This is a genomic window from Aquamicrobium sp. YD-1-mutant5, assembly GCF_059509755.1.
Window position 1 is genome coordinate 1 of the sequence record NZ_JCAKKP010000022.1, and the last position, 49,401, is coordinate 49,401.

48 protein-coding genes and 2 tRNA genes are annotated in these 49,401 nt (G+C 61.1%); 29 read left to right on the forward strand and 21 right to left on the reverse strand.

All coding sequences use genetic code 11. The features are described 5' to 3' along the window. From AC5XE7_RS19190 to AC5XE7_RS19225, 8 genes are all read left to right on the forward strand, one after another. On the forward strand, positions 1-136 hold a 136-nt coding region (locus AC5XE7_RS19190), incomplete at its 5' end, for a formate--tetrahydrofolate ligase (protein ID WP_495367209.1). Positions 137-421: 285 nt separating this feature from the next. Next, entirely contained in the window at positions 422-2,611 is a 2,190-nt protein-coding gene (locus AC5XE7_RS19195; protein ID WP_495367262.1) for an anthranilate synthase, read from the forward strand. 20 nt (positions 2,612-2,631) lie between these two features. Then, positions 2,632-3,555: a cation diffusion facilitator family transporter gene (locus tag AC5XE7_RS19200; RefSeq protein WP_495367263.1), complete on the forward strand. Its 924-nt coding sequence runs from the start codon at positions 2,632-2,634 to the stop codon at positions 3,553-3,555. A gap of 121 nt (positions 3,556-3,676) precedes the next feature. After that, on the forward strand, positions 3,677-3,970 hold the full coding sequence (locus tag AC5XE7_RS19205) for a putative quinol monooxygenase (RefSeq protein ID WP_495367264.1): 294 nt from the start codon (positions 3,677-3,679) through the stop codon (positions 3,968-3,970). A 152-nt stretch (positions 3,971-4,122) separates the two neighbouring features. Beyond that, a complete protein-coding gene (locus tag AC5XE7_RS19210; RefSeq protein ID WP_495367265.1) occupies positions 4,123-5,220 on the forward strand; it encodes an AbrB family transcriptional regulator in 1,098 nt (365 codons plus the stop codon). Positions 5,221-5,592: 372 nt separating this feature from the next. Continuing rightward, a complete protein-coding gene (leuA, locus tag AC5XE7_RS19215; protein ID WP_495367266.1) occupies positions 5,593-7,314 on the forward strand; it encodes a 2-isopropylmalate synthase in 1,722 nt (573 codons plus the stop codon). A gap of 133 nt (positions 7,315-7,447) precedes the next feature. Further along, complete coding sequence (locus AC5XE7_RS19220; RefSeq protein ID WP_495367267.1) at positions 7,448-9,142, forward strand: tetratricopeptide repeat protein; 1,695 nt, start codon at positions 7,448-7,450, stop codon at positions 9,140-9,142. A 127-nt stretch (positions 9,143-9,269) separates the two neighbouring features. Beyond that, a complete protein-coding gene (locus AC5XE7_RS19225; RefSeq protein ID WP_495367268.1) occupies positions 9,270-9,890 on the forward strand; it encodes a hypothetical protein in 621 nt (206 codons plus the stop codon). On the opposite strand, the gene AC5XE7_RS19230 is transcribed toward AC5XE7_RS19225, so the two are convergent. Beyond that, on the reverse strand, positions 9,865-10,830 hold the full coding sequence (locus tag AC5XE7_RS19230; RefSeq protein ID WP_495367269.1) for a metallophosphoesterase family protein: 966 nt from the start codon (positions 10,828-10,830) through the stop codon (positions 9,865-9,867). The genes AC5XE7_RS19225 and AC5XE7_RS19230 overlap by 26 nt on opposite strands. 78 nt (positions 10,831-10,908) lie before the next feature. On the opposite strand from AC5XE7_RS19230, the gene AC5XE7_RS19235 reads away from it, so the two are divergent. Then, positions 10,909-11,409, forward strand: a complete 501-nt coding sequence (locus AC5XE7_RS19235; RefSeq protein ID WP_495367270.1) for an NUDIX domain-containing protein — start codon at positions 10,909-10,911, stop codon at positions 11,407-11,409. Here the strand turns inward: AC5XE7_RS19235 and AC5XE7_RS19240 are convergent. Next, complete coding sequence (locus AC5XE7_RS19240; RefSeq protein WP_495367271.1) at positions 11,400-12,395, reverse strand: glutathione S-transferase family protein; 996 nt, start codon at positions 12,393-12,395, stop codon at positions 11,400-11,402. The two genes, AC5XE7_RS19235 and AC5XE7_RS19240, sit on opposite strands and share 10 nt — an antisense overlap. Before the next feature lie 262 nt (positions 12,396-12,657). On the opposite strand from AC5XE7_RS19240, the gene AC5XE7_RS19245 reads away from it, so the two are divergent. From AC5XE7_RS19245 to AC5XE7_RS19265, 5 genes are all read left to right on the forward strand, one after another. Beyond that, complete coding sequence (locus tag AC5XE7_RS19245; RefSeq protein ID WP_495367272.1) at positions 12,658-13,170, forward strand: GNAT family N-acetyltransferase; 513 nt, start codon at positions 12,658-12,660, stop codon at positions 13,168-13,170. A gap of 78 nt (positions 13,171-13,248) precedes the next feature. After that, positions 13,249-14,010: an SDR family NAD(P)-dependent oxidoreductase gene (locus AC5XE7_RS19250; RefSeq protein WP_495367273.1), complete on the forward strand. Its 762-nt coding sequence runs from the start codon at positions 13,249-13,251 to the stop codon at positions 14,008-14,010. A gap of 136 nt (positions 14,011-14,146) precedes the next feature. Then, positions 14,147-14,908, forward strand: a complete 762-nt coding sequence (locus tag AC5XE7_RS19255) for a HugZ family pyridoxamine 5'-phosphate oxidase (RefSeq protein WP_495367274.1) — start codon at positions 14,147-14,149, stop codon at positions 14,906-14,908. A gap of 151 nt (positions 14,909-15,059) precedes the next feature. Beyond that, entirely contained in the window at positions 15,060-15,383 is a 324-nt protein-coding gene (locus AC5XE7_RS19260) for an ArsR/SmtB family transcription factor (protein ID WP_183831657.1), read from the forward strand. Positions 15,384-15,522: 139 nt separating this feature from the next. Continuing rightward, a complete protein-coding gene (locus tag AC5XE7_RS19265) occupies positions 15,523-16,326 on the forward strand; it encodes a TrmH family RNA methyltransferase (RefSeq protein WP_495367275.1) in 804 nt (267 codons plus the stop codon). A gap of 43 nt (positions 16,327-16,369) precedes the next feature. On the opposite strand, the gene AC5XE7_RS19270 is transcribed toward AC5XE7_RS19265, so the two are convergent. Continuing rightward, on the reverse strand, positions 16,370-17,473 hold the full coding sequence (locus AC5XE7_RS19270; RefSeq protein ID WP_495367276.1) for a coiled-coil domain-containing protein: 1,104 nt from the start codon (positions 17,471-17,473) through the stop codon (positions 16,370-16,372). A 207-nt stretch (positions 17,474-17,680) separates the two neighbouring features. Then, positions 17,681-18,262 carry a DUF1134 domain-containing protein gene (locus tag AC5XE7_RS19275; protein ID WP_239799338.1) on the reverse strand — a complete coding sequence of 194 codons (582 nt, stop codon included), beginning with the start codon at positions 18,260-18,262 and terminating at the stop codon, positions 17,681-17,683. 299 nt (positions 18,263-18,561) lie between these two features. On the opposite strand from AC5XE7_RS19275, the gene chpT reads away from it, so the two are divergent. After that, on the forward strand, positions 18,562-19,191 hold the full coding sequence (gene chpT, locus AC5XE7_RS19280; RefSeq protein WP_239799339.1) for a histidine phosphotransferase ChpT: 630 nt from the start codon (positions 18,562-18,564) through the stop codon (positions 19,189-19,191). Between the two features lie 182 nt (positions 19,192-19,373). Next, complete coding sequence (locus tag AC5XE7_RS19285; protein WP_183831661.1) at positions 19,374-19,745, forward strand: response regulator; 372 nt, start codon at positions 19,374-19,376, stop codon at positions 19,743-19,745. Between the two features lie 78 nt (positions 19,746-19,823). Here AC5XE7_RS19285 and ctrA read toward each other — a convergent pair whose 3' ends face one another. Further along, positions 19,824-20,519 (reverse strand): response regulator transcription factor CtrA, encoded by a 696-nt coding sequence (gene ctrA / locus AC5XE7_RS19290; protein WP_183831662.1) that lies wholly within the window; start codon positions 20,517-20,519, stop codon positions 19,824-19,826. Positions 20,520-20,961: 442 nt separating this feature from the next. On the opposite strand from ctrA, the gene AC5XE7_RS19295 reads away from it, so the two are divergent. Continuing rightward, positions 20,962-21,342 (forward strand): flagellar export protein FliJ, encoded by a 381-nt coding sequence (locus AC5XE7_RS19295; RefSeq protein WP_183831663.1) that lies wholly within the window; start codon positions 20,962-20,964, stop codon positions 21,340-21,342. Between the two features lie 359 nt (positions 21,343-21,701). On the opposite strand, the gene sciP is transcribed toward AC5XE7_RS19295, so the two are convergent. Further along, positions 21,702-21,977, reverse strand: coding sequence for a CtrA inhibitor SciP (gene sciP, locus AC5XE7_RS19300; protein WP_183831664.1), 276 nt, complete (start codon positions 21,975-21,977; stop codon positions 21,702-21,704). A gap of 290 nt (positions 21,978-22,267) precedes the next feature. Between sciP and mnmA the strand changes: the two genes are divergently transcribed. After that, positions 22,268-23,455: a tRNA 2-thiouridine(34) synthase MnmA gene (gene mnmA / locus AC5XE7_RS19305; protein WP_495367277.1), complete on the forward strand. Its 1,188-nt coding sequence runs from the start codon at positions 22,268-22,270 to the stop codon at positions 23,453-23,455. Between the two features lie 77 nt (positions 23,456-23,532). On the opposite strand, the gene AC5XE7_RS19310 is transcribed toward mnmA, so the two are convergent. Continuing rightward, positions 23,533-24,495 carry a Gfo/Idh/MocA family protein gene (locus AC5XE7_RS19310; protein ID WP_239799341.1) on the reverse strand — a complete coding sequence of 321 codons (963 nt, stop codon included), beginning with the start codon at positions 24,493-24,495 and terminating at the stop codon, positions 23,533-23,535. 226 nt (positions 24,496-24,721) lie between these two features. On the opposite strand from AC5XE7_RS19310, the gene AC5XE7_RS19315 reads away from it, so the two are divergent. Further along, positions 24,722-24,798: transfer RNA gene (locus tag AC5XE7_RS19315), tRNA-Met, on the forward strand. Positions 24,799-25,009: 211 nt separating this feature from the next. Here AC5XE7_RS19315 and AC5XE7_RS19320 read toward each other — a convergent pair. Together AC5XE7_RS19320 and AC5XE7_RS19325 are read right to left on the reverse strand one after the other, a co-directional pair. Next, a complete protein-coding gene (locus tag AC5XE7_RS19320) occupies positions 25,010-25,714 on the reverse strand; it encodes a hypothetical protein (RefSeq protein WP_287942567.1) in 705 nt (234 codons plus the stop codon). 119 nt (positions 25,715-25,833) lie between these two features. After that, positions 25,834-25,918, reverse strand: a tRNA-Leu gene (locus tag AC5XE7_RS19325). A 364-nt stretch (positions 25,919-26,282) separates the two neighbouring features. Between AC5XE7_RS19325 and tig the strand changes: the two genes are divergently transcribed. Continuing rightward, a complete protein-coding gene (tig, locus tag AC5XE7_RS19330; RefSeq protein ID WP_495367292.1) occupies positions 26,283-27,755 on the forward strand; it encodes a trigger factor in 1,473 nt (490 codons plus the stop codon). A 245-nt stretch (positions 27,756-28,000) separates the two neighbouring features. On the opposite strand, the gene AC5XE7_RS19335 is transcribed toward tig, so the two are convergent. Both AC5XE7_RS19335 and AC5XE7_RS19340 read right to left on the reverse strand, forming a co-directional pair. Next, on the reverse strand, positions 28,001-29,167 hold the full coding sequence (locus AC5XE7_RS19335; RefSeq protein ID WP_495367278.1) for an iron-containing alcohol dehydrogenase: 1,167 nt from the start codon (positions 29,165-29,167) through the stop codon (positions 28,001-28,003). A 101-nt stretch (positions 29,168-29,268) separates the two neighbouring features. Continuing rightward, a complete protein-coding gene (locus tag AC5XE7_RS19340; RefSeq protein ID WP_495367279.1) occupies positions 29,269-29,985 on the reverse strand; it encodes a TetR/AcrR family transcriptional regulator in 717 nt (238 codons plus the stop codon). A gap of 182 nt (positions 29,986-30,167) precedes the next feature. Between AC5XE7_RS19340 and AC5XE7_RS19345 the strand changes: the two genes are divergently transcribed. Genes AC5XE7_RS19345 through AC5XE7_RS19360 form a run of 4 tightly spaced genes read left to right on the forward strand, consistent with a single transcriptional unit; the run spans position 30,168 to position 33,210 of the window. After that, the gene (locus AC5XE7_RS19345) at positions 30,168-30,614 is read left to right on the forward strand and encodes a MaoC family dehydratase (RefSeq protein ID WP_495367280.1); all 447 of its coding nucleotides are present in this window, start codon (positions 30,168-30,170) and stop codon (positions 30,612-30,614) included. Beyond that, positions 30,614-31,519 carry an SDR family NAD(P)-dependent oxidoreductase gene (locus AC5XE7_RS19350; RefSeq protein WP_495367281.1) on the forward strand — a complete coding sequence of 302 codons (906 nt, stop codon included), beginning with the start codon at positions 30,614-30,616 and terminating at the stop codon, positions 31,517-31,519. Before AC5XE7_RS19345 ends, AC5XE7_RS19350 begins: the two co-directional genes overlap by 1 nt. A gap of 18 nt (positions 31,520-31,537) precedes the next feature. Further along, positions 31,538-31,993 carry an acyl-CoA thioesterase gene (locus AC5XE7_RS19355; RefSeq protein WP_183831720.1) on the forward strand — a complete coding sequence of 152 codons (456 nt, stop codon included), beginning with the start codon at positions 31,538-31,540 and terminating at the stop codon, positions 31,991-31,993. Between the two features lie 14 nt (positions 31,994-32,007). After that, positions 32,008-33,210 carry an acetyl-CoA C-acyltransferase gene (locus tag AC5XE7_RS19360; protein ID WP_495367282.1) on the forward strand — a complete coding sequence of 401 codons (1,203 nt, stop codon included), beginning with the start codon at positions 32,008-32,010 and terminating at the stop codon, positions 33,208-33,210. A 67-nt stretch (positions 33,211-33,277) separates the two neighbouring features. Here the strand turns inward: AC5XE7_RS19360 and AC5XE7_RS19365 are convergent, their stop codons facing one another. The 7 genes from AC5XE7_RS19365 to AC5XE7_RS19395 form a co-directional block, all read right to left on the reverse strand. After that, positions 33,278-33,769 (reverse strand): thioesterase family protein, encoded by a 492-nt coding sequence (locus tag AC5XE7_RS19365; RefSeq protein ID WP_495367283.1) that lies wholly within the window; start codon positions 33,767-33,769, stop codon positions 33,278-33,280. Continuing rightward, positions 33,766-34,707, reverse strand: a complete 942-nt coding sequence (locus AC5XE7_RS19370) for a branched-chain amino acid ABC transporter permease (RefSeq protein WP_495367293.1) — start codon at positions 34,705-34,707, stop codon at positions 33,766-33,768. The genes AC5XE7_RS19365 and AC5XE7_RS19370 overlap by 4 nt, the downstream gene beginning before the upstream one ends. 31 nt (positions 34,708-34,738) lie before the next feature. Continuing rightward, positions 34,739-35,626, reverse strand: a complete 888-nt coding sequence (locus AC5XE7_RS19375) for a branched-chain amino acid ABC transporter permease (RefSeq protein WP_280198052.1) — start codon at positions 35,624-35,626, stop codon at positions 34,739-34,741. A gap of 1 nt (position 35,627) precedes the next feature. Next, positions 35,628-36,317 (reverse strand): ABC transporter ATP-binding protein, encoded by a 690-nt coding sequence (locus AC5XE7_RS19380; protein ID WP_495367294.1) that lies wholly within the window; start codon positions 36,315-36,317, stop codon positions 35,628-35,630. Positions 36,318-36,369: 52 nt separating this feature from the next. Further along, positions 36,370-37,167: an ABC transporter ATP-binding protein gene (locus AC5XE7_RS19385; RefSeq protein WP_495367284.1), complete on the reverse strand. Its 798-nt coding sequence runs from the start codon at positions 37,165-37,167 to the stop codon at positions 36,370-36,372. A 10-nt stretch (positions 37,168-37,177) separates the two neighbouring features. Continuing rightward, positions 37,178-38,380 carry an ABC transporter substrate-binding protein gene (locus AC5XE7_RS19390; protein ID WP_495367285.1) on the reverse strand — a complete coding sequence of 401 codons (1,203 nt, stop codon included), beginning with the start codon at positions 38,378-38,380 and terminating at the stop codon, positions 37,178-37,180. 72 nt (positions 38,381-38,452) lie between these two features. Further along, positions 38,453-39,190: an enoyl-CoA hydratase/isomerase family protein gene (locus AC5XE7_RS19395; protein ID WP_495367286.1), complete on the reverse strand. Its 738-nt coding sequence runs from the start codon at positions 39,188-39,190 to the stop codon at positions 38,453-38,455. 161 nt (positions 39,191-39,351) lie between these two features. Between AC5XE7_RS19395 and AC5XE7_RS19400 the strand changes: the two genes are divergently transcribed. Continuing rightward, positions 39,352-40,944, forward strand: coding sequence for an AMP-binding protein (locus tag AC5XE7_RS19400; RefSeq protein WP_495367287.1), 1,593 nt, complete (start codon positions 39,352-39,354; stop codon positions 40,942-40,944). A gap of 15 nt (positions 40,945-40,959) precedes the next feature. Here the strand turns inward: AC5XE7_RS19400 and AC5XE7_RS19405 are convergent, their stop codons facing one another. Continuing rightward, positions 40,960-41,922: a LysR family transcriptional regulator gene (locus AC5XE7_RS19405; RefSeq protein WP_183831730.1), complete on the reverse strand. Its 963-nt coding sequence runs from the start codon at positions 41,920-41,922 to the stop codon at positions 40,960-40,962. 285 nt (positions 41,923-42,207) lie between these two features. Here AC5XE7_RS19405 and AC5XE7_RS19410 point away from each other — a divergent pair, with 285 nt between their 5' ends. The 4 genes from AC5XE7_RS19410 to AC5XE7_RS19425 all read left to right on the forward strand — a co-directional run bounded on the left by AC5XE7_RS19410 (position 42,208) and on the right by AC5XE7_RS19425 (position 47,499). Further along, complete coding sequence (locus AC5XE7_RS19410; RefSeq protein ID WP_495367288.1) at positions 42,208-43,587, forward strand: aspartate aminotransferase family protein; 1,380 nt, start codon at positions 42,208-42,210, stop codon at positions 43,585-43,587. A 77-nt stretch (positions 43,588-43,664) separates the two neighbouring features. Beyond that, positions 43,665-45,110, forward strand: coding sequence for an aldehyde dehydrogenase family protein (locus AC5XE7_RS19415; protein ID WP_495367289.1), 1,446 nt, complete (start codon positions 43,665-43,667; stop codon positions 45,108-45,110). A 113-nt stretch (positions 45,111-45,223) separates the two neighbouring features. Continuing rightward, complete coding sequence (locus AC5XE7_RS19420) at positions 45,224-46,675, forward strand: aldehyde dehydrogenase family protein (protein ID WP_495367290.1); 1,452 nt, start codon at positions 45,224-45,226, stop codon at positions 46,673-46,675. A 497-nt stretch (positions 46,676-47,172) separates the two neighbouring features. Continuing rightward, complete coding sequence (locus tag AC5XE7_RS19425; protein WP_495367291.1) at positions 47,173-47,499, forward strand: hypothetical protein; 327 nt, start codon at positions 47,173-47,175, stop codon at positions 47,497-47,499. A 17-nt stretch (positions 47,500-47,516) separates the two neighbouring features. Here the strand turns inward: AC5XE7_RS19425 and AC5XE7_RS19430 are convergent, their stop codons facing one another. Further along, on the reverse strand, positions 47,517-48,482 hold the full coding sequence (locus AC5XE7_RS19430) for an IS630 family transposase (protein WP_495367295.1): 966 nt from the start codon (positions 48,480-48,482) through the stop codon (positions 47,517-47,519). 84 nt (positions 48,483-48,566) lie between these two features. Beyond that, positions 48,567-49,330 (reverse strand): IS5 family transposase gene (locus AC5XE7_RS19435; RefSeq protein WP_495367296.1). Its coding sequence is split into 2 segments (ribosomal slippage): positions 48,567-48,991 and positions 48,991-49,330, totalling 765 coding nucleotides; the frame shifts between segments, so codons are not numbered across the junction. Positions 49,331-49,401 lie beyond the last annotated feature (71 nt).

A 49,401-nucleotide genomic window follows, 5' to 3' on the forward strand; every position in this document is an offset into this window, starting at 1 on the left:
AGTTCGCCTCTCGGCCGGCGCGGGCTTCGTCGTGGCCATCTGCGGCGAGATCATGACCATGCCCGGCCTCCCCTCAAAGCCATCATCCGAGAACATCTATCTCAACGACAATGGCGATATCGAAGGGCTCAGCTGAGAGCAGAGAAAGGTGCTTGCCCGACAGGGCCGCGCCTCTCCGATTCCACCCTCGCAGGTTCATGTTCCGGACAACATCAAAACAGCTTGCCGGCCTTGCCGAAGGCGGCTATTGAAGTGCCCATGAATATGCGTTCCTCGAGCTTTGCGTGGTGGTGGGCCTGCTGACAGCGGCCTTCTGAACGCGTGCGCGCGAAAATGAATGGTGGCCGCAACGGATGTCCGGGCGGCCATTTTACATTTCAGCCTCCAGGTCCGTTGCCAGAAGTCAAAAACGGAGACGGCAATGACGGTGGAAATTCTCGATAACGGAGCGGAACGCTTTATCACCTCGGGGGGGATTGAGATCACCCGCCAGCGCCATGACCGGCCCTATGCCGGGGCGATCGAAACTTACATCGACGGACTGGATTCACGTCGCGGCGCCGTCTTCTCCTCCAACTATGAATATCCCGGTCGCTACACACGCTGGGACACTGCCATCATCGATCCGCCGCTGGTCATTTCCGCCCGCGACCGCTCCATGCGCATCGAGGCGCTCAACGAACGTGGCACAGCCCTGCTGCCGACATTTCACGCCGCTCTTGCCGATCTGGCGGAAGTTCACATCACGCAAGTGACCGATGCACTCATCCTGCTTGAGGTAAACAAGCCGGACCGCATATTCACCGAGGAAGAGCGCAGCCGCGCGCCCTCGGTTTTCACCGTTCTGCGCGCCATCACCGCCCTCTTCCACACCACGGACGACAGCAATCTCGGCCTTTATGGCGCCTTCGGCTACGATCTCGCCTTCCAGTTCGATCCGGTGGACTACAAGCTGAAGCGCGCGGACAGCCAGCGCGACCTCGTGCTGTTCCTGCCCGACGAGATTCTCGTCGTCGACCACTATTCAGCGAAGGCGTGGACCGACCGCTATGACTATGCGGGCAAGGATTTTTCCACAGAGGGCATGCCGCGTGAGACTCCGGCCGCTCCCTTCACTCCGTCGGACCACACACCGCCGCGCGGCGACCATGAGCCCGGCGAATATGCGGCGCTGGTGCGCAGCGCCATGGCCAGCTTCAAGCGCGGCGACCTGTTCGAGGTGGTGCCCGGCCAGACTTTTTATGAACGCTGCCAGAGCGCGCCTTCCGATATCGCCCGCCGCCTCAAGACCACCAACCCCTCTCCCTATTCCTTCTTCATCAATCTGGGCGAAGGCGAGTATCTGGTCGGCGCCTCGCCCGAAATGTTCGTGCGGGTGAATGGCCGCCGCGTCGAGACATGCCCGATCTCCGGCACCATCAAACGTGGCGCCGACGCCATTGAGGATGCCGAGCAGATCATCCGTCTGCTCAACTCCAAGAAGGACGAGAGCGAGCTGACCATGTGCTCGGATGTCGACCGCAACGACAAGAGCCGGGTGTGCGAGCCGGGCTCGGTACGCGTGATCGGACGGCGCCAGATCGAGATGTATTCGCGCCTCATCCACACCGTCGACCATATCGAGGGCCGCCTGCGCGAGGGTATGGATGCCTTTGACGCCTTTCTCAGCCATGCCTGGGCTGTCACTGTCACCGGGGCGCCGAAATTGTGGGCTATGCGTTTCATCGAGAACAACGAGAAAAGCCCCCGCGCCTGGTATGGCGGGGCTATCGGCATGGTGCATTTCAACGGCGATCTCAATACCGGCTTGACGCTGCGCACCATCCGCATCAATGACGGCATTGCCGAAGTGCGCGCCGGCGCGACACTTCTGTTCGATTCCATCCCTGAGGACGAAGAAGCCGAAACCGAATTGAAGGCCTCCGCCATGCTTTCCGCCATCCGCGACGCCAAGGCCGGCAACAACGCCGCTGTCGAACGGGCCACCGCCCGCGTCGGTGAGGGGCTGAACATATTGCTGGTCGACCATGAAGACAGCTTCGTCCACACGCTGGCGAACTACTTCCGCCAGACCGGCGCGAACGTCTCCACCGTGCGCACGCCGGTAGCCGATTCGGTGTTCGACGAGCTGAAGCCGGATCTGGTGGTGCTGTCGCCCGGTCCGGGCACGCCTAAGGACTTCGACTGCGCAGCCACCATCGGCAAGGCGCGCCGGCGCAAGCTGCCGATCTTCGGTGTCTGCCTCGGGCTGCAGGCGCTTGCCGAAGCCTATGGCGGAGAATTGCGCCAGCTTGCCGTTCCGATGCACGGCAAACCGTCGCGCATTCGCGTGTCGAAGCAAGGCATCATCTTCTCCGGCCTGCCAAAGGAAGTCACAGTCGGCCGGTACCATTCCATCTTTGCCGATCCCGCCCGCCTTCCCCGCGAATTCGAAGTGACGGCCACCAGCGAGGACGGCACCATCATGGCTTTCGAGCATCAGAAGGAACCGGTGGCGGCCGTCCAGTTCCATCCCGAATCGATCATGACGCTGGGCGGCGACGCCGGCATGCGCATTATCGAGAACATCGTCGTTCACCTGCCTCGCAAGGCGCGGGAAAAGCTGGCCTGACTTTGATGGAAATGGACCAGGTGCATCAGGATCGGAATTCGTCGAAGCGCAGGGTGCAGATCCTTGCCGTCTGGTCGATCCTGATCGCCCTCGGTGTCATGGGGCTGAAATTCCTCGCCTGGCGCATGACCGGCTCCGTGGCGCTCTATTCTGATGCGCTGGAATCCATCGTCAATCTCATCACCGCAGGCGCGGCCCTGTGGGCCATCCGCGTCAGCCACAAGCCGGCAGACAGCGACCATCCCTTCGGGCATCACAAGGCCGAATATTTCTCGGCCGTGCTCGAAGGTGTACTGATCGTGGTGGCGGCGCTGCTGATCATGGCTCAGGTCTGGGACACGATCCAGGCTCCGCAGGCCATGGAACAGCCATGGGAAGGCATGGCCATCAATGGCTTTGCCGCTCTCATCAACTGCATATGGGCGACGGTTCTGATCCGTTCGGGCCGCCGCGCGAGATCGCCCGCTCTGGTTGCCGATGGCCAGCACATCATGACCGACGTCGTAACTTCGGCGGGCGTCATCATCGGCCTTGTCGCCGCCGTGTTTACCGGCTGGCATGTGCTGGACCCGCTGCTGGCGCTGATCGTCGCCGTGAACATCCTCTATCAGGGCTGGAAGGTGATGGGCGAATCCCTGAACGGCCTCATGGACCGCAGCGTCGACATCGAAGATCAGATGCGCATCCGGGATATCATCTCGGTCAACTCCAGGGGCGCGCTGGAAGTCCACGATCTGAAGACCCGGATTGCCGGACGCGCCACCTTCATCGAGTTTCACATGGTGGTGGACTCCGACATGCCTGTCGGCGAAGCGCATGTAATCTGCGACCGCATCGAGGACGCGCTGAAAGCTGACAATCCGTCCGTGCGCGTGACGATCCACGTCGAACCGGATGATGAAGCCAAGCTCCCGAAGGGCAGCGTGGCGGTTCCCTTCGCCTGAATCACTTCCTCAGCCGGAACCCGCAGACCCTTGTAAAGATTCATGGTTGCGCATTCGCGCGATCTGAATCACCCTGCATATGTGGCGGCGGCTTGTAAGCAGGCAGACAGGGAGGTTGCTCATGTATGGGCTGATCGGAAAATTGCGCGCAGCGCCGGGTAAGCGCGACGAGCTTCTGGAACTCATCCTGAAAGCCGCCAGCGCTCTGCCGGGCTGCCTCAGCTATGTGGTTTCCCGCGACCCGGCCGACTCTTCGGCTCTTTGGGTGACAGAGGTGTGGGCCGACGCCGAGAGCCATCAGGCTTCGCTGCAGCTTCCCCATGTTCAGGAAACCATTGCCAGGGCCCGCCCTCTGGTTTCAGGCTTTGAGTTTCAGGTCGAGACAGAACCGGCCGGAGGCATTGGCCTTCCCTGATCAGCCTTCGTGCCTTCGCGGCGTTTCGTGTTTTGCAGGTTCGCTTTCGCTGAATTTGATTCTATCAGGGATGCGCTGATCCGATCGGATCGGCGATTTGCGCAGGCACCGGCCGATGGCTGCGCCCTCAATCCTTTCTGCAAAGCCAGTCCATGGATCAGACAAGCCAAAAGCCTCAGGAGCAACAGACCGGATCGCGCCTGTCGCATGCTTCGCCGCCTCTCCAGTGGGCTCTGCTCTTCGCCCTTTCTGCCTCGGTGGTGGTGCTGCTCGAACTCGCCAGTGTTCCCGCCCCCCTGCTGATCGGACCGATGCTGGCCGGCATCGTGATCGGCGTGAGCGGCGCCACGGTGCGCGTACCAACACCTGCCTTCGGCCTCGCGCAGGGTGTGATTGGCTGTCTCATCGCCAACTCCGTGTCCGCTGACATTCTTGGCCTTTTCTACGCAAGCTGGCCTCCAATCCTCGGCGCGGTTATGGCCACGCTTGCCGCATCAGGCTTTCTCGGATGGCTGATCAGCCGCCTGCGCATACTGCCGGGAACCACGGCACTGTGGGGATCGGCCCCCGGTGCGGCAGCGGTGATGGTGCTGATGGCGGGCTCCTTCGGTGCTGATCAGCGTCTTGTCGCCGTCATGCAGTATTTGCGGGTCATCATCATTTCCATATCCGCTTCTCTGATTGCCGGGCTGTGGATCGATACGACCCGGATCGACGTGCCGGACATCATCTGGTTTCCGCCGCTGCAAACCGGCTTGCTGGTCACTCTGGCCGTGGCGATCGGTGGAGCCAGCCTTGGCAAGGTGCTGCGGCTGCCCTCGCCGTTTTTTCTTGGGGCGATGTTCATCGGCATGGCGCTGCATCTCGGCACGGGTATGGAATTCGATCTGCCGCCATGGCTGCTGGGCATGAGCTACGCGATGATCGGCTGGCACATCGGGCTTGGCTTCACCCGACCTGCCCTTCACCATGCCATGCGCGCCCTGCCCCAGATCCTCGGCTCGATCGCTGCCTTGCTGATATTCTGCGCCGGGCTTGGCTGGCTCATGAGCCGGATGCTGGGCATCGACCCGATGACGGCCTATCTCGCAACCAGCCCCGGCGCCATGGAAACGATTGCCATCATCGCAGCTGCCACCGACAAGGTTGATCTGTCATTCGTGATGGCCATGCAAACATCCCGCTTCATGATCGTGCTGCTGATCGGGCCGCCCATAGCGAGGCTGTTTGCACGCAGGATGGTCAGCTGAAGCCTCGGCTCATGTTACCCCGATCAGGCGCTCAGCCATTGCATGGCAGGCTGGAATGGACGGAAAGTTCTGCCCGTGTCTTGCCTCTGAGGGACGGCTCCTGTAAGAGAGCCTCCATGACCAAGCGCCCTGCATCCGCTTCCAACCGCTCGACCGGCTTCTCCGGCGAGACGTTGCGCGCGCTTGCCTCCACTCTCCTTCTTCTCGGCCTTATCGGCGATCGCCGGGTTCGCTGAAGGAGCGCCCGGCGGTCGATACCGCCGCCCGGCATGATGCTCCTTGGCAAACCTGTACCCTACGACCGATTTTTATTAAGGCACCGCCGATCCGATGACAGCCATTCCTGTGGCAGGTCGGTGGAAACCGGAGAAGATGACGATGAACGCAAAGCAACCCGTTGCCACCAGTTCCAGCCGCAAGGGCATGCCGGACGCGGCACAGAAGTACCATCCTTTCCCCGCACCGGACATGTCAGCCCGAACCTGGCCCTCGAAGCGCATCGAGAAGGCGCCGATCTGGTGCTCGGTGGATTTGCGCGATGGCAATCAGGCGCTGGTCGACCCGATGGGTCAGGACCGCAAGGCCCGCATGTTCCAGCTGCTGCTCGACATGGGCTTCCCGGAAATCGAGATCGGCTTCCCTTCCGCCTCGCAGACCGATTTCGACTTCTGCCGCTGGGCGATCGAAGAAGGCAATGTGCCGGATGATGTCGATCTGCAGGTGCTGGTGCAGTGCCGGCCGGAACTGATCACCCGCACGTTCGAGGCATTGGAAGGCGCCAATACGCCGATCATCCATTTTTACAATTCAACCAGCGAATTGCAGCGCCGGGTCGTCTTCGCGAAGGATGTCGGCGGCATCAAGCAGATCGCCACCGATGCCGCGAAGATGATCATGGACATGGCCACGAAGGCCGGTGGCGGCTATCGTTTCCAGTATTCGCCGGAGAGCTTCACCGGCACCGAGCTCGAAGTGGCGCTGGAGATCTGCAATGCGGTCACGGAAATCGTCAACCCGACCCCGGACAACAGGCTGATCCTCAACCTGCCTTCAACCGTTGAGATGAACACGCCCAATGTCTACGCGGACCAGATCGAATGGATGTGCCGCAACCTCGACCGGCGCGACAGCCTGATCATATCGCTGCATCCGCACAATGACCGTGGCACCGGTATCGCCGCCACCGAGCTCGGCCTGATGGCAGGCGCGGACCGCGTGGAAGGCACCTTGTTCGGCAATGGCGAGCGCACCGGCAATGTCGATGTGGTGACGCTGGCGCTCAATATGTACACGCAGGGCGTGGACCCGCAGCTCGACTGCACCGACATCAACCGCATGAAGGACGTCTACGAATACTCCAACCAGCTCAGGATCGCCGAGCGCCACCCCTATGTTGGCGAGCTGGTTTACACGGCCTTCTCCGGCTCGCATCAGGACGCCATCAACAAGGGCATGATTGCCCTGAAGAAGGCGAATTCGCCTGTGTGGGAAGTGCCCTATCTGCCGATCGACCCGCAGGATGTCGGCCGCTCCTACGAGGCGATCATCCGCATCAACTCGCAGTCGGGCAAGGGCGGCATCGCCTACATCATGCAGACCGACTACGGCATCAATCTGCCGCGCAACCTGCAGGTGGAATTCCGCGAGGTCATTCAGGAAATCACCGACGAGGAAGGCAAGGAGCTGCCCTCACGCCGCATCCACGATGAATTCCAGCGCATCTATGTCGAGCAGCCGGCAGGTCGGATGAAGTTTGTCGACCATCACACGTTCCCCGACAGCACCGTGAAGGGCCGCCGTATTCTCGAAGCCACGATCATCGATAACGGCAGGGAGATGAAGATCGAAGGCGTCGGCACCGGTCCGATCGACGGCTTTGTCGATGCCCTCTCGCGCCATATCGGCGTGCCGATGTCGGTGCTCGACTATTCAGAGCACTCGCTCCAGAGTGGTTCCAATGCTTCCGCCATCTCCTATGTAGAGATCGAGCATCCGGGCGGACGGCTGTTCGGCGTCGGCATCAACACCAATATCGTTGCCGCGTCACTCGAAGCGATCGTATCGGCAGCAAATCGAATCGTAGCCGGTAAGTAATTGTTAACCACCGGGCCGGTTGCCTCACGCAACCGGCCCTTCAGCCTGTTGGCTTTCCGCGCCGGCGCTTGTCCCCCGGGAGCGGAACTCTATATGATCGACCTTCCTGCCGATCCGAGGAGAGGTTCGACATTTGCAGCCCATCACGCCTGCTGCCCCCGCAGTGCGCACGACACTGGAACGCGTTCTCGCCAGCAACACGTTCAGCCGGTCGGAGCGCGCCCGCGACCTCCTCAGATATCTTGTTGAACGCGAACAGGCGGGTCAGGCCGACCGCCTGAAGGGCTACGCGATTGCCGTTGATGTCTTCGGCAAGGATACGGAATTCGACCCTTCCACCGATGCGGTGGTGCGTGTGCAGGCCGGACGGCTTCGCGATCTTCTCCAGCAATACTTCGCCACCGAAGGAGCATCCGATCCGCTTCAGATAGTTATTCCGCGCGGAAGCTACATTCCCAGCTACGTCGAAAATCAATCGGGGGAAGGCTCCGGAGACGCGCCCAGTGTATCGGAACCATCACATGAGGTGAAATCTCCAGCGGTTGCTGCAACCCGTTCCTTCTCCCTGCATATCGCATTGATGTGGGCCGCCATCGGCGTCGTGACGCTCATGATGGCAATGCTGTTTCTGCGCCAGACCGATCTGTCGGGCTTTATCGAAAACTCCCGCACGGGCAGCATCGCGGGACAGGGCCCGGACGCTCTGCCCGTGATTTACATTGAAGCCAGCGCGGACACTCCCGAGCAGGTTTCCATGTTGGCGACACTTCGCAGCGGTCTTTCAGGTTTCGATACGCTCGATTTCATCGGCCGCGACTTTCAGGGGACGCCGGACCCCGTCGCCAATGCTACGAGTTTTGCTTTCAAGATAACCTCGGGGCACCAGCAGGGCAGCGTGACGGTTGAGCTGCAGAACATCGGCAACGGCCGCGTGCTTCACTCGCGCACTTTCTCTCCGCAGGAACTGTCGCCCGAACGCATCGAAGACAGCGTTGCCGCGTTGCTCAGCACCACCAACACCGCCTCAGGAATCATATACGCCTATATCGAACAGGCCGGCGTTCAGGCAGGCCTCACCAAATGCCTGCTTCTCAATGACGACTATTACCAGGATCCGAGAGAGCAGACGCACAGGGCCGCCTACAGCTGCTTTGAGAAACTCCTCGAGCAGGGAGGCAAGTCGCCGCTGATCTATTCGGAAATGGCGGTTCTTGATCTCCAGACAGTTACGAGCGGATACAGCTACCCCGCAGATGCATCGCGGGAACGGGCTTTGTCCATGGGTCGAAAAGCGGTGCAGATGGGCGCCACCAGCTCCTATGCACACCGCGCCTATGGCTATCTCAACTCGCGCCTCGGAAACACCGAGGAATCCATACACTGGATGCGGAAAGCCTATGAGCTGAACACCTATGATCTGTCGATGGCGGCTGCCTATGCCTACGTCCTGATCTTCGCAGGCGAATATGCGGCCGCGACCCCGATCATGGCGCGCGCCGTCGACGGGTCGAGCGCCCGGCCGGCCTGGTGGGACTTTGGACTGTTCCTCTCCTATTTCATGCAGGGCGACATGGATAAGGCGGCCAATGCCGCCGCGGGGCTGAACCCGGCGTCCGAACGTTCGCATTATCTCGTGGCACGACTGATCGCCGCCGATCACACAGGAGATGTGAGGACACGCGATCAGTTGCTGACCACACTGAAGGACAGATTCCCCTACTTCTCCGCCAAACCGAGGCGGGTTCTGGAAGAGAGGAAATATCCGCCGGATATGGTGGACAAGCTGCTTGGCGCGCTGCAGGCAGCCGGTTTCGGCGACGCCCACTGATGCTCATCTGAAAAGACGCATTCCGCTCTTTCGCCACAATTGATATTGCTGATACGCTGATCGGGTACTGGATGTCCGGAAACAGCTTCGGTTTCCAGTGCTGCAACCGGATGCGGGCGGGCAGACGATGGCGGGCAACAGCGAAGAAATCGCGTCATCACGGGATGGCGCCCCCTCGGCGCTGGCATCTGCCATCCGCGAGGTGAAGAACAATCTTGCCGACCGCGATGACGTGGTGATCGACATGCGCGATGCACAGCATGCGCGCCTCGAACTCCTCGCCACCGAACTGGCTCCAATATTCGCTGAAGTTCCGAACGACATCGAAATTTTCGATTTCGCCCTTTCGTCCGGCTTGCAGCCCCGGCTGTGGATCGACGCCGTGGCCCACATCGCCATGGGTCGCGACCGGCGCACCTATCGTTTCCTGCGCGACACCCGCCTCGGACGGGTCGTTCTGGCTGAATCCACCGAGATAAAACCGGTCGCCGATCAGGTGACGCGCTATATCGCCGAACGCATCGTCGAGCGGCAGCGCATGCTGGACGCTGGCGGTCAGCTGTACGCCACCCCTTCCCAGCCCGAAACCCCGGCAGATGAACCGCAGGCAAAGGCCGGACACCGAAGCCAGCGCCGGGAAGCCTTCCGTTCCGCCCTCGCCTTCATTGCCGCCGGCGCGCTCACCGGTGTGCTTTTATCGCTGGTGCTGTTCTGGGATCACCTCAGGCAGATCGCTCTGCGCTTTTAACCGAGATAACCTTTTCACCCGGCCTGGCCACAAGATCACGAACTTCGAGATCGGCAGGAGGCAAAGTCGCCCCTTCCAGACCGCGTCGCGTCAGCTTCAGGTTCCATCCGGTTCCATCAGCGGCGATGTCGATCAGATTATACTGCGCGGGCGCATGCTTGCCGCCGGGCGCCTGTCCCGCCGCTGCCACGCCCACAACGGGAACCGGACCATTGGCGCCATCGAGGAAGTTCAGCGACGGGTCGTGGGAGTGACCGTGCAGGACGAGTTCTGCCCCATGACGCTTCATGATCCTGCCAAATCGCCTGATGCCGAACAGCCGTTTATGCTGAGGCACGGCGTTGCGCACTGGCGGATGGTGGATCATCACCACCCGGCACAGACCTCTGGCCGCCGTTTCGTCCAGAAGAGCGGCCAGACGCCGCCCCTGCCCTTCCCGCAGATAGCCGTTGGCCATGAAGGGCGCTGTGGCACGGGCAGAAGACACACCGATCAGCGCGATATCTCCACGTATCCGCAAATAGGGAAAGTCGCGGTGATCTCGCGGCCCGGCATGATGATCCCCGCTGATCTCATCCCCGCTCATCCATGGCGCCCATTCGCGGCAGACCTTGGCGAAGGCTCCCGGCACATAGGCGTCATGGTTGCCGGGCACCACCGAGACGTCGCGGGGTTCGCCCAGCGTTTCAAGCCATTGACGGGCCATCCTGATTTCGCCGTCCAGCGCCAGATTGACCAGATCACCGGTGACTGCGATGTGATCGGCTCCGCTCGCCCTGACATCTGCGACAATCGTGTCGATAACCGAGTCATGCATGTGACGCCGGCGATTTCTCTGCCAGTTGATGTAGCCGACCGCCCGCTTGGAGGCGAGTTCGCGATAGGTTACATCGGGGAGCGGACCGAGATGAGCGTCGGACAGATGCGCAAGCCTGAACATGGCCGTCTTCATAAGCGAGGCGAGCGGCTCTTTCCACTCGCCACCCGTCAAAAAAACTCACAGGAAACGGAAAGTGAAATGAACAGTTCCGATCCGCCCGCCGTTTCGCATGAAAACAAACGTCCCGGCCTGACGACGCGGCTGTTTCATTTCTATTTCCTGCTGCGGCGTCCGATGACGCTGGGTGTGCGCGGTCTCGTCCATGACCCTCAGGCGCGCACCGTCCTGCTGGTGCGCCACACCTATGTTCCCGGCTGGCAGCTGCCCGGCGGCGGCGTGGAAGTGGGCGAGACGATGCTGGAAGCGCTGGAGCGTGAACTTTCCGAAGAAGCCAACATCGTCATGTCGGGCCCGCCGGCCCTGATCTCGATGCACTTCAACCGCCGGTCCAGCCGGCGTGACCACGTCGGCCTCTATTTTATCGAGCACTTCAGCCAGCCGTCGCCAAAACTGCCCGACCGGGAAATAGCCGACGCTGGCTTCTTCGCGCTCGACGCCCTGCCGGAAGAAACGACACCGGCCACCCGCAAGCGGCTTTCCGAAGTGTTCGCTGGCGAGACAGCTTCACCCTATTGGTGAGCTTGTGTCTCAAAGCGGTCCCGATCATGCGGGGCCGCAAAATCCACGTCCGGCCCCAGCGGCACGATGCCAGTGGGATTTATCGTCTTGTGGCTTCCGTAATAGTGCCACTTGATGTGGTGCAGATCGACGGTGCCTGCCACACCCGGAACCTGAAACAGGTCACGCACATAATTTGACAGGTTGGGATAATCGGCGATGCGCTGCCGGTTGCATTTGAAATGGCCGATATAGACCGGATCGAAGCGCACCAGCGTGGTGAAAAGTCGCCAGTCGGCTTCGGTAATGCCCGCCCCTGTCAGGTAACGCTGTCGCGACAGCCTGTCGTCCAGGGTGTCCAGCATGGCGAACAATTCGCCATAAGCTTCCTCATACGCCTCCTGCGTGGTGGCGAAACCTGCACGATAAACGCCGTTGTTTACTGCCGGGTAGATGGCATCGTTGAGAGCGTCGATCTCTTTCCGCAAAGCCTTGGGATAAAAATCCACGCCCGCATCGCCCCATTCGTCAAAAGCGGAATTGAGCATGCGAATGATTTCCGCAGATTCATTGCTGACAATGGTCTGCTCCTGCTTGTCCCACAGAACTGGCACCGTTACCCGGCCGGAGTAAGCAGGATCGGCGCGGGTGTAGATCTGGTGGAGAAATTCCAGCCCGTAAAGCGTGTCGCCGGTCGCCCCATCACGCTTTCGGAAGGTCCAGCCATCCTCGCCCATGAAATGATCGACCACGGAAACCGAGATCACCTTCTCAAGCTTCTTCAGCGCCCGGAAGATCAGTGTGCGGTGCGCCCACGGGCAGGCCAGCGAAACATAGAGATGATAGCGGCCGGGTTCGGCCCTGAAGCCGCGCTCCCTTCCCGGAGCGGGCAGCCCATCGGCTGTGATCCAGTCGCGCCATTGCGACTGCGAGCGCACGAACCGGCCGCCGCTCGCGCTGGTATCGTACCAGTTGTCTTCCCATTTTCCGTCGACAAGCAAACCCATCACAATTCCTTTCCGGTCAGGTTCGCATATAGGGCGGCCATCGGTTGAAGGCACCATTGTGAACGGGAAACACAGCGTCAACCGATGCACACCGGCACAAGGCCGATTGCAGCCGCCCGCGTTTGATGCTAGCGGGACTTTCATGTTGGATTTCTTTGCAGCCATCCGGTTCGACCGACGACGAAAGGACGCCCGCGCCTGAGCGCATTGGCGAACGCTGCCTGTGGCGGCACCCTTTTCTCGCATACCGGACTGCAAAGACATGAGCCTTGCCGACGTCACATACATGCCGGAAACCCCGGCGCATGACCCTGAAATCGATACCCTGAACGAAGAGGCTTTCGGGCCCGGCCGTTTCGCGCGTGCCGCTTACAAGATCCGCGAGGGCGGACCGCATGAGCGTGATCTGTCCTTTGTCGGCATCAGGAATGGCATGGTCATCGCGTCTGTCCGCATGACACCGATCGCCGCGGGAAAGGGCCGCTCGCTCATGCTCGGGCCGCTGGCGGTTCGCCCGGCCCACAAGAATCTGGGGATCGGCAGGCATCTTGTCGCCATGGCGCTGGAAGCAGCAGGAAACGCTGGCTGGCAATCGGTTCTTCTTGTCGGCGACGAGCCCTATTACGGCCCGCTGGGTTTCACCCGCATTCCTTATGGTCAGATCTCCATGCCCCGCCCTGTCGACCGCAACCGGCTGCTGATCCACGAGATCGTCCCCGGGGCGGTGACAAGCCTTACGGGAGAGGTAACGCACGCCGCTCTTGCCCGACCTTAGTAGCATAATGCTCGATATGGTTGCAGGCATGCGGAGGACCTCGTAAAGCAAGCTCAGTTTTCACGGAGAGCCCCGCCCATGAACGCCGAAGGACAAATTGCGATCGTTACCGGTGCAGGTTCCGGCCTTGGCGAGGCAACCGCCCGCGCGCTGGCTGCCAGAGGCGCCCGGGTCGCCATATTCGATGTCGGCATCGAGCGCGCTCAGGCTGTGGCTGCCGACATTGGCGGCATTGCCGTCAAATGCGATGTCAGCGATGCCGCAAGCGGCGTGGCAGCCATGGCCGAGGTCACCGGGAAGCTGGGCACCGCCCGCATACTGGTCAATTGCGCCGGCATCGCCATCGGAGTGAAGACCATCGGCAAGGACGGGCCGCATCCGCTCGACCAGTACCGCCGGGTCATCGAGATCAATCTCATCGGCTCGTTCAACATGATCCGCCTGTTTGCCGATGCAGCCGCAAAACTGGAACCGCTGGCGGGCGGCGAGCGTGGCGTCATGGTCAACACCGCATCCGTCGCTGCTTATGACGGACAGGTCGGACAGGCTGCCTACTCGGCCTCCAAGGGCGGCGTGGTGGGTATGACGCTGCCCATTGCCCGCGATCTCGCCCGCTCCGGCATCCGCGTCTGCACCATCGCTCCCGGCATCTTCAAGACGCCGATGATGGCGGCCATGCCACAGGAAGTGCAGGATTCGCTCGGCGCTGCTGTGCCGTTCCCCTCGCGTCTGGGCGAGCCTGCCGAATATGCGGCCCTCGCGCTCCACATCATCGACAACCAGATGCTGAATGGCGAAACAATCCGTCTTGACGGCGCCATCCGCATGGCGCCGAAATAAGACCGCCGGGAACATCCGTATCCTGTGATGCGGTGTTCCGAAGCACCGGACCAAAAACACCCGGACGTTTTCAGAATGTCGCGGTTTCCGGTCAAAATGTCGGAGCGCGCTTTGTGCGCGCAACAGGAGACTTGTTTTGAACGAGATCAAAAAAGACGTTATTCGCGAAACGGATGCAGAGGCGATCCGGCTTGCCAAAACCCTGTTGCGGAGCGCCCGCTTCGGTGCGCTTGCCTTCAACGAAAAGGCTACGGGTGTGCCGATGATCAGCCGCATCGGCATAGCCACCGACATCGATGGAACGCCGATCACCCTGATTTCCGGCCTGTCCGGCCACACGCAGGGCCTTGGCGCCGATCCGCGCTGCGCTCTGCTCGTGGGCGAACCCGGCAAGGGGGATGCCATGGCGCACCCGCGCATCAGCATTGTCTGCCACGCCCGGCGCATCGAGCGGGAATCCGCTGAGAATGAGCGAATCTCGCGCCGTTATCTCAACCGCAATCCCAAGGCGAAGCTCTATGTGGGGCTGGGCGATTTCGCGTTCTTCCGGCTGGAAGTCGAGCGGGCCAGCATGAATGGAGGCTTCGGCAAGGCTTATCTGCTGGAACGATCCGACATCGTCACTGACAACGCGGCGAACGAAGAATTCGGGGCACGCGAGCAATCCGCCATCGAGCATATGAACGAAGATCACCGCGACGCCATTGCAGTTTATGCGCAGCATTTTGCGAAGGCGAAGGGCGACGGCTGGGTGGTGACCGGTTTCGATTCCGAGGGGATGGATCTGGCCGCGGGCGATCAGTGCCTGCGCATATTCTTCCCCGAACCGCTTTCATCCGCGCATGATTTGCGCCGGGTACTGGCTGAAATGGCGAAAACCGGCCGTGCTGCCGGGTAGCGGGCCGTTCGCCGAACCAGTCTCTTGATCTGGTGCGCATAGCTTAGGCTTTGTATCGGTTGAGACATTTGATGCCTGATAACGGAAAAGTTGCAGGCTATACCTTTGCTCCACCGCACCCATAGTGCAGGATCGGCGTGAAGGAGGGTGCATGCGGGCGATGAAAAATATCCTCACTGAACAGGCCGCTGCTTTTCTGGCGTTGACGGCAAACAGCAAGCGCCTTGAGATCCTCTCGCTTCTGATGCGCGAGGAACTCTCCGTGAATACCCTCGCTTCACTGGTGGGACTGAGCCAGTCGGCGCTTTCCCAGCATCTGGCAAAGTTGCGCTGTGGCGGGCTGGTCGAAACGCGGCGCGAGCGCCAGACAATCTATTATTCCTGCAATTGCCGTTCGGTGGAACGTCTGCTGTGCCTGATGGAAGATCTGTTCGCAGACCGGAAAGCCGTTCGCAGCCTTGATACCGGGACCTGACAGGTCAGCAGCCGGAAGCACACTTTTCCGAAGCCACGCCTCCCGCTGGACCGCCTGAAGCCAACGGTGTCGCTTCAGGCGGTTTTTATTTTGGTGCTGAATGCTTTATCTCGCACCATCGAAACAGAACGGTGGTGGCATGGAACCTGTCCGCATCGACGACCCGCTGGACGAGCGGGTAGCAGCCTATGTTGACATCCGCGAGCGCGATCTCGTCGGCAGGCAAGGACGCTTCGTAGCCGAAGGCAAAGTGGTTCTGGACGTTCTGACCACATCGCGGCGTTTCGGGGTCGAATCCGTGCTGATACTGGAAAACCGTCTGGCAGGCATGCAACATGTGCTGGCGCGCCTGCCTGCCGACGTTCCGGTCTATGTGGTCGGCGCGGCGGTGATGGATCGCATTGCGGGCTTTCACATGCACAGGGGCATTCTGGCCATCGGCCTTCGCGGCGAACTGGCGTCTCCCGACCAGCTTCTTGGCGCTGTCGGGCGAAATGCGCTTGTTGCCGTCCTTGTCGGCATCTCGAACCATGACAATGTGGGTTCGATCTTCCGCAATGCCGCCGCCTTCGGCGCCGATGCGGTCCTGCTCGACAAGGCCAGCTGCGATCCGCTCTATCGCAAGGCAATCCGCGTTTCAGTCGGAGCAGCCCTGAAAGTGCCGTTCGCCGTGGCTGACGATGCAACCATCATCGCAGATTTGCTTGAGAAAAAGGGGGTTACGCAGTTTGCCCTGTCTCCGCGCGGTGAGACGGATATACGCAACGTCGAGCCTCGCGGACCTGTTGCCCTCTACCTCGGCACCGAAGGTGAGGGATTGCCCGAACACCTCATGTCCCGCCTTCACACAGCGCGCATCACCATGGCGCCGGGCTTCGACAGCCTGAACGTCGCCGCAGCCTCGGCGATTGCGCTGCACGCCTTCACCAGAAATGCGGGATAAGCGACACCGTCACAGCCTTCCCTTCTCCTTTCGGAGTTGGCGCTCAGCTTTCGGCATCCGCCTTTTGCAGTGACGTAATCCGTGCTGCGAGGCTTGTCTGGTCAGAGCTTTCGCTTCCCTTTTCTGCCAGCAGCCGGGTGATGGGAGAATCCAATCCCTCTCTCTGTGCGGTCATCTGAACAACCTCGGCAGCCAGCGCCGCCATCTGGTCCCGCAGTTCCGCACCGCTCTCGGCTTCCTTGCCCTTGGCTTGCGCCAATCGCCGCTCGAGCCTGTCCCGGTCGGCTTTGATCCGCGCAAGTGTCACATCAGCCCCCGAGATCGCCTTGGCAGAACCGCGTTTACCTGAACCTGCTTTCTTCGAAGCCCGTTCCGGTGTGGAGGGTTTGGATGTCTCACGCAGACGCGCCAGTTCACGCTCGCGCCGTTCCAGCGTTTCGTCACGGTCGGCGACCGTTGCCAGCAGACGCTCGATCCGGACACCGAGATCGCCTGCCCGCTGCTGTTCTACCCTGAGCGCCTCCCGTGCCACGTTGGCCTGTGCCAGAAGCTCCTTGTCCTTCTGCTCGGCTTGTCTGATCTCGACACGCAGACGCGAAATTTCCGCCGCCAGCTTGTCCACCTCGGATTCGCGGCCGACGAGCTCTATCTGCCGGCTGCTGGCCAGATAGGAGGCTTCCTCATATTGATGCGAAAGTTGCCGGATTTCTTCATCCCGCTCCTTAAGCGTCTTGCCGCCTTCGTCCAGCGCCGCCTGCAATCTGGTCGCATTCTGCTCAGCTTCTTCGAGTTGCGCCGCAAGCGAACCGTTACGCTCCTCCAGTACGGAAATGGTGTGCAACAGTTGTGTCTTGTCCACGTCCAGCGCGGAGGCTTTCTGTTCAAGCCGCGCGATTTCGACTTTCTGCTCGGCCTGTCTGTCCTCAAGAGAAGCGATCGTCATCTCCAGTCGCCGCGCCTGCAAGGCAAATTCGGCACGCACCCTGTCCTTTTCGGCCTGCAGTTCGGTGCGGCTCAACGGCAGCGCCGCCTCCAGACGCCTGCGCGTGAGCGTGACCGCGCGCCGCCAGATCGGAGGCCCCAGCAAAAGCGCGATAAAGCCTGCGCACAGGAAGCCAAGCAGGAAGAAAAGGATCGACTGGACCAAGATACGCTATCCGTTCCAAATGTCGCAGAGCCGAACCTTATCTTAAAGTCCTGCCCGGCGCTTCTCAAGAATGCCTGCGAAAGGTCCGCTCCGCAAACGCGTCCGGCCCCGGAGAGATATATTTCAGATCAGGGCCCTGCGCCATGAGCTGAACCGATCGCGCAACAACCGGCAAGAGCGTTCAGGCCTTGCCGGACGCAGAAAGCATCAGAATGGATTCCAGGTCGGGGACTGGGTCAGCTTCAGATAGCCCATATTGATACCCAGTCTGGCGCCCACGCCGGTGCGGATCGGGACCAGCAGCATCTGGTTGTTCTTGAGCACGTTGAAGCCGACGCCTGCGATCACATAGGCAGAGCCCGCAACACCGCCGTAACGCGTATAAAGATTGCTGATATCGTCCAGATTGTAGACCAGAACCATGACGCGGGAGCCCTGTCCGCCAAAATCCCAGCCCAGCGAAGGACCCTGCCAGAACACCCGGTGGTCTCCGGCGTTCTTGGTATAGAGCGTGCCTTCGCCATAGGTGAGACCGCCAATCAGCGCGCCCGACCCCTCTTCTCCCAGAATGTAGCCGTTAGGCAGGCCGTAGGAGGAAAAAACCTTTTCGACGACGCTTGCCAGCCCACCCGAGGTGGAGCCGAAAAAGCGATGGCCGGAATCGACAATCTCCTGAGCCGTGTATTCCTGGGCCCGCGAGGCCGACACCGAAAAGGCGAGCGCGCTCGCGAGAATGATGGTCGTAGCCACAGCGCGGACGAAATCCGGCCTGAGATATCGGGAAATCATGCAGTACATCTCCGTAACGGAGCACTCCGTCTGCGCCTCGGGCATCCGCGATTCTGAATCGATCGCTTATCATACCAGTCACGGCAACCTATGCCGTAATTCTTTTTCAACCATTAAGCTTTCACATGAAGATGGCAGTTCGAAGGCCGAAACTGCCGTTGGGACGTTCGCCTGCGCAACACTCCATACCCTGCATTTCTGCCGGCGCCTTCGCCGGATTCGACATCGCAGACTATAGGGTGGCGGCGCAAGCTGGCGTATTCACGTCGACAGATCGATTCTTGCAGGGACCGCCGCTCATGACAGACCTTTTCACGCTTTCCGCGCCTGATCTCGCAGCCCTTCTGTGCAGCCGGGTCTGTCACGACATCATTTCTCCGGTTGGAGCCATCAACAACGGCCTCGAACTGCTCGATGAAGGCGGCGCCGACGAAGACGCCATGAACCTCATCCGCCAGAGCGCGCGCAACGCCTCGGCCCGCCTGCAATTCGCCCGCATTGCCTTTGGTGCAGCCGGTTCGGCCGGAATGCAGATCGACACCGGAGATGCGCAGGCTGTCGCCATCGCATTTCTCAAGAATGAAAAGCCGGAACTGGTCTGGGAAGGCGGTCGTGCGCTGCTGCCCAAGAACAAGGTCAAGCTGCTGCTCAACCTCATCCTGATCGCCAATGCCGCGATCCCCCGCGGCGGCAAGATCTCGGTCAAACTGGAAGACCTCGAGACCGCGCCACGCTTCGTCATTTCCTCCAGCGGTCCCATGCTGCGGGTACCGCCGAAATTCCTCGAACTGCATTCGGGCGGCAAGCCGGAAGAGCCGATCGATGCCCATGCCGTGCAGCCTTACTATACGCTTCTTCTGGCGCGCGAAGCCGGCATGACGATCTCCATTCACGCCACAGCCGAAGAGATCACCCTGACCGCCGCATAAGGGTTGCGCCGATGAGGCAAAGGCGCAATCAGCACCATTTGCCGATCATATCGGCAACCACCCAAATTGCATTTGACATAATTTTTATCCGGCAAATTTCCCGGTTCTTTACCCGTTGGCGCTACCATGGCTGAAGCTTCGCGGCACTTCTGCACCCGCGGAGCAAGCCGGGGGAAAAACAGATGAAACAACTGTGCATCTTTGCTGACGGGTCGAATGTGATCTGCAGAGTTGCAAAGCGAATTCTCGCCACCCCTGAGATGACTGTTTTTGAAAGCAGCACTGCTGCCCAGACACTGGAAATGTGCCGCCGGTCGATGCCGCATATCATTGTTGTTTCCAACAACCTGCCGGACATGAGTACCCCGGATCTCATTCGCGCGATAAGGTCCATCCAGGGGGCAGTCACGCCCCGGATTCTGCTTTCACTTGTTGAAATGGACGTGGCGGCAATCATGCGCGCCAGACGTGCGGGGGCCGACAGCTATCTGCTGAAGCCCTTCGTTCGCGAGCAGCTTCTCGGCAGCTTTCGCACCATAGAGATCGCAGCCTGATTCGCCGCTGCAACATCACCTGAAAACAAAAAACCCGGCAAAGCCGGGTCTTTTCTTGTCTCGTCGCAAATGCAGAGATCAGGCGCTTTCGCGGATTTCTTCCGGCTCGCGCAGCACATAACCGCGTCCCCAGACCGTTTCGATGTAATTCTGACCACCGGAACAGGCATCGAGCTTCTTGCGCAGCTTGCAGATGAAGACGTCGATGATCTTCAGCTCCGGCTCGTCCATGCCGCCATAAAGGTGGTTGAGGAACATTTCCTTGGTGAGCGTGGTGCCCTTGCGCAGCGAGAGCAGCTCCAGCATCTGGTATTCCTTGCCGGTCAGATGCACCCGCTGGCCACCCACTTCGACGGTCTTGGCATCGAGATTGACCACGAGATCGCCGGTGGTGATGACCGACTGCGCATGGCCCTTGGAGCGGCGCACAATGGCATGAATACGGGCGACAAGCTCATCCTTGTGGAAGGGCTTGGTCATGTAATCGTCGGCGCCGAAGCCGAGGCCGCGCACCTTGTCCTCGATGCCGGCCATGCCGGACAGGATCAGGATGGGTGTCTTGACCTTGGAAAGGCGCAGTGTCCTCAGAACCTCATAGCCCGACATGTCGGGCAGATTCAGGTCGAGGAGAATAATATCGTAGTCATAGAGCTTGCCCAGATCGACACCTTCCTCACCGAGGTCGGTGGTGTAGACATTGAAGCTCTCAGACTTCAGCATAAGCTCGATGCTCTGTGCGGTTGCACTGTCATCTTCTATCAGCAGAACGCGCATCTCATTCCCCTTTTCTGCCGCCGAACCTGTGTACGACCCGTCCTGGCCCGCGGCAGCGATTGCCTGAATCGAAACTGCCACCGAATGGTTAACAAATCCTAATTTCGTGCTTCGGACGATACCAGAACTTTTAACCTCTTTCCATACTCTGTTGAATCCAAAGATGATTCGAGGGAAGCCCCAAACCGTCGCGTACGTCAAAAAACCGACGTAAGTGATTCAGCAGGCTCATTCGCCGGTATCAATTCGCATCAGAATTTTTACCGGCTCTTAAGTCCTGCCCCTTATGATTAACAATGCCCGTAAACGAATGGTTACCGGGCGCAAAGAATCTTAGGAATTTGTTTTCCATTGGCTCTCTCAGTGGAAAATACCGGTGGGAGGCTGTTTTCGTTCCGCCGGATAAGTGTGAGCGTAAAGAGTATGTGCGGAGTTGAGGGTCATGAAGTCACGTGAGGGCCTCGTTCGTCTGAAGCAATTTCAGGTGAACGAGAAACGGCGGCAGTTGGCGCAGCTCGACGCGATGATCGCCGAATTCGACCGGATGGCGAACGAGCTGGAGATGCAGATCACCGCCGAGGAAAAGAAAGCCGGCATCACAGATATCACCCATTTCGCCTATCCCACCTTCGCGAAAGCCGCGCGCCAGCGGCGCGACAATCTCAGGGATTCCCAATCCGATCTGGCCAGACAGCGAAGCACCGCCGAAACATTGCTTCATGAAGCTGAAGCCGAGCTTGCCAAAGCTGAAATGCTGGAAATGCGCGACGGCAAGGCGCGCGAGCCGGAACCTGCCCCACCGCGCAGCGCAATGATCGGCTGATCCTTACTCAGACTGTCAGATTTCAAACGGCCTCGCCGGCTTCGCCGCGGGGCCGTTTTCATATCCGCTCGAAGAAATTCACCGACTGAAAACGCCCGGACCGCTGCAGGAAACCTGAAGTCTGCGGATGAAAATCGGGAACAGCTGCTTGCAAAAACAAGCAAAAAGGCCCCGCCCTTTGGGGCCGGGACCTTCCGCTGATGGTTCGCAAACAGCCATAAAAACATGGCGGGACGGCTTCAGATCATTGTGCGGGAGCATGTTCTGTCCCGAAACCATTATCTGGTCACGGGATTAAGATTTCTCTCAGAACAAAAGTCTGAAGCGATGGAAGCGGATCCGAAAGATCAGAAAAGGCTTCAGTGCCGATATTGCTGAATTCGCGTCGTGCGCAGGCCCGCAAGCCCGTATTCATCGATCGACGCCTGCCAGGAAAGAAATTCCTCGGTCGTCAGGGCATAGCGCTGACAGGCTTCTTCAAGGCTTAGAAGACCTCCCCTCACGGCTGCCACAACTTCAGCCTTGCGCCGGATGACCCAGCGTCTCGTATTCGTTGGCGGCAGGTCGGCAATTGTAAGCGGGCTGCCGTCCGGCCCGATTACGTATTTGACTCGCGGTCTAACAAGATCGGTCATCATACTCTCTACTAAAAAAACGCAAGAACCAATCGCTGCCACACTACCGCCACAGCTTTAAAAATTGCCTAAGCGGTTCCTAATGGATAAGTAACGAACATGAACATCACGTTAGGGAATGGCTGGGCCTTTGATTCAAATGCGATTCAAAGGCCACCGAACGCTCCTGAGGGCCTGAGTTGAAGGAAAACGGGTCTGGCAAGCGATCGAAGCCTGACCTATATTTGCCTGACTGGCCTGTTTCCGGCATACCGGACCGAAATGCGGTCGCATCCTTTTGGAACAATGACATGAACAGCCTTGACCTTCCCGCACGCCCGCAGGACACGCGTGTCGTCGTCGCCATGTCCGGCGGCGTCGATTCCTCCGTTGTGGCCGGGCTGCTCAAACGTGAAGGCTACGATGTCGTCGGCGTCACGCTCCAGCTCTACGACCACGGTGCGGCAACGCACCGGCCGGGCTCCTGCTGTGCAGGACAGGACATAGACGATGCACGCCGCGTTTCCGAAACGCTCGGCATTCCCCATTATGTGCTCGACTACGAGAGGCGTTTTCGCGAGGCGGTGATCAATCCCTTCGCCGAAAGCTATGTGCATGGCGAAACGCCGATCCCCTGTGTTTCCTGCAACCAGACGGTCAAATTCGCCGATCTTCTCGCCACGGCGAAGGAACTGGGCGCCGATGCTCTGGCCACCGGCCACTACATCCGCTCGCGCGCGAACGGTGCTCACCGCGCATTGTACCGCCCACTCGATGCCGACCGGGATCAGAGCTATTTTCTTTTCGCTACGACACAGGATCAGCTCGATTACCTGCGTTTTCCCCTGGGCGATTTGCCCAAGCCGGCTGTTCGTGCCATGGCCGAGGAGATGGGACTGTCCGTCGCCACCAAGCAGGACAGTCAGGACATCTGTTTCGTGCCGCAGGGCAAATATTCCGACATTATCGCAAAGCTGAAGCCCGGCGCCTCCACCCCCGGTGACATCGTCCATATCGACGGGCGTGTTCTCGGTCGCCATGACGGCATTCTGCGCTACACGATCGGCCAGCGCCGGGGCATCGGCGTCGCCTCCGGCGAGCCGCTTTACGTCGTGCATCTCGATTCCGAGCATGCACGTGTCATCGTCGGCCCGCGTGAGGCACTAGAAACCCACAAGGTCTATCTGCGCGACATGAACTGGCTGGGAGATAAAGCCCTCTGCGAAATTCCGCCTGCAGGCATAGAGCTTTTTGCCAAGGTTCGCTCCACACGCCCGCCCCGCCCTGCCATCCTGCGCCACGAAAATGACACTGCGGTCGTTGAACTGGTCGATGGCGAATCCGGCGTCGCGCCGGGACAGGCCTGCGTTCTCTATTCCGATGACGGCAACGAAGCCCGCGTGCTGGGCGGCGGCTTCATCGGCCGCTCCGAGCGCGGAGCAGAAGCCGAAGCCATGCTGTCGCGTCTCGGCGCGCGGCCTGCACAGGTAGCCGGCTGAGCTTTGAAACACGGAACCCAATAAAAAGGGCGGCTCGCACCGCCCTTTTTATTTGATGAACATCCCGGTTCGGAGCCTTACACAATCCGTTGGTGGCGCACGGTTCCGGCCGTCAGAACCTGCAGAACCCTTATGGCTTCCTCGCCATTGGTTCGCGGCTCTGCGCGGGTCTCGATGCACTGGATGAAGTGTTCAAGCTCCCGCGTCAGGGGCATGCCCTGCTCCACCGGAACGTAGTGTGGCTCATCTGCTGTGAAGGCCCACTGGCCGCTGTCCTGCCAGATCGAGTGGTGATAAACGGCCAGCTTGCGCTCCCACGGCTCGACATCGTCGAAAACCGCCATTCCCTTCGTGCCGACAACCGTCAGCCGCCGCTCGCGATACGGATTGAGCCGCGACGCGAACAGGTGCCCGCGCAGATTTCCGGGAAAACGCATATGCAGATGCGCGAAATCGCTGAGGTGGTCGAGGGCCGCCGCCCCTTCCCCATGGACCTCTACCGGCGCCGCGCCGGTGATGGCCAGGATCATGGAAAGATCGTGCGGGGCAAGGTCCCACAGCGCATCATTTTCGGTATGGAATTTTCCGAGGCCCAGACGATGCGAATGGATATAGCGGATTTCGCCCAGCTCGCCGGCATCCACCAGCGCCTTGAGCTTCTCGAAGGCTGGGTGAAACCGCAGCACATGACCGACCATGTAAACGCGGCCCTTGTCCCTCGCCGCCGCCACGGCCCGCTCCGCGTCCTCAACCGTGAGCGCAACCGGCTTTTCCACAAGCACATCCTTGCCCGCCCCGACAGCGCGGATAGCCGCTTCGGCGTGGAACTGCGGCGGAAGTGCCATCACGATGGCATCGACATCTTCACGTTGGAAAAGCTCGTCGGGAGTGAGCGCCAGACAATTCTGTTCGCTGGCAAAACCTTCGGCACGGTCACGATTGGCATCGGAGACCGCGTAAAGGGCACCAAGCCCCTTCAGGGTGCGGACATGGTTGCTGCCCCAATATCCGCATCCAAGGACGGCAATACGCGGTTTCATCAATCATAAACTCGAAGATTCAGGTGGCTGACACATAGCGGCGGCCCGGATCGAACTCAACCCCACCCGTTCACGCCGGCAAATTTCACTGCGGCAGAAAACAGCGTCAAATCCTCCGGCAAGTGCTTTTGCATGCTTGACACCATTGCCATGGCCACCTTATATCCGCGCGACCTTGGCAGAGGGCATCGCAGCGGCGAGTTGCGGTAACGAACCTTTGCACCGGGGCGGAGTAGCTCAGTTGGTTAGAGCAGAGGAATCATAATCCTTGTGTCGGCGGTTCAAATCCGTCCTCCGCTACCATCGACAATCCTGCCATGTTTGTCAGAATGGCTTCTCTTAAACCCCACCACCCTGAATAAAGCTCTTATTCCACGAATTTCGACATTGTGGACGATGAGTGTCTTACCTGATCAGCGGCTTCCGTTATCCTAAGGAAACGTATGGGGATGAATATAGCCCTGAGCGCCAATCGCCCCGCCCTTCTTCAGAGCAAGTGGCAAAAACTGATCGGTCACCATTTGACCGCCCCGGATGTCCACATGCCGAAAAAGGGACAGCCTATACTATCAGTTCTACTCCTGACCGGATCCAGCATTTCCGGATTAGAGAACATGGCAACCCCGCACAGCGTCCAGTTGGCAAGAACCTTAAGGTCTTTCTGATCGGCCCTCACGATAAACTGGGTTCCCCGCGGAAGAGACTCCGGCATCTTTTTTACAAGATCCGGATCGATCATCGAAAGAGCGACAAGTTTTCCTTTAGCTGGGTCAAGCGATTCGCGATTGTTCCTTTGACGCTCAACTATCGCATCGGTGATTTCACGCAGATAGGCGATCACAGTCGGCATATGCTGCAGATCGCTAGTATACTGCCGGGAAAACCTCGCACCGATCTCCTCCTCTGCCGCTGATGACGAGGGGGAGATGGTATAGACAGCCGCCAGCGCGCCTGCAGCTATCCCTGCAAGAAGCAGAAAAGCTGCGCTTGCCAGATGCCTGCGCTTCTGTGCTTTCTCGAGCTGCACACTGTTGCCTGCGAATGAGGCCTCGATTTTAGCAATCGCGCCGTCCAGCGCTGCGGCGTCTTCAGCACCTCTGGCCAGGCGCTGAAAGCTTGCCCTTGCAGCCTGATAAATCTGTTGCCTCTGCTCCGGAGCTTCAGCGCGGCGTTTTGCAATCGCGTTTCGAATGGCAGCTTCAAATCGTTCGCCGGCCATTTCGGCCCTCCCGACAGCATAAACCAAGGTACGGCAACAACTATCTGTGAAAGTCTGCGCTCTGATACCGCTTCCTGCTGAGACAACTGAAGCAGCCACATGAACACTTCATGAAATACTGGTGCGGATGAAGGGACTCGAACCCCCACGCCTTTCGGCACCGGAACCTAAATCCGGGGCGTCTACCAGTTCCGCCACATCCGCATGCAACCCGCCAATCCCACGAAGGCCAATCTCTGTCAATCCACTCACCCGAACCCGACCGGCAAGCCTGCATGCATATTTCGCAAGCGCCCCGCAGGATGCGAAGATAGTTGAAAATTGGCCTCGCCTGTGACAAAAGGCGGGTCGAATGTGACGGGATGCGACGATCCGCTTCTGCAACATGTGAAAAGAAGCTGGAACAACAAGGACTTATTCACATTGTGGAGCGTTTCGGGTGATTGGGTCAGGAGATGGCCAGCTCATCCGGCTTCGCCCCGAAGCCAACTCCGGAATTAATGTACCGGCGGGCTGTGAACGGTAGAATCCGTTTTACGGCCCTACGGGTCTAGATAAAGGTTTGATGATGCAGGTCACCGAAACGCTCAACTCCGGCCTCAAGCGCGAGATCAAGGTCGTCGTGCCGGCTACCGACATGGAAGCCAGGCTCATGACCCGGCTCACCGATGCCCGGGGGAAGGTCCGCATCAACGGTTTCCGTCCCGGCAAGGTGCCGGTGCAGCACCTGCGCAAGGTCTACGGCAAGTCCTTCATGGCCGAGGTCGTCAACGAAATCCTCAACGACGCGCGCAGCATCATCACCGAGCGCGGTGAAAAGGCTGCCATGCAGCCCGAGGTCGTGATGACTGAGGACGAGAAGGAAGCCGAAAAGATTCTCGATGGCGGCGTCGATTTCGAATTCAGCCTGAACTACGAAGTTATCCCTCCGATCGAGATCGGGGATTTCGCCGATATCAAGGTTGAGCGCCCTGTCTACGACGTGCCGGAGTCCGAGATCGACGAGCAGGTGCAGCGCGTGGCCGAATCCACCCGTAGCTACGAGCCGAAGGACGGCAAGGCCGCCGATGGTGACCGTCTGACCATTGATTATGTCGGCAAGATCGACGGCGAAGCCTTTGCGGGCGGCACCGGCTCCGACCAGCCGCTGGTGCTGGGCTCCAAGGAATTCATCCCCGGCTTCGAGGACCAGCTCATCGGCACCAAGGCCGGCGATGAGAAGCAGGTTGTCGTCACCTTCCCCGAGAACTATCAGGCCGCTCAGCTGGCCGGCAAGGAAGCGACCTTCGACGTCACCGTCAAGGAAGTGGCGAAGCCCGGCGAACTGAAGATCGACGACGAGACCGCCAAGTCTCTGGGTCTGGAGTCGCTGGAGCGCCTGCGTGAAATCGTGCGCAGCCAGATCGAAAACCAGTTCGGCTCCATCACCCGCCAGAAGGTCAAGCGCCAGCTTCTGGACCAGCTCGACTCGTCCTACAGCTTCGAAGCGCCTTCCAAGCTGGTCGAGGCCGAGTTCAACAACATCTGGAATCAGGTCAACCGCGACCTCGAAGCCGCCGGCCGCACCTTCGCGGACGAAGAGACCACCGAGGAAGACGCCCGCGCCGAGTATCTGCGTCTGGCCGAGCGCCGCGTGCGCCTTGGTCTGGTGCTTGCCGAGATCGGCGAAAAGGCAGGCGTCACCGTTTCCGACGAAGAACTGCAGCGCGGTCTGTTCGAGCAGGTTCGCCGCTTCCCCGGCAACCAGCAGCAGGAAGTGTTCGAGTTCTACCGCAGCAATCCCGAGGCGCTGAACTCGCTGCGCGCTCCGATCTTCGAAGAAAAGGTCGTCGACCATCTTCTTGGCCAGATTTCCGTGACCGACACTAAGGTCAGTAAGGAAGAATTGCTGGCCGAGGATGAAGAGGGCGAGGCCGAAGCCAAGCCGGCCAAGAAGAAGGCTGCGCCGAAGAAGGCTGCGGCCAAGGCCGAGGACGGCGAAGCCGAGGCTCCCAAGAAGAAGGCCGCTCCGAAGAAGAAGGCGGAGAAGGACGCAGAGTAAGATTTATCTGCGCCACGCATTGCATACGAAAAGAAAAGGCCGCCTCGAAAGGCGGCCTTTTCTTTTGGGGCATTCTTTCCTGCTATCGGCGGCTGCTTTCCGGCATTTCGGCCTCAATCAACCAGTCGGCCTGAAGCTCTCTCGCCTAAAACCTTTTCATGAGACCAGATTTCACCAGCCCGCTGCATGCAGGCTGGTGAAACGAGATATGCCGGACTGGCTGGGTTACTGAGTTATCGCAGTTTTCAAAAGGCGGCGCGATAGAGCGCCAGCGCATCCGCTTCCGTAACCTCGACGGGATTATTGCCGAGAAGCCTTGTTTGCAGCATGGCATCGGCAGCAAGCTGCGGAAGCATTTCTTCCGCGACACCTGCATCGCGCAGTCGGCGCGGCGCACCGGAGGCATCCATCAGCGCGATCAGCCGCTCGACAAAGGCCTTCGCCTTCTCGGCCGTGCCGGCATCGGGCGCGACATCGGCCCCAACAGGTCCTGCGAGCTCGGCATAAAGCGCCTCTGCCGCCTTCATGTTGAACTCCAGCACCGGCTGTAGCATCAGCGCATTGGAGAGCCCGTGGGGAATGTGGTAGCGGCCGCCCAGCGGATAGGCCAGCGCATGCACCGCCGCCACCGGTGCGTTGGCGAAGGCCTGCCCGGCAAGCGTAGCGCCCAGCAGCATCGCCTCGCGCGCCGCGCGATCCTTGCCATCCTTGCAGGCCGCAACGAGATTGGAGGAGAGCAGACGCAATGCATCACGCGCGGCCGCATCCGAAAGCGGATTTTTCTTGTGCCGGCTGGTGTAGGCCTCGATCGCGTGGACCATGGCGTCGATGCCGGTGGCGGCAGTGTGCAGCGCCGGCAGACCTGTGGTCAGTTCGGCATCGAGCAGCACGCGGTCGGCATAGAGCTGATCCGCCACAACGCCCATCTTGGAATCGTCCGGAGTGGTCAGGATGGTGATGTTGGTGACTTCGGAGCCGGTTCCGGCCGTGGTCGGCACCTGCACCAGCGGCACGCGCGCGCCCTGCACCTTGCCGATGCCGTAAAGCTCCTTCAGCGGCTGATCGGTCGTCAGCATCACAGCGGCCAGCTTGGCGACATCCATGGAGGAGCCGCCGCCGATCCCCAGCACGATATCCGCGCCAGCCTTGTGGCCCTCAGCCACGCAATCGAACAGCACAGCCTCGGGCGGATCAGCCACCACATCATCGAATATGGTGACGGCAAAGCCTTCGGCAGCCAGAGACGCCTTTGCCGCCTCCAGAACCCCGGCCTTGTGCAAGCCCTTGTCCGTCACCAGCAGCAGCTTGCGCGCGGGAAACCATTGGCCAAGCAGCGCACCAAGCTTCGAGGCCGCCCCCCATTCGACATGTATCTGCCCGACCGTGGTAAAGGAGAAGGGTGTAAAGCTCATGGCTGCTTTCCTTATGCGCTGTGCCGGCGCGGCGCCGGGTGAGACATGAAAGCCGGCACCAGGTGCGCCGGGTCAAAATGATTAATCAACACAAGGAGGACTCAGGCCACGCCTTCCACCTGAAGCGTGGCAAGCTCACGCGCGATCTTTTGCTTGTCGGCAAGCGTCTCGTTCGCGCGCGGGCGATACCAGACGGCGGTCCAGTTCACCGCGCCGAGCATGCCCTTGATCGCGATCGATGTATTCTCAGCGCGGATGCTGCCATCCTCCTGCCCGCGGCGAAAAACATCGGCGAACAGCTTCTCGAAATCGCGGCGAATAGCCATGATTTCATCCAGCACCTGACGCTGCGCCAGTGTGGTGGCGCCCAGTCGGTGCATATGCACACCCTGCACCACGACCGCCAGATAGGCGATGTTCTGAAGCATGGTAAGCGCGTGGGCCTCCAGCATCGCCCACAGGGTTTCACGCCCGTTGCCGTCATTGTCCATCACCGCATTGACCGCCTCGTTCAGCCGTCGCATGCCCTCACGATGGACGTCGAAGAACAGATCCGTCTTCGAGGCATAATAGTGGTAAATCCTGCCCTTGGTCGCACCAAGCCGGCGGGCCACATCGTCGATGCTGGTGCCCTGAAAGCCCATTTCCATGAAGCATTGAGCGGCACAGTCGAGAATGTCGACATTGTTGTCCGCTGCGGCAGCCTCGCCGGCCTTGCGGCGCGAGCGTGTCGGGCGGCGCGGGCGCCCGGCCTCCACCACGGCTGCATCCGCACCGAGATCGCGTTGCCCTTCGGCTTCGTGATCCGATCTGGCCATGGAATATCCTCCGAATTTCATTCGCCCCGAAATATCGCCGGCTTTGGAATGTTGCGCAATTATCTGGCGCTCATCCATCTTGCGATGGCGATATAAGCTGGACGGGCACAATTAAACATACTACTGAGTATGTTGCAATTGCCGACAGGGCGAAACACACATTAAATCAAAGGAAAGACCGGATGAATGACCGGATTCACACTCCCGGCACACCGCTGATATCCGACTGGATCGAGGTCGATCAACCTTTCATCGACCGGTTCGCGGATGCGATCCTGGACCATCAGTTCATTCATGTCGATCCCGTACGCGCTAAGGCCGAAGGCCCTTACGGCGGCACCATCGCGCACGGCTTCCTGTCGCTGTCGCTGCTCACCCACTTTACCCACACCGCCCTGCCCCGCCCGGCCGCGGGCGTCGTCGAGATCAATTACGGGTTTGAAAAAGTCCGCTTTCTGGCTCCCGTTCCGGTCGGCGCACGGGTCCGGGGCAAGTTCACCCTGCTCTCGCAGGAGCCGAAGGGCGCAGGAAAGCTCAGGCGCTTCAGCGTCGAGGTCGAAATCGAAGGCAATGAAAAGCCGGCCATGATAGCCGAATGGCTCGTGCTGGTTATGGAAGGAGAGAATTGATGTCGGTCAGCTTCAGGGATCAGGTCGCAATCGTAACCGGCGCAGGCGGGGGGCTCGGGCGCTCGCACGCGCTGATGCTGGCCGCACATGGCGCAGCCGTGGTGATCAACGATTTCGGCGGCGCGCGCGATGGGTCGGGCGGGTCGACCGAAGCCGTGGTGCGTGAGATCACCGAGGCCGGTGGCCGCGCCATCGCCGATGGCGGCAACGTCACCTCCGAGGCCGACATGGAAGGCATGGTTGCGCGGACGCTCTCGGCATTCGGGCGCGTGGACGTTCTTGTCAACAACGCCGGCATCCTGCGCGACAGGACCTTCGCCAAGATGACGATCGACGATTTCCGCGCCGTGGTCGACGTGCACCTGATGGGCACGACAATTGCCACCAAAGCGGTGTGGGCGACCATGCGCGAGCAGAACTACGGCCGCGTGCTCGTCACCTCCTCCACCTCCGGCAGCTATGGCAATTTCGGGCAGGCGAATTACGGCGCGGCCAAGATGGCGGTGCTCGGCCTCATGAACACGCTGCACCTTGAAGGCGCGAAATACGGCATTCACGTCAACGCCATCCTGCCGACCGCCGCCACGCGCATGACCGGCGACATGATGAGCGAGGAAATGCTTGAACTGCTGGCACCCGAACTTGTCTCGCCCGCCGCCGTCTGGCTGGTGAGCCGGGATGCTCCTTCGCGCACGGCGCTGCTGGCCGGTGCCGGCACCGTGGCGCGCCTTGCCCTGGTCGAGAGCGAGGGCGTGTGCTTCACCGGCAAGCCGTTTACGCCGGATGAGGTCGGCGCGAATTTCGACCGCATCGCCAGCCTCGAGAATCCGATCGAGCCGCCGGAAGGCCTGCGTCACGTCGACCGCATTCTCGCCAACGCCCGCGCCGCGCTCGGCAGGGCCTGAGGCGACAGAGGAAGAGCCATGAGCGAACGCCTCACCCCTCTCACCCGAAGCGCTTATCCCTGGCATCAGGAAACGGTGCTGCAATGGGCGGATTCAGACATTTACGGCCATCTCAACAACGTGGCCTATCTGAAATATTTCGATACGGCACTAAACATGTCGCTGATCGAACATGGCGCGCTGGACCTTTCGCACGACGCAACCGATCCCATCGGTCTCGTCGTGCAGAACGGCGCGCAGTTCTTCAGCGAAATCACCTTTCCCACCAAACTGTGGGTCGGCGTGCGGGTCGAGAAGGTTGGGCGCACCAGCATGAACTGGGGTTTTGGCCTGTTTTCCGCCGACTCCGAGCTGTGCTCGGCACGGGGCACCTATGTGCATGTCTATGTGGACCGCGCCACGCGGCGCCCAGTACCATTGACCGAACCGCTGCTGGCCTGCGCCCGCGCGCTCGCCGCACCGACCGATATCTGAATCAGGAGAAGCAGATGAAAGAAGCCGTAATCGTCTCGACCGCGCGCACCCCCATCGGCAAGGCCTATCGCGGCGCCTTCAACGCCACGACCGCGCCGCGCCTGATCGGCCACGCCATCGAACATGCCGTCGCCCGCGCCGGCATCGATCCGGCGGAGGTCGAGGATGTCGTGGTCGGAGCAGCGCTCCAGCAGGGTACCACCCACATGAACATCGCCCGCACCGGCCTTCTGCGTGCCGGCCTGCCGGTCACGGTTCCCGGCCAAAGCGTCGATCGCCAGTGTGCGTCCGGCCTGATGGCGATCGCCATCGCGGCCAAGCAGATCCTTGCCGACGGCATGAAGATCACGGTTGGTGGCGGCGTCGAGCAGATTTCACTGGTGCAGACGCCCCAGATGAACACCTCGCACTGGCACGATCCGTGGATCGACGCGCATCTGCCGCAGACCTACATGTCGATGGTGGAAACCGCCGAGATCGTGGCCGACCGCTATGGTGTGAGCCGCGAAGCGCAGGACGAATACGCACTGCAATCGCAGGCGCGCACCGCCGCCGCACAGGCCGCCGGTCGTCTCGATGCGGAAGTCGTTCCGCTCACCGCGATCATGCAGGTGACGGACAAGGCGACCGGTGCCGTTTCCGAGAAGGAAGTGACGCTGGCGAAGGACGAGGGCAACCGCCCTGAAACCACGCTCGAAGGCCTTTCCAGCCTGAAGCCGGTGTTCCGGGACGGCCAGCGCATTGCCGAAGGCCGCTTCATCACCGCCGGCAACGCCTCGCAGCTTTCCGACGGCGCTTCCGCGTCCGTTCTGATGGAGCGCAGCGAAGCCGAAAAGCGCGGCCTCGCCCCGCTCGGCCTCTATCGCGGCATTGCCGTGGCTGGCGTTGGCCCTGAGGAAATGGGCATCGGCCCGGTGCCGGCCGTGCGCAAGCTGCTGGCAATCCATGGCCTCAAGGTCGAGGACATCGGCCTGTGGGAACTGAACGAGGCTTTCGCCGCGCAGGTCATTCCTTCGCGCGACCAGCTCGGCATCCCCGATGAACTGCTCAACGTCAATGGCGGCGCCATTTCCATCGGCCATCCCTATGGCATGTCGGGTGCCCGCATGGTGGGCCATGCCCTGATCGAGGGCAAGCGACGCGGTGCGCGCTATGTGGTCGTGACCATGTGCATCGGCGGCGGCATGGGCGCTGCCGGCCTGTTCGAAGTGCTCTGAGCACCGACATCGAAAACGAAAAAGGGGCGGTGGACATTTCCACCGCCCCTTTTTCATCGTGTTTCATTCAGGTGCGGGAAAGGCTGATCTGCCGTTCAAGGTGAGGAAGCGGGAGGATTTCACCGCTGTCGGCAGCGGCCAGATCAAGCAGCGACGCCACCTCCGCCGGAAACGCCGCCGCCTTCGGCTGCCCGCCTGCCTGCGAGACATGCAGCATCATCAGCTCGCTCCAGGCAAGCAGCGTGCCGCCGGCATTGTGCATTTCCAGATAGCCATGCAGACGCTTTGAATCCGCCGCCAGCACATGCAGCGACAGCTGCAGCGCATCGCCTTCATGGCATTCGCGCAGATAGCCGATGCGCATGTCGAGCGTATAGAGAGTGGCGGATGTGGCCGCACGATAGGCAGCATCGAGACCGATCTCGTCCATATAGGCGGTCATGGTCTCGGAGAAGGCAATGGCATAGGCGAAATCGGCCATGTGGCCGTTGTAGTCCACCCATTCCCGCCCCACCCGCGTCTTGCGGGTGAAGCTCGCCGCAGCGCGCCTGTCGGTCATGCCTTGCGGTTGTCCAGCCAGTGCCGGACTTCACCCACCACGCCACGCCGGAACAGAAGCACGCAGATCATGAAGGTAGCGCCCAGAACGATGGTGACCGGGAAGCCGGAGGTGGCGAAGAAGTTCTGCAATCCGACGAGGATGCCCGCGCCGACCACCGGCCCCGCCATGGTGCCGATGCCGCCCAGCAACGCCATCAGGATCACCTCGCCCGACATGTTCCAGGCCACGTCGGTCAGCGTCGCGAACTGGAACAGCAGCGCCTTGAGACTGCCAGCGAGACCGGCGAGGCCAGCGGACATAACGAAGGCGGCGAGCTTGTAGCGCTGCACGGAATAGCCAAGCGAGATGGTGCGCGGCTCGTTCTCACGGATGGCCTTGAGGATCTGTCCGAAAGGCGAATGCACGATACGCCAGATCAGCGTCAGGCTCAGCACCGTCATCACGGCAATGAAGTAATAGAGGTTCATCGTGTCGTTGAGATCGACGAGCCCGAACAGCTTGCCGCGCGAAAATCCCTGAATGCCGTCCTCGCCATTGGTGAAGGGAACCTGCAGGCAGAAGAAGTAGAACATCTGCGCCAGGGCCAGCGTGATCATGGCAAAGTAAATACCCTGCCTGCGGATGGCGATGGCGCCGATGATCAGACCCAGCACGATGGCCGCACCGACGCCGGCAAGGATCGCCACTTCCGGCGTCACCTGCCACACTTTCATGGCATGAGCCGTCACATAGGCAGCGCCGCCAAAGAAGGCGGCATGGCCGAAGGACAGCAGCCCCGTATAGCCGAGCAGCAGGTTGAAGGCGGCGGCGAACAACGCGAAGCACAGAAGCTTCATCATGAAGATCGGATAGACCCACATGGGCGCGACGAGCAGCGCCGCGACCACAAGCGCAAGAAGGATGAACCCCGAACGAGGGCTGCGACGGGACGGCATGTCGGCGGCTTCGGTAGGAATGGCGCTCATGTCAGGTCTCCTTTCCGAAAAGCCCGGCCGGGCGCAGCAGGAGCACGATGGCCATGATGACGAACACTACGATATTTGCGGCCTCCGGATAGAAGACCTTGCACAGGCCCTCGATGATGCCGAGCATATAGCCGGTGACGATAGCACCCATGATGGAGCCCATACCGCCGATGACCACCACGGCGAAGACGATGATGATCAGGTTCGAGCCCATCAGCGGACTGACCTGAAACACGGGAGCGGCCAGCACGCCGGCAATGCCGGCAAGCGCGCAGCCGAACCCGTAGGTCACGGTCAGCAGCACCGGCACGTTGACACCGAAAGCCTGCACCAGAGTGGCATTCTCGGTCGCCGCGCGCAGATAGGCGCCGATCGAGGTCTTCTCGATCACCGCCCAGGTGCCGAGACAGATGACCAGCGAGGCAACGACGACCCAGCCGCGATAGTTGGGCAGCACCATGAAGCCCAGATTGGTTGCGCCCCTCAGGGCTTCCGGTGCGGTGTAAGGCTGGCCGGATGTGCCGAAGAAATGGCGGAACGTGCCTTCCAGCAGCAGCGCCAGACCGAAGGTGAACAGCAAGCCATAGAGATGGTCGAGACCATAGAGACGGCGCAGCATCAGCCGTTCGATCGCCATTCCGACGATGCCGACGATCAGCGGCGCAAGGATGAGCGCGCCCCAGTAGCCTATGCCGGCATAGGCCAGCAGCATCCACGCCGCGAAGGCACCAAGCATGTAAAAGGCGCCATGGGCGAAATTGATCACCCGCAGCAGGCCGAAGATGACGGCCAGTCCCAGCGACAGCAATGCGTAGAACGATCCGTTGATCAGTCCGATCAGCAACTGCCCCATCAGGGCAGGCAAAGGCACGCCAAAGATCATCGTCATCTCACACCCCCAGAGCCGTGTTGAGCGCCTCGGTGCGCGCAGGCAATTCCGACACGGAGAAACTGTCGATCATCTTGCCGTGGTCCATCACGTAGAAATGGTCGGCAATGCGTGCTGCGAAACGGAAATTCTGCTCGACCAGAAGCACGCTCAGGCCGTGCGACTTCAGAACCTTCAGCATTTCGCCGATGCGCTCCACGATGACGGGCGCGAGCCCCTCGGTCGGCTCGTCCAGCAGGATCATGCGCACGCCGGTGCGCAGAATGCGGGCGATGGCCAGCATCTGCTGCTCGCCGCCGGAAAGCTTGGTGCCGGGGCTGGTGCGCCGCTCCAGCAGGTTCGGGAAGATGTTGTAGATTTCCTCAAGGCTCATGCCGCCCTTCGCCACCACCGGCGGCAGCAGCAGGTTTTCCTCGACGGTCAGGCTGGCGAAGATGCCGCGCTCTTCCGGCACGAAACCGAGCCCTGTGCGGGCCACGCGATGCAGCGGCAGGCGCATGATGGAGCGCTGCTCGAACTCGACCTCGCCCTTGCGCTTGCGGATGATGCCCATGATGGCGCGCAGCGTCGTGGTCTTGCCCACGCCGTTGCGGCCAAGCAGCGTCACCGTCTCGCCGGGGAACACATCGAGATCGACGCCGTGCAGGGCATGGCTCTCGCCATACCACGCTTCGAGGTTGCGTACCTTCAGCTGCGCAGCCGCGCCCCCGCCGCGCGGGGCGGCGCCGGCCGCAGGAACCGGATCAGTGCCCGCCATCTTCAGACCCCATATACGCTTCGCGCACGCGCGGATCGGTGCTGACGGTGGCGTAATCGCCGCGCGCCAGAACTTCGCCACGCTGCAGAACGGTGATCTCGTGGCCGATATCGGCAACCACCTTGAGATTGTGCTCGACCATGAGCAGCGCGCAGTCGCGTGCGACGGTCGAGATCAGGGAGGCCATGTTCTCCACGTCCTCATGGCCCATGCCGGCCAGAGGCTCGTCGAGCAGAAGCACGCGCGGTTCGAGCGCCAGCGTCGTGGCGATCTCCAGCGCGCGCTTGCGGCCATAGGAAAGGTCTGCGGCGCGCCGCTGCGACATATCGGCAAGGCCGACACGGTCGAGCAGTTCCATGGCGCGCGGGCGAAGCCTGCCGAGGCTGGAAAGCGGCCGCCAGAACTGCACCGCGAGATTGTTGGCGCGCTGCAGGGCAATACAGACATTGTCGAGCAGCGACATGTCGCCGAAGGTGGCGGAAATCTGGAACGAGCGGACCATGCCCATGCGCGCCACGCGCGCCGGATCCATCGCCGTGATATCTGTTTCGTCCAGCACGATACGCCCGGCCGTCGGCGTATAGAACTTGGTCAACAGGTTGAACACCGTGCTCTTGCCGGCGCCGTTCGGGCCGATCAGCGCATGCACCCGGCCATGATGGATGTCGATGTCGACATTGTTCACGGCAAGGAAGGGCCCGAAGCGCTTGGTCAGCCCCCGTGCCGAAAGAACGGCACGGGAGGCGCCAGCATCGGAACGAACCGCGGCTGGATGGGTGGTCATCGTTATCCGATCACTTCTTGACGAGCGGGCAGGTGCTGTTTTCCACGGAAGCGAAGGCTTCCTTGCCCGGGATGGTGGCGAGCACTTCGTAAAGGTCACCGGCAGACGTGGATTCTTCCGGCTTCTTCACGCGGACCAGGAACATGTCGTGGACGACGCGACCATCTTCACGCAGATAGGCGTTACGGTTGAAGAAGTCGTTGATGTCCATGCCGCGCATGGTTTCCATCACCTTCGAGCCGCTTTTGGCTTCACCGGCCTTTTCGGCAGCCTTCAGATAGTTGGTGACGGCCGAGTAGACGCCGGCATGAACCATGGTGGGCTTCTTGCCGTCCATGCGCTCGCTGTAGCGGGCCGACCACTCGCGGGTCTGGTCATCCATATCCCAGTAGAAGGCGGTGGTGAGCGTCAGGCCCTTGGCGATATCGAGGCCAACGCCCTGCACGTCGGTGAGGAACAAAAGCATGCCGGCAATCTTCTGCCCGGCATCGGTGATGCCGTATTCCTGCATCTGCTTCAGCGCGGTCATGGTGTCGCCGGACGAGTTGGCAAGCGCGATGACATCGGCGCCGGAAGCCTGCGCCTGCAGGATGTAGGACGAGAAGTCGGTGGTCTCGCGCGGATGACGAACCGAACCCACAACCTCGCCGCCAGCTGCCAGAACGGCCTGCGTGGTATCAGCCTCAAGCGCGTGGCCGAAGGTGTAGTCCACGGTGATGAAGTACCACTTCTTGGCGCCTTCCAGCGTCATGGCGCGGCCGGTGCCGTTAGCCATGGCAAAGGTGTCCCAGGTCCACTGCGCGGTGGAGGGCGAGCACGCCTCGCCGGTCAGCGCCGAAGAACCGGCCGTCGAGATCAGGAAGGCGGTGTCCGTCTGGCGGGTGATTTCCTGCACGGCCATCGCCACCGACGAGGTCGGCACGTCGACGACAGCGACCACGTTCTGAGAGTCGATCCAGGTACGGGCCAGCGTCGAGCCGACATCGGGCTTGTTCTGGTGATCACCGACGATCACCTCGACCGTCTCGCCCAGCAGCTTGCCGCCGAAATCCTCGACCGCCATCTGCGCGGCGACGACAGAGCCCTGCCCCGCGAGATCGAAATTCATGCCCGACATGTCGGTCAGGACACCGATGCGGTAAGGCTCGGCGAAAGCCGCCGTTGCCGACAAAGTGAACACCGTCGACAGAATGATGGTCTTCAGATTTTTCATTCCACTACTCCTCCATCAGGCACACAGGCGTGCCAGAACCCGGATGCGCGAACCGCCGCACATCCCCCGAAATCATGAATGACTGGCATCCTCCAGGACGCGTCGGGCGAGATAAAACTGATCGCCCTCGCTGGCCGCCGCCCAGTTCTGGCGGGTTTCAGCATCGATCGCGGCCTTGGTCATGCGCAGGGCAAGCGAAGGTGCCTCTGCCACCCCGGCAGCCCAGTTTCGTGCTTCCGTCTCAGTCGAGCCATCAGCCACGACACGGTCGCACAGACCGAGCGACAGCGCCTCATCAGCGCCGATCTTTTCGTCACAGAACAGAATGCGCTTCGCCCGCGTCGAACCGACGCGCTCGACCAGAAGCGGCAGACCACCCCAGCCAAGCGTCATGCCGAGACGGATTTCAGGAAAGCGCAGATAGGAGGAAGCGCCCATGACGCGGAAATCCGCCGTCAGCGCCAGAATGGCACCGCCGCCAATCACCGGCCCTTCGAGGGCAGCGATGACCGGCTGGGGAACCCGGCGCCACGCATCCGTCATGCGACCGCCGGCATTCATGGCCTGCGCCCGCTCGACATCGCCGGCACCCGGCTTCCACAGAGCCTCATCCCTGAGATCGACACCCGCAGCGAAGATGGAAGGAGTTCCGGTCAGCACGACAACGGCAATGTCGGCCCGCTGCGCGAGCGCCAGCGCGGCACTCTCCAGACCGGCAATCAGCTCGGCATTGAGCGCATTGGCCTTGCCGCCGCGATCGAAGCGCAGCGTTGCCACAGCGCCTTCCGACACCGTCGATACTCCAGACATGAATCCTCCCAAAACGGGCCTTCTTCGCGGTTCTGTGCAGAAACCGCTTTGACATACTACCGAGTATGTTGCATATCCGGTTTGAACTTTGCAAGGCATATTTTCATCGGGCATATTGCAGTGCAAAAGTCCCGCTGCCCCCAGGAAGGAGACCCGGATAGATGACGACCGGCCCTGCGCTCGCACCTGAACCCGCGCTTGATCGCAATCGCGCGGTACTCCGCTATATCCTTGAAAATTATGCGCAATCGAACCCGGATGCGCCCTTCGTCCATTTCTGGCCGGGCCCGCAGTGGAGCTATTCGGAAACGCTGAAGCGGGTGCGGATACGCGCCACCACGCTCGCCCGCGCCGGCGTGAAGCGCGGCGACCATGTGCTGTGCCTGATGGGCAACGGGCCCGACCTTTTGTGCACCTGGTTCGCCATAAATTATCTTGGCGCGGTCTATGTGCCAATCAACACCGGCGCGCGGGGACGCGTGCTGGAACACATCCTCGAAGATGCCGACGCGCCGCTGCTGATTGCCGCAGCGCCACTGGTCGAGCGCCTCGGCGAGGTTTCACCCGGCAAGGTGCAGACCGTTCTGCTGTGCGAGGGCGACGCGCCCGCCATCGCAAGTCTCGACATCCGCCCGCTGGTCGATGCTGAGGCGGAGGAACCCGCCTTGCTGGAGCTTTCGCAGCCGATCGAGCCGTGGGATCTCTACGCCATCATGTACACGTCCGGCACCACCGGAAACGCCAAGGGCGTGATGAGCAGCTATACGCAACTCTATACGATGGGGCCTGACGCCTTCGATTGCGTGGAGGCCGACGACCGCTGCATGATCTGCGGGCCGATCTTCCATTGCGGCTCGACGCTGTTCGTCTATGCCATGCTGGCGCGCGGGCTTTCCATCGGCATGATGCGCGAGTTCAAGACCGGCACCTTCTGGCAGGCCGTGCGCGAAACCGGCTCGACCTACTGTCTGCTGCTCGGCGTCATGGCGAGCTTCCTGCTCAAGCAGCCGCCGGCCGAAGGCGAGCGCGACCATCCGCTGCGCCGTGCCTTCATCACTCCCTTCGGCGAGGACGGCCCGCTGTTTGCAAAGCGCTTCGGCGTCGATGCATGGACCATCTACAACATGACCGAGATCGCCAGCCCCATGGTGGCCGGCCCCGGCATCACGGAAAAGGGCATCGCCGGCAAACCGCGGCGCTGGTACGAATTGCGCATCGTCGACGGGAACGACATGGAAGTTGCCGACGGAGAGGTGGGCGAACTGATCGTGCGCACCCACCGTCCATGGGCCCTGATGAGCGGCTACTACAACAACCCGGCCGCCACGGTGGAGGCCATGCGCAACGGCTGGTTCCACACCGGCGACGGTTTCCGCCGCGCGCCGGACGGCACGTATTTCTTCGTCGACAGGCTGAAGGACGTCATCCGCCGCCGTGGCGAAAACATCTCCTCCTTTGCGCTTGAAAGCGAAGTGCTGAACATCGCGGCCATCCGCGAATGCGCGGCAGTCGCCGTTCCGAGCGAATTCACCGAGGATGAAGTGCTGATCGTCGTCACGCCGGTCGAAGGCGCGACCATCGATCCCCTCGCCGTGAAGGCAGAGCTGGAAAAGGCGCTGCCGCGCTTCATGGTGCCGCGCTATATCCGCATTCTGGACGACCTGCCCAAGACGGCCTCCGGCAAGGTGCAGAAGCATCTGCTGCGCAAGGAAGGCGTGACCTCCGACACCTATGATGGCGAGGTGAGGCGCTGACGGACGGGTGCGTCCTCAGCTTTCGTCCGGAACTGTGCCGGTCGTGGCGCCGGCAAGCGCAAGCTCGTCGATCAGCATGTTGCGGAAAATGGTTCCGCCGAGGCCGAGTGGACGAGCCCTGCGATGGATGAGATAGCAGGTGTTGGCAGTGCGACTGCCTTCCGCCCGCAATTCGCGTATATCGCCTTTCTCCACCCAGTGCTGCGCAAAGGAGATGGGCACGACGCCCAGATAGCGTGACGACAGCACCAAAAGCATGCGCGACAGGATGGTTGGCGCTGTCGCCCTGATCATCAGCCCCCGGACAAACTCGGAATAAGCCTCCTCCTGCGTGACCTCCGTGGCGACGAAACTGTGCCTGCGCAATTCAGCGGGAGTGATCATGGCATCGTCCATGTCAAACAAAGGATGCTGGCGGCCACAGAAAATGCCCATCCACTCTGTGCAGACAGGGGTGGCAGCGAGCGCATCCGTGTGACGGCTGAGCGCGGTGAAGCCAAGATCGGCGACACCTTCGAGAACCGACGCATAGATGTGATCGGGTGAACTCATGCGAATGGTCAGCCGCAACCCCGGATAGCGGTCGCTGATGCGGCCAATGGCGCGCGACATGGGTTCACCGAACTCGAACAGGAAACTGTCGTCCACGAACAGCGTGACCTTGTCTTCCAGTTTCTGCGTGGCTGCACCAATGAAATCGTTGAACCGGCCGATCTCGCCAAGCAGTTGCACCGCGGCGGAGTGAACCATCTGCCCCTGCTCCGTCAGCCGGAACCCGGACCTGCCGCGTTCGCAAAGGCGCATCGCCAGACGCCCCTCAAGCCGGCTCAGACCAAGGCTGATGGCGGATTTTCCCTTGCCCAGCCGGGCTTGCGCCGCCGTGATGCCGCCGGCTTCGACGATCTCCACGAACTCGCGCAGACTTGCGATATCGGCGTCGGAAAGATTGCCGCGGAACGGCTTGCTGAGCGGTGTCATGTGTTTGTCCTCGATTTGCCAATAGTTTTCATTTCATCAAACTTTGGTCAAGCAAACTGATATCGACGCGAAGCGACCGATCGGATAGCGCAAGGGAAGGAAGAAGCTGGCGGATGATGCGCGAGGCAGCCTTGCAGGCTGTACCTCTGCCCCTGTCCGGCAGGGCCGGTCGCCGGAAAGCGCGTACGCGGCCCGCCTTCTGAACCATTTTGGCTGGCGTGGCGCCGGCCGGACCAGGCGAAACCAGCGCCCATCGGGCGCGCGGCAACCACAGGAACAGAAACGATGACCGAACTGAAGAACTTCGACAAAACGCCGGAAGCAAGCGACATAGCCCACCATTTCCATGGCTACACCGATGCCCGCCGCCATCAGGACGTCGGGCCGATGATCATCGAAAGCGGTCAGGGCATCTATGTCACCGACAACAGCGGCAAGCGCTATATCGAGGGTCTTTCGGGTCTGTGGAGCGTGGGCGTCGGCTTTCAGGAGGATCGCCTGATCAACGCTGCCACGAAGCAGCTGAAACAGCTGCCTTACTATCATAATTTCGGGCACAAGAGCCATCAGGCGGCCATCGCGCTTTCCGACCAGTTGGTCGAACTCGCCCATGTGCCGATGAGCAAGGTCTTCTATACGAACTCCGGTTCCGAGGCCAACGACACCGTGCTGAAGATGGTGTGGTATCGCTCCAACGCGCTCGGCAAGCCGGAAAAGAAGAAGGTCATCGCCCGCACGCGCGGCTATCACGGCGTGACCATCGCCTCGGCAAGCCTAACGGGACTGCCGAACAATCACCGCTCCTTCGACCTTCCGATCGACCGCGTGCTGCACACCACCGCGCCGCATTACTGGAAGGAAGGCCGCGACGGCGAGACGGAGGAGCAGTTCGCCACCCGCTGCGCCAACGATCTGGAAGCACTCATCCAGAAGGAAGGCCCCGACACCGTCGCCGCCTTCTGGGCCGAGCCGGTCATGGGTGCCGGCGGCGTCGTCGTTCCGCCGAAAACCTACTTCGAGAAGATCCAGGCCGTTCTTGCAAAGTATGACATCATCTTCGTCGCCGACGAGGTCATCTGCGGCTTCGGCCGCACCGGCGAGATGTTCGGCTCGATCACCTACGACATCCGCCCCGACGTGATCGTGATGTCGAAGCAGATCACATCGAGCTACGTTCCCTTCTCCGCGATCATGATGAACGACCGCTTCTACCAGCCGCTTGCCGACGAGAGCCACAGCATCGGCACCTTCGGCCATGGCTTCACCGGCGGCGGCCACCCGCTTGGCGCTGCCGTGGCGCTGGAGAACATCGCCGTCATCAGGGAACGCGATCTCGTCGCCAATGCCCGCGAGGTCGGCACGCACTTCCTGCAGCGCCTCGAAACGCTAAAGGACAGCCCGCTGATCGGCGAAGTGCGCGGCGTCGGCCTGATCTCGGCCATCGAGTTGGTCAACGACAAGGCGACGAAATCGGTCAGCACAGTCGGCAAGCTCGGCGGGCTGATGAATGCCGCCATGCAGCGCAACGGCCTGATTTCGCGTAACATGGCCGACGCGGTCGCCTTCTGCCCGCCGCTCATCATCACGAAGGCGCAGGCCGACGAAATGTTCGAGATCATCGCGAAGTCTCTGCGCGAGGTCGAAAGCGAAATCGGCGCAGCCTGAAGAAGCCGCCAGCAAACCATAGCGCGGCACCTCCTTGTCAGGGATGGCGCCGCGCTTTCACGAACAGGATCCGTCGAATGTCCCGCAACGAAAAGCACAACTACATCGCCGGGGAATGGGTGGCCGCCGCCGAATTCACCGAAAATCGGAACCCGTCGGATCTCGATGACGTGATCGGCCACTACGCTCAGGCGAGTGCACAACAGACCGGGGATGCCATTGCCGCAGCGCGCGCTGCACTGCCGGAATGGGCAGCGGCAACACCGCAGTTCCGCGCGGAAATTCTGGAGCGGGTCGGCACCGAGCTGATGGCACGCCGCGAGGAGCTTGGCGAATTGCTGTCGCGCGAGGAAGGCAAGATACGCGCCGAAGGCATCGGCGAAGCCACCCGTGCAGCACAGCTTTTCAAGTTCTATGCGCAGGAAGCCCTGCGCGTGGAAGGCATCGCCATCGCCTCGATCCGGCCCGGCGTGCGCGTCGAGGTACGCCACGAGCCAGTCGGCGTCATCGGCATGATCACGCCGTGGAATTTCCCCATCGCCATTCCGGCATGGAAGATCGCGCCCGCCCTCGCCTATGGCAACACGGTGGTGTTCAAGCCCGCCGACCTCACGCCCGGCTGCGGATGGGCGCTGGCTGAAATCCTCTCGCGCGCCGGCCTGCCTGCCGGGGTCTTCAACCTCGTCATGGGCAAGGGCCGTATCGTTGGCGATGCCATCGCCCGTTCGCCGCTCGTCGATGCGGTCACCTTCACAGGTTCGGAAGCAACCGGCCGCGGCATTCGCGGCATCGTTGCCGAGCGCGGCGGCAAGGTGCAGCAGGAAATGGGCGGCAAGAGCCCTCTCGTGGTGCTCGACGATGCCGATCTCGACAACGCCATCGACTGCGCCATTGGCGGCTCGGTGATTTCCACCGGCCAGCGCTGCACGTCGAACACCCGCATCATCGCCACTCCCGCCATTCACGACGCGCTGGTTGAAGGCATGGCGAAGCGCACGCGTGCGCTGGTGGTCGGCAATGCCCTCGATCCCGCAAGCCATGTCGGCCCCGTGGTGGACCAGAAGCAGCTCGACACCAACCTGCGCTACATCGCGATCGCCGATGACGAGGGTGCTGAGCGTCTTTGCGGTGGCGAGATTCTGGAACGGCCCCAGAGGGGTTTTTACCTGTCGCCGGCGGTCTACGCCAACTGCACCAATCAGATGGTGCATGTGCGAGAGGAAATCTTCGGGCCGGTCGTCAGCGTGATCAAGGCCGCCGACTATGAGGAAGCGCTCGCCATCGCCAACGATTCGGACCTTGGCCTGTCGTCCGGCATCTGCACGAAATCGCTGAAATATGCCGAGGACTTCAAGACCCGCTCCGCATCGGGCATGGTGTTCGTCAACCTGCCGACCGCAGGCGTCGACTACCATGTTCCGTTCGGCGGCAAGAAGGCGTCGAGCTATGGTCCGCGCGAGCAGGGCCGCGCCGCGCGCGAATTTTTCACCAGTTCCAAAACGGCCTACACCAACCCGCTTTGATATAAACGGACCGGCAGTGGAGCCCTTCCAGGGGATTTTCGCTGCCGGTCGATTTGTGTCACACCGAACACACGCCTATATCGTTATCTGTCGTACGCAGCATGGAGGAAGACATGAGTGAGCTTTTGGACAAGCGCAAGTTCTATATCGACGGCAAATGGGTAGACCCTGTCGCTGCGAATGACCTTGAAGTGATCGATCCCTCGACCGAAGAGCCCGTCGCCGTCATCAGCATCGGCGCGCAGGCCGACACCGACCGTGCGGTCGCGGCTGCGAAAGCGGCCTTCGCATCATGGTCGAAGACCTCGCCGGCCGAGCGGCTTGCCTATGTCGAGAAGATTCTCGCCATCTACAAGCGCCGCGCAGCGGAAATGGCCCAGTCCATGACGCTCGAAATGGGCGCCCCCCAGGACATGTCGCTTGCCTCGCAGACGGGCGCCGGCACCTACCATATCGAGACCTTCATCGAGGCCTACAGGAATTTCGAGTTCATCCGCCCGCTGGGGCCGCATGCACCGACCACCATGGTCGCATGGGAACCGATCGGCGTTGTCGGCCTGATCACGCCGTGGAACTGGCCGATGAATCAGGTCACGCTTAAGGTGATCCCGGCCATACTGGGCGGCAACACGGCTGTTCTGAAGCCGTCCGAGATCGCCCCGCTTTCCTCGATGCTGTTTGCCGAGATCGTGCACGAGGCGGGCCTGCCTGCCGGCGTGTTCAACCTCGTCAATGGCGACGGCGTCGGTGTCGGAACGCAGCTTTCGGTCCACCCCGACATCGAGATGATCAGCTTCACCGGCTCCACCCGTGCCGGTATCGCCATTTCCAAGGCGGCCGCGGCATCGCTGAAGAAGGTGGCGCTGGAACTCGGCGGCAAGGGCGCGAACCTCATCTTCGCGGACGCCGATGCGGACGCGGTGGTGCGGGGCACCCGCCATTGCTTCAACAATTCCGGCCAGTCCTGCAACGCGCCCACCCGCATGCTGGTACAGCGCGAGGTCTACGAAAAGGCTGTGGAAACGGCTGCCCGCGTTGCCGGCGAGACCGCTGTTGCCAGCGCGCATCTGCCCGGCGCGCATATCGGCCCGGTGGTGAGCAAGCAGCAGTGGGACAAGATTCAGGACCTCATCCAGAAAGGCATCGAAGAAGGTGCCCGTCTGGTCGCCGGGGGCCCCGGCCTGCCTGAAAACGTCAACCGCGGCTATTTCGTACGGCCAACCGTGTTCGCGGACGTGAACAACGACATGACCATCGCAAGGCAGGAGATTTTCGGGCCCGTGCTGTCGATCATCCCCTTCGACACCGAAGAGGAAGCCGTCGAGATCGCCAACGACACGCCCTACGGCCTCACCAACTACGTGCAGACGCAGGACGGCGCCCGCCGCAACCGACTGGCGCGCCAGCTGAACGCCGGCATGATCGAGATGAACGGAGAGTCGCGCGGTGCCGGCTCGGCCTTCGGTGGCGTCAAGGCGTCCGGCCGGGCGCGCGAAGGCGGCTGGATGGGACTTGAGGAGTTCATGGACTCCAAGTTCATCTCCGGCTGGAGCCTGAACGACTGATCAGCTGCGGCCCGGACCAGCCGGGCCCTGAATGAAAACATGACCTTCCGGGACCGCAGCCTGACATCCGGGCTGCGGTCCCTGGCATATATCGCATCGATATCTGCCGCATGCCGGTCGGGAAAACAGAACCTCATACCGGCCTGAAACCGTGCCATACGGTATCCTCAGATCCGATTTCCCGGTGATCTGCGATCGCAGAATCTGGATCGGAGCCTCATCACGCAGATGCATGTTTTGCAGGGTCTGGAACCCGCTTTTCGCGGTATCCGGCCGGGTGCAAACTGCCCTCGATCAGGATGATGCATCAAAAAGAATAATGTTCACTCATGAACTGTTCAAAACAGATCAGATCCCGGCTGAAACTGGCGAATAACAGCTTTTTTTCAAAGTTCTCAACGGCTCATTGACAGCACATTAAGATGCATCTTAATCTGGGCTAACAAGGGGTGACAGCAAGGACTCGTCAAAAACGCCTCTTGCTGGGAGAAAATTACATGAGGAAAACACTTACCCGGCTGGTTACAGCCGTTTTCTTGGGCTGCGCCTCGATGACCGGCGCGGCCATGGCGCAGGATGGTGCCGCCTCCGCCAAAATCACCCGTGGCGGAACCCTCAACATGATCGTTCAGCCAGAGCCACCGATGCTGATAGTGGGCCTGAACACACAGGGTCCCACCCTCTATGTGGCGGGCCAGATCTATCAGAGCCTGCTGACATATCGTGAAGACCTGAAGCCCCTGCCGCAGCTTGCGAAGAGCTGGACCGTGTCTGTCAACGTCGGAGTAAAAACCGGCCACGGGGCTGCCGCGGCGATTTTTTGAGGGAGTTTTAGAGCGTTTCAGGTTTTGACTGAATCGTACCCTGCGTTTTCGAGGTAGTTTGCGCATTCTTTGGGTTTGATGGTTGAGACGAGGTGGCCGATATGTCGCCACGTGTCTTCGATCGTTCGCTTTTGGGCGTCCCGCATCCAGTGCCTGATCTTCGCGAAGGCCTGCTCGATCGGGTTGAGATCGGGCGAATAGGGTGGCAGGAACCAGAGCCTTGCGCCTGCGGCCATTATCATTTGTCGGACGGCGGTCGACTTGTGCGAGCCGAGATTGTCCATGACGACGATGTCGCCCGGTTTGAGCACCGGCGCGAGTTGTTGCTCGACATAGGCGCGGAAGCACTGGCCGTTGATCGGCCCGTCGAAGACGCAAGGGGCCGTCAGCCGGTCCCAGCGCAGTGCGCCGAGGAAGGTCAGCGTGCGCCAGTGGCCATGCGGGGCGAAGCCACGCAGGCGTTTGCCCTTCGCTCCCCATCCGCGCAGCGGCGCCATGTTGGTCTTGATCCAGGTCTCGTCGATGAACACCAGCCGACGCGGGTCAAGGCCGGATTGAAAGGAGCGCCAGCGCTGGCGTCGCCGGGCGATGTCCGTGCGGGCCTGCTCAAGGGCGAACAGTGTTTTTTTGAACCGCAGACCCTCGCGACGCAGGAACTGCCACACCGTATCGTGGGACACCTTCACCCCGCGCGCTGCAAGTTCAGCCTTGAGACTGTGCAGCGTCAAATGCGGCGTCCGGTTGATCCGCTCCACGATGAACGCACGGTGCGGCTCCGGAACCCGCTTGCGGTGGCCGCCCATCTTGCCGGGTGCGACGGACCCGCTCGAACGGTAGCGTTGAGACCACTTCACCGCTGACGACACGGCGACACCAAACCGCGCCGCCACCGATCGGCAGCTCTCGCCGGAAACAACCGCCACGACAACCCGCTCGCGTAGATCATTGGATAGAGGTGCTGTCATCCGATGCTGGCCTCCAATCCAGCCAGCATCTTGAACCACAAAATCACCCACAGCGGAATCCATTCGATTCAGTCAAACACGGAAACGCTCTAGGCTCGCGACTCAATTTGTCCACCAAGTGATTGCGGCGGCGATGCAGACGGCCGATAGGAAGATGTCGGCGCGTTTGTCGTAGCGTGTGGCGATTCTGCGGAAGTCTTTGAGCCGACAGAACATGCGCTCGATGAGGTTTCGGCCGCGATAGGCATCGCGGTCGTAGGCGTGTGGGTGCTTGCGCGTGGGATTGGGCGGGATGACGGGTTCTGTTCCCCGCTCGGTGAGCCAGTCGCGCAGACTTGCGGCATCATAGGCACGGTCGGCCAGCAGCTTGTGGCTGGGACAGCGGATCGCGAGCAACGCTTTGGCGCCCGCGAGATCGTGAGCATTGCCTGGTGTGAGCGCGAAAGCAACAGGACGGCCGATATCGTCGCTCAACGCGTGGATTTTGGTCGTGCGACCGCCGCGCGAGGTGCCAATGGCATGATGACAAGCCCCCCTTTTGCGCCTGCCGCCGAGCGATGAGCCTTGATGTGGGTGGAATCCACTGACCCGGTGAACACGCCCGTCGAACCGGTCAGGGCATAGAAGATCCGTTCCCACACGCTCTGACGGCTCCATCGGTTCCAGCGATTGTAGATCGTCGTGGAAGGACCGTAGACCGCTGGGCAATCCTTCCAGCGACCGCCCGAGCGCAGCATGTGCATAATGCCCGAGATTACCCGGCGGTCATCCACCCGTCGCGCTCCACGCCGGCCGGTGGGAAGGTGAGGCTGGATCGCTTCCCACTCCGCATCCGACAGCCAATAAACGTCCCGCTTCCTTGCCATCCGAATACCTCCGGAAAACAAGGAATCAGACCCCCGCTGACCACGAAACATCAATTGGGTTTCGACCCTAG

Coding starts and splice junctions, on each gene's coding strand:
- AC5XE7_RS19195 (WP_495367262.1), top strand. CDS start 422: ATGACGGTGGAAATTCTCGATAACGGAGCGGAACGCTTTATCACCTCG.
- AC5XE7_RS19205 (WP_495367264.1), top strand. CDS start 3,677: ATGTATGGGCTGATCGGAAAATTGCGCGCAGCGCCGGGTAAGCGCGAC.
- AC5XE7_RS19210 (WP_495367265.1), top strand. CDS start 4,123: ATGGATCAGACAAGCCAAAAGCCTCAGGAGCAACAGACCGGATCGCGC.
- leuA (WP_495367266.1), top strand. CDS start 5,593: ATGACGATGAACGCAAAGCAACCCGTTGCCACCAGTTCCAGCCGCAAG.
- AC5XE7_RS19225 (WP_495367268.1), top strand. CDS start 9,270: ATGGCGGGCAACAGCGAAGAAATCGCGTCATCACGGGATGGCGCCCCC.
- AC5XE7_RS19230 (WP_495367269.1), bottom strand. CDS start 10,830: ATGTTCAGGCTTGCGCATCTGTCCGACGCTCATCTCGGTCCGCTCCCC.
- AC5XE7_RS19235 (WP_495367270.1), top strand. CDS start 10,909: ATGAACAGTTCCGATCCGCCCGCCGTTTCGCATGAAAACAAACGTCCC.
- AC5XE7_RS19240 (WP_495367271.1), bottom strand. CDS start 12,395: ATGGGTTTGCTTGTCGACGGAAAATGGGAAGACAACTGGTACGATACC.
- AC5XE7_RS19245 (WP_495367272.1), top strand. CDS start 12,658: ATGAGCCTTGCCGACGTCACATACATGCCGGAAACCCCGGCGCATGAC.
- AC5XE7_RS19250 (WP_495367273.1), top strand. CDS start 13,249: ATGAACGCCGAAGGACAAATTGCGATCGTTACCGGTGCAGGTTCCGGC.
- AC5XE7_RS19260 (WP_183831657.1), top strand. CDS start 15,060: ATGCGGGCGATGAAAAATATCCTCACTGAACAGGCCGCTGCTTTTCTG.
- AC5XE7_RS19265 (WP_495367275.1), top strand. CDS start 15,523: ATGGAACCTGTCCGCATCGACGACCCGCTGGACGAGCGGGTAGCAGCC.
- AC5XE7_RS19275 (WP_239799338.1), bottom strand. CDS start 18,262: ATGATTTCCCGATATCTCAGGCCGGATTTCGTCCGCGCTGTGGCTACG.
- chpT (WP_239799339.1), top strand. CDS start 18,562: ATGACAGACCTTTTCACGCTTTCCGCGCCTGATCTCGCAGCCCTTCTG.
- AC5XE7_RS19285 (WP_183831661.1), top strand. CDS start 19,374: ATGAAACAACTGTGCATCTTTGCTGACGGGTCGAATGTGATCTGCAGA.
- ctrA (WP_183831662.1), bottom strand. CDS start 20,519: ATGCGCGTTCTGCTGATAGAAGATGACAGTGCAACCGCACAGAGCATC.
- AC5XE7_RS19295 (WP_183831663.1), top strand. CDS start 20,962: ATGAAGTCACGTGAGGGCCTCGTTCGTCTGAAGCAATTTCAGGTGAAC.
- sciP (WP_183831664.1), bottom strand. CDS start 21,977: ATGACCGATCTTGTTAGACCGCGAGTCAAATACGTAATCGGGCCGGAC.
- mnmA (WP_495367277.1), top strand. CDS start 22,268: ATGAACAGCCTTGACCTTCCCGCACGCCCGCAGGACACGCGTGTCGTC.
- AC5XE7_RS19310 (WP_239799341.1), bottom strand. CDS start 24,495: ATGAAACCGCGTATTGCCGTCCTTGGATGCGGATATTGGGGCAGCAAC.
- AC5XE7_RS19320 (WP_287942567.1), bottom strand. CDS start 25,714: ATGGCCGGCGAACGATTTGAAGCTGCCATTCGAAACGCGATTGCAAAA.
- tig (WP_495367292.1), top strand. CDS start 26,283: ATGCAGGTCACCGAAACGCTCAACTCCGGCCTCAAGCGCGAGATCAAG.
- AC5XE7_RS19335 (WP_495367278.1), bottom strand. CDS start 29,167: ATGAGCTTTACACCCTTCTCCTTTACCACGGTCGGGCAGATACATGTC.
- AC5XE7_RS19340 (WP_495367279.1), bottom strand. CDS start 29,985: ATGGCCAGATCGGATCACGAAGCCGAAGGGCAACGCGATCTCGGTGCG.
- AC5XE7_RS19345 (WP_495367280.1), top strand. CDS start 30,168: ATGAATGACCGGATTCACACTCCCGGCACACCGCTGATATCCGACTGG.
- AC5XE7_RS19350 (WP_495367281.1), top strand. CDS start 30,614: ATGTCGGTCAGCTTCAGGGATCAGGTCGCAATCGTAACCGGCGCAGGC.
- AC5XE7_RS19355 (WP_183831720.1), top strand. CDS start 31,538: ATGAGCGAACGCCTCACCCCTCTCACCCGAAGCGCTTATCCCTGGCAT.
- AC5XE7_RS19360 (WP_495367282.1), top strand. CDS start 32,008: ATGAAAGAAGCCGTAATCGTCTCGACCGCGCGCACCCCCATCGGCAAG.
- AC5XE7_RS19365 (WP_495367283.1), bottom strand. CDS start 33,769: ATGACCGACAGGCGCGCTGCGGCGAGCTTCACCCGCAAGACGCGGGTG.
- AC5XE7_RS19370 (WP_495367293.1), bottom strand. CDS start 34,707: ATGCCGTCCCGTCGCAGCCCTCGTTCGGGGTTCATCCTTCTTGCGCTT.
- AC5XE7_RS19375 (WP_280198052.1), bottom strand. CDS start 35,626: ATGACGATGATCTTTGGCGTGCCTTTGCCTGCCCTGATGGGGCAGTTG.
- AC5XE7_RS19385 (WP_495367284.1), bottom strand. CDS start 37,167: ATGACCACCCATCCAGCCGCGGTTCGTTCCGATGCTGGCGCCTCCCGT.
- AC5XE7_RS19390 (WP_495367285.1), bottom strand. CDS start 38,380: ATGAAAAATCTGAAGACCATCATTCTGTCGACGGTGTTCACTTTGTCG.
- AC5XE7_RS19395 (WP_495367286.1), bottom strand. CDS start 39,190: ATGTCTGGAGTATCGACGGTGTCGGAAGGCGCTGTGGCAACGCTGCGC.
- AC5XE7_RS19400 (WP_495367287.1), top strand. CDS start 39,352: ATGACGACCGGCCCTGCGCTCGCACCTGAACCCGCGCTTGATCGCAAT.
- AC5XE7_RS19405 (WP_183831730.1), bottom strand. CDS start 41,922: ATGACACCGCTCAGCAAGCCGTTCCGCGGCAATCTTTCCGACGCCGAT.
- AC5XE7_RS19410 (WP_495367288.1), top strand. CDS start 42,208: ATGACCGAACTGAAGAACTTCGACAAAACGCCGGAAGCAAGCGACATA.
- AC5XE7_RS19415 (WP_495367289.1), top strand. CDS start 43,665: ATGTCCCGCAACGAAAAGCACAACTACATCGCCGGGGAATGGGTGGCC.
- AC5XE7_RS19420 (WP_495367290.1), top strand. CDS start 45,224: ATGAGTGAGCTTTTGGACAAGCGCAAGTTCTATATCGACGGCAAATGG.
- AC5XE7_RS19425 (WP_495367291.1), top strand. CDS start 47,173: ATGAGGAAAACACTTACCCGGCTGGTTACAGCCGTTTTCTTGGGCTGC.